This window comes from Jiangella ureilytica, from assembly GCF_004348545.1.
GTDB lineage: Bacteria > Actinomycetota > Actinomycetes > Jiangellales > Jiangellaceae > Jiangella > Jiangella ureilytica.
In genome coordinates this window covers 57,015-111,219 of the sequence record NZ_SMKL01000013.1, presented here as the reverse complement: position 1 = coordinate 111,219, position 54,205 = coordinate 57,015, and the positions used below count along the sequence as shown (strand labels likewise).

The following is a 54,205-nucleotide window of genomic DNA, read 5'->3' as shown; positions in this document are numbered from 1 at the left end:
GAGACAGGGAAGCCCTCTGCCGTCAGCCGCTCGTACGCCGTCGCCACCGTGCCGCGCGACACGCTCAGCGTGCGCGCCAGCTCGCGTGTGGGCGGCAGCCGGTCGCCGGGGCGCAGCCGGCCGTCGCGGACGCCGTCGCGTAGGGAGCGGTAGATGCGGGCGGTGAGGTCGCCGCCGCCGTCGAGGCTGACGTGCAGGTCCATGTGGCCCAATCAGTCAGGCACGGATTGGCTCTTCAACGAGGCCAATCTAGCGCCGTACGGTGACGGAATGACACGCATGGACATCGCCGCCCTCGCCCCGGCGGCGTACAAGGCACTGGTGACTCTGGACAGCCGCGCCCACCGGGGCGCGCTGCCCGCCGGACTGCTCGACCTGGTGAAGCTGCGGGTCAGCCAGGTCAACGGCTGCGCCTACTGCGTCGACTCGCACAGCCACGACGCCGTCAAGGGCGGGGAGACCCCGGCGCGCCTCTACGCCGTCGCCGCCTGGGACGAAGGCCCGTTCTTCAGCCCGGCCGAGCGGGCAGCCTTCGCGCTGGCGGAGTCGATGACGCGGCTCAGCGAGGGCGCGCCGCGAGTGCCGGACGAGGTCTGGGCCGAGGTCCGCCAGCACTTCGGCGACGAGGACCTGGCCCAGCTGGTCATGGTCGTCACGACGATCAACGCCTGGAACCGGGTCTGCGTGACCGTCCGCATGGTCCCGGAGTCGTTCGCCGGATGAGTGCCCTCGCCCCGCCACCGGTCCGGACGCGGACTCCGGCGGCATGGAGGCGGATCCGGCGACCCGGCGCCGACCATCCGTGACCAACGGGTTCCCGTGGCCGAGAGCCGTCGGGGCCGCGGCCGGGAGCCGTCGAGGGTCTCGCTGCGGCGACGTCCGGTAACCGGCCTGGTCACCAGGCGAGGTGGGGTATTGACGGTGCGTTTGGTCGTGAGTCATCCTGAGGGCTTAAGCCACAATTCGTGCGAACGGCCCCCAGTCCCGGCCCCCTTTTCCGGATGCCGGCACCGCTGGCCGGTGGGTAGCCGGCATTCATGTTCCGGCACCGCATAGACGTTCCGGTCTGGGTTCGAGATGCGTCCGGCTTCACCTCGGCGTCCCGGCGCCGAGACCACGCCGGTCGTGGACTGGAGGGGTGCCGTGACACGCGTCTTCGCCGGATTCCGTTCGCTGGCTCGGCTCCGTCGCTGGCTCCTCGGGCCTGAGCAGCCCAGCATGAGCCTGCGGCTGTCCGTGGGCCTCGTGGCGGTGCTCGCCCTGCTCGCGATGACGACCGCGCGCTAGCAGCTCGCCCCGCCCGGGAAGGCTCACGCCAGAGCTCACCGCGGCCGGCTCAGGACGAACAGCCCGCCCCGCCGGCCGACTGCGGTACGGCCGGCGACGCGGCCCGGGCGGCCGGCCGTCAAGCGGCGTGGCCGGCGTCCGCGCATGCGCCTTCTATGGCCGCGGCCAGCGGCGATACGGGGCGCGCAGGAGCCGGCGGCGGCCGGGTGGCCGGCGCCGCGACGGCTGCGCCGGCGGTGAACGTGTGGTGGTGCATGGGACACCTCGACCTCGAACGAACGTCTGCACCGGCGGGCCAGAGTGGACCCCCGGGTGCGCTCGTCCGCGGTGTCGCGCGCCACAGTTCTCGGCCCTGCTCTGCGACGACCCACACCACTGACCAGTGGACGGTACCGAGCCGGTCGCTCCCGGCACAACCGTTACGTCGCGGTAACTTGCGAAAGTCACCCGCCAACCGGTCGAAGTGGTGCGAGGGACGGCGGCCACTCGCGCGCGTGCGCGAACCACTGGTGTCGCGAACTCCGTCACTGGCGGACACCAGGGTCTTTTCGGTCGTTCCGGATCTCGAACGCCGATGGTGCGAAGTACTGTGACTCCGAGCATTTGACGACGAACGTGAAACTTTCCGTTGACGTGCACGCAAAAGCCCCTTTACTGTGCGGTCCCATGTACGGGTCGGTGTCGTTCAGCGGCCGTCGGGGGTTCGTGCTGCCCGGCGGTCTCTCACCGATCCCCGGTCTCCGGTGCAGGCGCCCCGGGACTCACGGAATGGAGACCTCATGGCTGACACCCCCGTTCGCCGCGGCTTGCTGGGCCACCTGACCCGACGGTCGGTACTGGCCGGCGCGGTCGCCGGAGCAGCGGCACTCCCCGCCGTCGCCGCCGGCTCCGGCGCGGCCGTCGCGGCACCGAGCACGGCCGCCGTTGCCGGCCTGCGCACCGCCCAGGCCACGGGCCAGACCAGGCGCGTCACGATCTACGCCGAGGCGCTCCCCGGCGGGCGGTTCGGCTACGGCCTGGCGCCCGGCGAGGCGACCATCCCCGGCCCGCTGCTCGAGATGGTCGAGGGCGACACACTGGAGATCGAGCTGGTCAACACCACCAACCAGCGGCTGTCGATCCACCCGCATGGGGTCGACTACGACGTCTTCTCCGACGGCTCCCCGTTCAACGACTCCTTCAACGAGCCCGGCGAGACCCGCACGTACGTGTGGCGCTCGCGCGAGCGCCGGTCGGGCGGCGGCCGCGGCTGGCTGCCCGGCACCGCGGGCTACTGGCACTACCACGACCACGCGCTGGGCGGCGACCACGGCACGCAGGGCCTGCAGAAGGGCCTGTACGGCGGCCTGATCGTGCGGCGCAAGGGCGACCTGCTGCCGGACAAGACGTTCGTCGTGGTCTTCAACGACATGACGATCAACAACCTGGTGGCGCCGATGACACCGATGTTCGACGCCGTCCTGGGCGAGCGGGTCGAGTGGCTGTGTATCGGCCACGGGAGCATGGAGCACACCTTCCACCTGCACGCCCACCGCTGGGCCGACAACCGGACGGGCTACCTCGACGGGCCGAACGACCTGACCCAGGCCATCGACAACAAGGACCTCAACCCCGGCAGCTCGTTCGGCTTCCAGGTCATCGCCGGCGACGGCGTCGGCCCCGGCGCATGGATGTACCACTGCCACGTGCAGTTCCACTCCGACGGCGGCATGTCCGGCGTCTTCCTGGTCCGCAACGAGGACGGCAGCATCCCCGACCACGCACAGGAGGCCATCGACCGCTACCACGGAGGACACGGAGGACACGGGGGCCACTCAGGCCACTGACGCCACGCGGGATAGGTCGCGCTACGCCCGCACACCACTGACACCCATCAGGGCCGAGAACGCACAGGCACGAGCGCACATCGATCGAAGGAGCAACGATGAGACGCAGCAGCCTCGTCCGTCCGGAGGGAGGGCCACCGGCGCGATCCGCCAGGTGGCGCCGGACGTTCGTCCTGGCGAGCACAGCGGTTCTGGCGCTGAGTGGCACCGCGCTGCCCGCCCAGGGCCAGCCCGAGCCCGAACCGTCGCCGAGCGCCTCCAGCGCTCCCGCAGCGAAGGCCACCGACGCCGCCGACGGCGCCAGCCCGGAGGCCCGGCAGGCGCTGGCCGCCGCCAAGGCAGCCACCGCCGAGGACGGCACCAAGGTGCTGGTCTTCCACGGCGCTGCAGAGGAGCAGGACGACCCCGTCGCGGCCGCAGTCGCGGCGATCCAGGAGCTCGGCGCCGAGAACGGCATCGGCGTCGACGTGTCGTCGGACCCGGCCAGCTTCTCCGCACAGACGCTGGCCGCCTACCGCGGCGTCGTCTTCCTGTCGGCGATCGGCACCGAGCTGTCGCCGTCGCAGGAGGACGCGCTCGAGGCCTTCATCGAGGACGGCGGCGGCTTCCTCGGCATCGGTGACGCGTCCCGCGCCCAGGAACGCTCGGAGTGGTTCACCGGCCTCATCGGCACCCGCCCGGTCGGCGCGCTGCCGGACTCGCTCGACGTCGCCGCCGTGAGCGCCACCGCGAACAACCCGCCCAACGAGGACGCGCCGAAGGTCGTCGACGGCAACGTCAACACCAAGTGGCTGGGCTTCGTGCGCACGGCGCAGATCACGGTCCGGCTGACCGAGCCGGCCGCGGTGAACCAGTACGCGCTGGCGTCGGCCAACGACTCCGCCGGCCGCGACCCGCAGGACTGGACGATCCAGGGCTCGAACGACGGGACCACCTGGGTCGACCTGGACCGCCGCACCAACGAGGACTTCCCCGAGCGGTTCCAGATCAAGGCCTACGAGTTCGCCAACACCACGGAGTACCTGCACTACCGCCTCGACATCACCCGCAACTCCGGCGACTCCATCACCCAGCTGGCCGAGTGGCAGCTGTTCGCCGGCGACGTCATCGAGCCGGAGCCGGTGCAGCCGCAGGAGGCCACCGTCAGCATCGTCGACCGGCAGCACCCGGCCAACGACGGCCTGCCGCTGACGCTGACCCGCACCGACCGGTGGACCAATTGGAGCCCGAACCCCGTGGGCACCGTGCACACCGTCGCGCAGGTCCAGGAGCGCACCTACGAGCCCGGCGACGGCGCCAACGGCGCGTTCCACCCGATCTCGTGGTGCCGTGACTACGACGGCGGCCGCTCGTTCTTCACCGGCATGGGCGGCACGGCCGAGAGCTGGGACGAGGCGGAGTTCCGCAGCCACGTCACCGGCGCGCTGCAGTGGACCACGGGCCTCGTCCGCGGCGACTGCCAGGCCACCATCGGCGCGAACTACGACATCGAGCGGCTCTCCGCGGTGAACCAGCCGGGCCAGCTGGACCAGAACGGCGAGCCGCACGGCCTCGACGTCGCCGCCGACGGCACCGTCTTCTACATCGGCAAGGCGGCCTGCGCCACCGGCCCCGTCGTCCCCTGGGAGAACGCGAACGTCGGCCGCGGCTGCGGCACGATCCACCAGTGGGACCCGGCGACCGGTGACGTGAAGCTGCTGACCACGCTCGACGTGTTCGGCAACCGCGGCAGCGGCGGCGAGCTGGTCAAGACCGAGGAGGGCCTGGTCGGCATCGCGCTCGACCCGGCGTTCGCCGAGAACGGCTGGATGTACGTCTACTGGATGCCGTACGAGTCGATCGACAAGGTGCGCCGCGTCGGCGACCGGACGATCTCGCGGTTCACCTACGACCACGAGACCCAGGAGATCGACCTCGACAGCCGCGAGGACCTGCTGGCCTGGGAGACGCAGATCCACAGCTGCTGCCACGCCGGCGGCGGCATGGACTTCGACTCCGACGGCAACCTGTACATCGGCGTCGGCGACAGCAACTCGTCGGGCGGCTCCAGCGGCTACTCCGGCAACAACTGGACCCAGGAGTTCGCGGGCATCTCGTTCCAGGACGCCCGCCGCACGTCGGGCAACACGAACGACCTGAACGGCAAGATCCTGCGCATCCACCCGGAGCCCGACGGCACCTACACCATCCCGGACGGGAACCTGTTCACCGGCCAGGAGGAGGGCGGCGGCAAGACCCGGCCCGAGATCTACGTCATGGGCGTGCGCAACATCTCGACCCTGTACGTCGACCCGGTGACGGACTACCTGCACGCCGCCTGGGTCGGCCCCGACGCCGGCGGCCCCAACGCGGAGCTCGGCCCGGCCAAGTACGAGACGGCGACGATCATCACGTCGGCGGGCAACCAGGGCTGGCCGTTCTGCATGGGCAACCGGCAGCCGTACCGCGACCGCAGCAACACCGACGCGGCGGTGCTGACCGGCTGGTACGACTGCAAGGGCAACCTGCTGAACACCTCGCCGCGCAACACCGGCCTGGTGGACATCCCGGACGCCCGCAACAACATGATCTGGTACTCCCCGCAGGGCGGTAACCCGGACTTCCCGGACCGCGGCGACGGCATCCCGACGTACGACAACGACGACGCCACCTACGGGTTCCCGTACATGCGCAGCGGCGGCTGCCAGGCCGTCATGACCGGCCCGACGTTCCGCGAGTCGCTGGTCGACACCGACAGCGGTGTCTCGTGGCCGTCGTACTGGGAGGGCAAGTGGATCATCGGTGACAACTGCGGCCAGAGCAGCCGGGTCGCCGTCACCGTCGACCCCGAGGGCATCGAGGAGCAGGCCCCGCCGCTGTTCGCGGAGAACCTGACCTCGATCATTCCGCACGGCGGCGCCAACGACCAGCTGCAGAGCTGGATGATGACGTCGCGGTTCGGCCCGGACGGCGCGCTGTACATGTCCGACTACAGCGGCGGCTTCTTCAGCCTCACGCCCAACCAGAAGCTGATCCGCGTCGTCTACAACGGCGGCCCGGCCACCCCGGCGGCGACCGCGACGGCGACGGCGGTCCAGAACAAGCCGCTGACCATCGCCTTCACCGGTGACCGCTCCGGCGGCGTGTCCTACGCGTGGGACTTCGGCGACGGCGCCACGTCGACCGAGGCGAACCCGCGCCACACCTACGCCGCGGTGGGCACCTACACCGCGACGCTCACCGTCACCTACGCCGACGGCGAGACGATGACCACCGAGCTCGAGGTCACCGTCGGGTGTGCGGTGCCGGACGACCGCGGCACGGTCTTCCTGCGCGACACCGACACCGGCGTGACGAACGACGTCGTCGGCAACGGCTGCACGATCAACGACCTGATCGACGACGAGAGCAGCTGGGCCGACCACGGCTCCTTCGTCCGCCACGTCACCGACACGGCGAACGCCCTGGCGGCCGACGGTGTCATCACGGCTCGCGAGAAGTCGACGCTGACGCGGCTCGCCGCGCAGGCGCCGATCGGCAAGCCCGGCGACACCGGCTGGGACGCCATCTTCGACGGCACCGCCGAGTCCCTCGAGGGCTGGGAGCAGGCGCCGGGCGGCTTCTTCGAGCTTCAGGACGACGGCACGATCATCAGCCGCGGCGGGCTGGGCATGCTCTGGTACGCCGAGCGCGAGTTCGCCAACTACTCGGTGCGGCTGCAGTTCCGTGACGTCTCGGCCGGCAACACCCGGGCCAACAGCGGCGTGTTCATCAGGTTCCCGAACCCGAACCAGCCGCTGGCGGAGCGTCCCGAGTGCGGCCGCGTCGGTTCCGCCGCGAACTCGCCGGCCTGGGTCGCGATCTACTGCGGCCAGGAGATCCAGATCTACGACGGCACCACCGGCGAGCCGCAGAAGACCGGGTCGGTCTACAACTTCGACCCGATCGCCCTGCCCGGCGCCGGCGCCACGCCCAAGGGCGAGTGGAACGACTACGAGATCCGGGTCGAGGGCCAGCACTACACGATCATCCGCAACGGCGTGGTGATCAACGAGTTCGACAACGTGCCTGGCATCCAGTCGTCGCGCGCGGGTGACCCGCCGACCGACCTGCGCCAGTTCCTCAGCGGATACATCGGGCTGCAGAACCACGGCAACAACGACCTGATCGAGTTCCGCAACATCCGAGTCCGGGAGCTGTAGGACCCCGGCGGGCCTCGGCCGCCGGGGCGCTCGCGTCTCGGATTCACGAAAGGTGCGGCACTTCATGCGTCAACCACTCCATCCCGCGGCGGGCCGGTCCGGCCGGCGGCGAGTGACGCCCCAGGGCGTCGTCGTCGCGGTCCTGACCCTGGCCCTCATGGCGGTCGGCCTGGTACCGGCGGCGGCGGCCTTCCGGGCGGCGCCGTCGTCGGCATCGTCCCCGGCTTCGGCGACGGCGGAAGCCGCGGCCGAGCAGACCCTGACCTGGACCGGCAACAACAGCGTGACGGCGTACGCTTCGGCCCCGACGACCGCGGTGGCCGGCCCGACGACGATCGTCTTCGAGAACAGCGTGGCCACCGGCAACACCAGCGGCATGCCGCACACGCTGACCTTCGAGACCAGCGACCCGCAGTACAACCAGGACGTCGACGTCAACATCACGGCGAACCCGTTCGACCCGAACGGCGGCCGCTACGAGGTCGACGTCGTCCTGACGCCCGGCGTCTACCGCTACTACTGCGCGTTCCCCGGCCACGGGTCGATGACCGGCCTGCTGGTCGTCACCGGCGGCCCCGAGGACACCACCCCGCCGGAGGTGTCCGCGCAGGTCACGGGCGATCAGAACGAGGACGGCGACTACATCGGGTCGGCCACCGTCGCGGTGAGCGCGACCGACACCGGCTCGGGCGTCGACACCATCGAGTACGAGATCGACGACCTCGGCTTCCAGCCCTACACCGCCCCGGTGGTCGTCGACGAGATCGGCGACCACTCGGTGCAGTACCGCGCCACGGACAACGCCGGCAACACCTCCGAGGTCGAGTCGGTCCAGTTCACCGTCGCCGAGCCGGAGCCCGACGACACCACCCCACCGGACATCTCGGCGGCCGTCACCGGCGAGCAGAACGACGAGGGCGACTACATCGGGTCGGCCACGGTCACGGTGACCGCGACCGACGCGGAGTCCGGGGTCGCCTCGGTCGAGTACGCGCTCGACGGCGGCGCGTTCCAGCCCTACACGGCGCCGGTCGTCGTGACCGCGCTGGGCGACCACACGGTGCAGTACCGGGCGACCGACAATGCCGGCAACGTCGCGCCGGTCGAGTCGGTGACCTTCACCGTCGTCGAACCGGAGCCCGACGACACCACCCCGCCGGACATCTCGGCCACCGTCACCGGTGACCAGAACGAGGACGGCGAGTACGTCGGCTCGGCGACGGTGACGATCACCGCGGCCGACGCGCAGTCCGGCGTCCAGTCCGTCGAGTACAGCCTGAACGGCGCCGCGTTCACCGCCTACACCGCACCCGTGGTCGTCACCGCAGCGGCCGATCACACGGTGCAGTACCGGGCGACCGACAACGCGGGGAACGTCTCCCCCGTCGAAGCCGTGCAGTTCACCGTCGTCGAACCGGAGCCCGAGGACACCACGCCGCCGGAGGTCTCGGCCGCGGTGGCCGGCGAGCAGGACGACGAGGGCAACTACGTGGCCTCGGCCACGGTGACGATCACGGCGACCGACGCCGAGTCGGGCGTCGCGTCGATCACGTACGCGCTCGACGGCGGCGCCTTCCAGGCGTACACGGCCCCGGTGGTCGTGACCGCGCTGGGCGAGCACACCGTGCAGTACCGGGCGACGGACAACGCCGGCAACCAGGCGCCCATCGAGTCCGTCTCGTTCACCGTCGTGGAGCCGGAGCCCGACGACACCACCCCGCCGGACATCTCGGCCGCCGTCACCGGTGACCAGAACGAGGACGGCGACTACGTCGGCTCGGCCACGGTGACGATCACGGCGACCGACGCCGGCTCGGGCGTGGCGTCGGTCGAGTACAACCTCGACGGCGCGGGCTTCACCGCCTACACCGCGCCGCTCGTGGTCACGTCGTTCGGCGACCACACGGTGCAGTTCCGGGCGACGGACAACGCGGGCAACGTCGCGCCGGTCGAGTCGGTGGCCTTCACCGTCGTCGAGCCGGAGCCCGACGACACCACCCCGCCGGACATCTCGGCCGCCGTCACCGGTGACCAGAACGAGGACGGCGACTACGTCGGCTCGGCCATGGTGACGATCACGGCGACCGACGCCGAGTCGGGCGTCGCGTCCGTCGCCTACGCGCTCGACGGCGGCTCGTTCCAGCCCTACACCGCGCCGGTGGTCGTGACGGCGCTGGGCGACCACACGGTCCAGTTCCGCGCGACCGACAACGCCGGGAACACCTCACCCGTCGAGTCCGTGACGTTCACCGTCGTCGAACCGGAGCCCGACGACACCACCCCGCCGGACATCTCGGCCACCGTCACCGGTGACCAGGACGAGGAGGGTGCGTACGTGGGGTCCGCCACCGTCACGGTGACGGCGACGGACGCCGGCTCGGGTGTCGCCTCGGTGGAGTACAACCTCGACGGCGCCGGCTTCGTGGCCTACACCGCACCCGTCGTGGTGTCGGCCGTGGGCGCGCACACGCTGCAGTACCGGGCGACGGACAACGCGGGCAACGTCGCGCCGGCCGAGTCGGTGGCCTTCACCGTCGTCGAGCCGGAGCCCGACGACACCACCCCGCCGGACATCTCGGCCGCCGTCACCGGTGACCAGAACGAGGACGGCGAGTTCGTCGGGTCGGCGACGGTGACCATCACGGCATCGGACGCGCAGTCCGGCGTGGCGTCGATCGCGTACGCGCTCGACGGCGGCTCGTTCCAGCCCTACACCGCGCCGGTCGTGGTGACGGCGCTGGGCGACCACACGGTCCAGTACCGGGCGACCGACAACGCCGGCAACGTCGCGCCGGTCGAGTCGGTGGCCTTCACCGTCGTGGCGCCGGAGCCGGACGACACCACGCCGCCGGATGTGTCCGCGTCGGTGTCGGGTGATCAGAATCCCGAGGGGGACTACATCGGGTCGGCCACCCTCACCGTGACCGCGTCGGACACCGGCTCGGGCGTCGCCTCGGTGGAGTACAACCTCGACGGCGCCGGCTTCGTGGCCTACACGGCACCCGTCGTCGTGACGGCACTGGGCGACCACACCGTCCAGGTCCGGGCGACTGACAACGCCGGCAACGTCGCGCCGGTCGAGTCGGTGTCGTTCACCGTCGTGGCGCCGGAGCCGGACGACACCACGCCGCCGTCGGTCTCCGGGGTGGTCTCGGGCGAGCAGAACGGCGCCGGCGACTACATCGACTCGGCGACCGTGACGGTCACGGCGACGGACGCGCAGTCCGGCGTCGCCTCCGTCGTCTACTCCCTCGACGACGGAGCGTTCGTGCCCTACACGGCGCCGGTCGTGGTGGGCGCGGTCGGTGAGCACACCGTGCGGTTCCGGGCGACGGACAACGCCGGGAACGCGTCGGACGTCGGTTCGGTGACGTTCACCGTCGTCGAGCGCGACGGCGACGCCTGCCCCGACTCCGACACCCGCCCGACGGTGGTCATCGGCGGCCTCGACTCACTCGTGGCCAACGTCGACAGCGGTGACGGCTGCACGATCAACGACCTCATCGACGACGAGGGCGACTGGGCCTCGCACGGCGCGTTCGTGCGGCATGTGACGGCGGTGGCGACCGAGCTGGTCGCCGACGGCGTCATCACCAGCCGGGAGCGGGGCATGCTCACCCGCACCGCGTCCCAGTCCGACGTCGGCCGCGGTTCGTCGGCCGCCGTGGCGTCGACGCCGAAGTCGGCTCCCGCCGAGGTCTCGATCGAGGAGGCGCTGGCACACCACGCCGACCACCACTAGTGCGACGCGCTCGACGGATGCCCGGGGACCGCGCGGTCTCCGGGCATCCGTGCGTCCGCTGCCCTGATCCACCGGCCGATCCGTCCGTCGTCCGTCGCGACCACCTGGCCGATCACCGCCGCGGCCAGAAAGCAGAACGAGACCACGTACAGCCAGGCCAGGTACGTGAACGCGACGCCGATCGAGCCGAACCGGTCGGCGCTGGTCTCGAGCGCCCGCGGCAACCAGAGCGCCGACACGGGGCGGACCAGGAGCATCACTGTCGCGAACAGCGCGGCACCCGGCACGAGCAGCCGCGGCCGCACCGCGCCGGCGAGCAGGACCCAGGGCAGGAACACGGCCACCGCGAGGTCCGCGGCGAACGCCGTCACCGACTGCCACGCCCGCGGCGGCGGCAACTCGCCGGCCACCGTCACCAGCCCGCGGACCAGGACGATCGACAGTGCCAGCACCACGACCGCCGCCAGCCACCGCCACGCCGACGCCAGCCGGTTCCTCGGCCGCGGCAGTGACCAGACCGCCGTGAACGCCCGGTTCAGCGCCCGCGACAGGCTGGTGGCCGACACGATGACGATCAGCGCCCCGATGACCCCGAACGCGGTGTCGTCCGCGCCGCGTACGGCCTCGTCCAGCAGCGACGCCGACTCGTCCGGGAGGTCGACCGCCTCGGTGGCCTCGTCCACGGCGCCCGCGCCCGCCCAGGTGGCGATGAGAATGAGAATGGGTAGGACGGAGGTGAACGTCTGTGCCGCGATGGTCATCGCCCGGTCGAAGATGTCGATGCGCAGGCAACCGGTGAGGCCGCGGGCGAGAATCCGCCCCAGCCACCGGGCGAGCACCCACCCGGCCACGCGTCGCAGCCTCGGCGGGAATCGTCGCAGGGCGGCATCGGTGCCGCGCGCGTCGTCCGGCACACGGCCCATCCCACCGCGGTGGGTGGCGCCCGCGGCCCACCCGCCCCGGGTGATGTCGGCAGCTGGGCAGGCTGGTCGCTTGATCACCGGGGGCGAGGGTCTTCGGCGATCGGGGTAAGGTTTTCGGGCGCGCAGGTCCGGTTCGCGCGCCTCCGGGGCGGTAGCTCAGCCGGTTAGAGCAGGGGACTCATAATCCCTGGGTCGTGGGTTCGAGTCCCACCCGCCCTACACAGGTTCGTCCGGCTCAGGCGTCCCTCTCCTCGCACTGCCGCGGCATGTCGCTGCGTGCTGCCTCTTGTGGTGCGAGTTGCCGTACGACGGCCCCATGAGGGCTCGTTCAGCGCCTCGCCGCTCCAAGGCAGGTCGAGGTACTGCCCTCCGGCGCCTACGGGTCAAGGTGCATGCCGGCCACGACCCGGTCTCCGAGCGCAGATTCCACCTGATCGAGACGGTGCCGCCGAAGGCCCCGGCGTCGATGACGGCCATCGCTACTCGGAACGAGCCACCGCGATGCCGCACGACACCGGGCACCTGGCCACATGAGCCCTGCGCCCGGCTACTTGGAGACTCGCCATCCGCCATCGACGTAGAGGGTGTGGCCGGTGACGAAGTCGGAGACCGGGCTCGCGAGGTAGAGCGCGGCACCGACGATGTCGTCAGGCGTGGCAAGCCGACCAAGCGGGATCTTGGAGACGGCGGTCCTCTGAAGGTTCGCGTCGGCCTCGATGGCGCGCTCGACCCGGGGCGTCGTCGTGGTGGTGGGTGCGATCGCGTTGACGCGGATCCCGAGCGGCGCCCACTCGACCGCCAGGCCCTCGGTCATGTGGCCCAGGCCGGCCTTCGCCGTCGCGTAGACGATGCGGCCCGGCAGGAAGGTCGACGCCCAGGTCGAGCTCATGTTGATGATCTTGCCGTAGCCCTCGGCAGCCATCGCTCGCCCGAAGCCCTGGCAGGTGAAGAAGGTTCCTCGCAGGTGGGTCTCCATCAGCCAGTCCCAGTCCTCGACCGTCACGTCGAAGGCGGGCTTGCGCACCAGGCCCCCGGCGCTGTTGACGAGGATGGTGGGCGCGCCGTGGTCGGCGAGGACGCGTTCGACCATGGCGTGAATGCTGTCGACGGACGAGATATCGGCCACCTGCGTGGCGACGACGTCGGTGCCCACCTCCTCGGCGGCCTTCTTGGCCTCCGCCAGCCGGCCTTCGTCGCGACCGATTATCACCAGGCGTGACCCGGCGGCGGCCAGGGCCAGGCCGATGGCCGCTCCTATGCCCTGGTTCCCGCCGACGATCACCGAGAGCGCCCCGTCGAAGTCGCCCGCTCCGTTGCCAGCCACGCTGCTCCCATCCGCGTGCCTCGCCGCACGCCGCCGACCACCAGTGTCCGTCAAGCCGCTCACCACGAGTGCGGTATATCGCATAGTATCCTAGCCTGTGCATCACAACCGGAAGCCGGACAGAAGGGGCCCGCGATGAAGCGTCGGCAACTCCCGAAAGCCCTCGAGAGCCTGAACATGCGGCTGGTCGGTCACACCGACTTCAACGGCGCCGGCGACGGCATGCACATCAACCTCAAGGACGGCTACGCGTTCTTCGGGCACATGGGCAACGGCGGCACATCGATCGTGGACGTGCGCGACCCCAGCGCTCCGCGCCCGATCCACCGGATCCCGGCACCGCCCAACACCCGGTCGCACAAGGTGCAGATCGTCGGTGACACGTTGTTGGTGAACCGGGAGCGGCTCAAGGAGAACCACGGGGGCACCCTGGATCGTCCGTGGATCGCCGGGCTCAGCGTGTACGACGTCGCCGACCCGACCCGGCCGCGCGAGATCGGCTACTGGCCGTGCGGCGGGCGCGGAGTCCACCGCATGACCTACTGGTCCGAGCCCTACGCGTTCGTGACCTCGTCGTTCAGCGAGTTCGACCGGGGCCAGGGGCACCGGCACGGCCGCGAGATCCTTGCGATCCTCGACCTGACCGATCCGGCCCGCCCGGTGGAGGTGGGCCGCTGGTGGTTTCCCGGCATGCGCTACGACGAGAAGGACCAGGAATTCTGGGCTCCCGACACGGTCGTGAAGCTGCACCACGGCGTGCCCCGGGGCAACCGGCTCTACTGCGGCTGGGAGGGACTCGGCGTCGTGATCCTCGACATCGAAGACATCAGTGCGCCGAGCCTGGTCGCCCACCTCAACGTCAACGAGGTCGACGGGCCCAGCCGGAACACGCACACCGCCTGCCCGATCCCTGGCCGCGACCTGCTCGTCGTCACGGACGAATGCGTCGAGGAAGGCAAGCCGAGCATCGACTACCTGGTGCGACTGGTCGACATCAGCGACGAGCGCAACCCGCGGGTCGTGTCACGGCTGCCCATCCCCGCCGGTGACTACGCGAATCGGGGCGGGCGGTTCGGATCGCACAACGTCCACGAGATGCGCCCGGGCTCGTTCCAGAGCTCCGACCTGGTCTTCGTCACCTACTTCAACGCCGGGGTGAGGGTCTACGACATCGCCGACGCGGCGAACCCCAGGGAAGTGGCGTACTTCGTCCCGGAGCCGCCGCCCGGCCGGGCCACGATTCAGCTCAACGACATCGTCGTGGGCCCGGACGGGCTGGTCTACGTCAGCGACCGGTTCGCGGGCGGGCTCTACATCTTCGACGTGGACGCGGCGGCCCTGAACCGCTGAGCCGTCAGGCTTCGACGAGACCGACGGCGACGAGCTCGGACCGTAGCTCCTTCTTCTGGGCCTCGGAGAGGTCGGGCAGCGGTTCGGGCACCGGGCCGCCGATCATGCCCAGCTGCTCGCACCAGAACTTCACCGTGCCGACCGGGCAGACCCGGGCGTCGCTTCGCCAGGGTCCCAGCACCCAGCGGTGGTGCAGGTCGCGCACCGGCTGGAGGTCGTCGAACATCGTCTGCGCCTTGTCGAGGTCACCCGCGAACGCCGCCTCCATGTAGGCCCGCAACGGCTGCGCTCGAGCCGAGTCGAACATCAGCTGCGTGCCGCTGAAGATCGCCTGCTGCCCGTTGCGGATGTTCTCGAGGAAGTTCTCCTCGTTCGGGTCGACGACCACGATGCTGTCGCCGACGAGCTCCCTGATTCGTCCGGTGTGCTCCAGGTCCAGGCCGTTCTTCAGCGCGCAGATGTTCGGGATCTCCGCCAGCTCGGCCATCCACTCCGGCGAGATCGAGTACCCCGCCTGCGACGTATTGAAGATCGTGATGCCCAGCTCGAGCTCGCGCGCGATCATCTGGAAGTAGCCGAACAGGATGTCCTTGTTGGCGCCGAACGGCGGCAGCACGAGCGAGATGAAGTCGACGTCCAGATCCTGGGCGTGCTGCGCCAGTTCGATCGCCTCCTTGGGACTGTGATGGGCGCACCGGTTGATCACCGGCACCGCACCAGCGATCTCGTCCATCGCCACCTCCAGCACCCGGCGGCGCTGGGCGCTGCTCAGCAGCCAGTAGTTCTGGTAGTACGAGTTGATGTACAGCGCCTCGGACCCGACCACGTCCAAACAGTGCCGGATGTTGTGTCGGTAAGCAGTCTCGTCCATCTCGCCATCGGCGTCGATGGGCAGGACCGGTCCCGGAATCAACCCGCGCAGCTTCTCTCGCGCAACCGCCTTGGCCTCGCTCTTCCCGTACTTGGCTGCCACCGGACCTCCCTGGACTCAACAATGGGCATCCGCATCATACAAACTCGCGTACCACACTGTATACTGCGCTTGTGACCTCTTACCCAGAGCTGCGCGGCAAGGCCGCTCTCGTCACCGGCGGCAATCGGGGCATCGGCCGCGCCATCGCGCTCGGCCTGGCCGGTGAGGGTGTCGACGTCGCCGTGGTGGGTCGTGGGCACGCCGAGGACGCGGCGTCGACGGCGAAGCAGATCGCCGAGCTCGGCGTCCGGGGCCACTACTCCTTGGGCGACGTGAGCTCGGCCGACGACGTCACGCGGTTCATCGGCGAGGCGGTCGACGCCATCGGCACCATCGACATCCTGGTCAACTGCGCCGGCGGCTTCCTGACTCGCCAGACGCTGCTGGAGACATCCGAGGACGACTGGGACCGGCTGCTGGCGGTCAACCTCAAGTCGGCCTACCTCTGCTGCCGCGCGGTGCTGCCGGCCATGATCGAGCGCGGCTGGGGCCGCATCGTCAACGTCTCGTCCGGGACCGGCCGCATGCCCAACCATCTGACGTCGACGGCCTACGCGGCGAGCAAGGCGGGCATGCTCGGCCTGACCCGCCAGCTGGCTTGGGAGGTGGCCAAGGACGGCGTCACCGTCAACGCGATCGCGCCGGGCACCACGCCTACCGACCGGGCCAAGGGCCTGTCCACCCCTGAACGCCGGGCGGCGGCCGCGGCGGCCACGGCAATGGGCCGCGTCGGCGCCCCGGAGGACCAGGCCGGCGCGGTGGTCTTCCTCGCGTCCGACGCCGCCTCGTACATCACCGGCGCGACGATCGACATCAACGGTGGAAAGCTCATGCTCTGAGGCGCTGCCTCCTCACGAATCGGAGTACGCGATGCAGTCCACCGATGCGGCCACCGGGTTCGACGTCGACGCGTTCGAGGCGGCGCTGCCCGCGGGCCTGGTCTACGACCGGCGCCGCGGGCTGTTCCTCGAGGCCATGGTCGCGCGCCAGATCCTGACCCACCCGGTGGCGCCGCGTCCGGGGCGCCGGCTGTCCACGTGTTCGCTCGACCGCATGAGCGGCAACTGCACGCTCGGCGCCCAGCTGACCAGCATGCATCCGCGGAGCAGCAAGTGCGCGCATCGGCATCTGGACGAGACCGTCACCTACGTAGCCTCCGGCCGCGGCTGGAGCGAGTACCGGCAGGACGACGCCAAACCCAAGACCCGCTTCGAGTGGGAGGCCGGCGACGTCTACATCATCCCGTGCAATGCCTGGCACGAGCACTTCACCCTGGACGATCCGGACACCCGCAAGGTCGGCTGGCGCAACAGCATGCTGATGGATCGGCTGCTGCTGGACGGCAAGAATCCGTACCACGACGACGACGCGCTCTACAACCAGGCGTCACGCTTCCCGGACCGCTTCGACGACCAGCCCGACTACTTCACCGTCCGCGAGCAGCTCTCGCCGCGCCGCGTCCGCACCAACCTCATCAAGAACGTCGTGGCGGAGCCGCTGCCCGAACCGAACCCCGCATACGGCACCGGCGCCTCGATCATGTTCTATGAGATGGGCGGTCACCGGACCCTCGAGGTCTCGCTCGTCGGCATCCAGCCCGGCGGCTACATCCGGCCACACCAGGCGCTGGCCGAGCAGAGCATGGTCGTGCTGGCCGGTCGGGGTCGCACGGACCTCTGGGGTGAGGACGGCCGTTTCGTCACGGTCGACTGGCAGGCCGGTGACCTCATCGCACCGCCGTTCAACCTGCGCCACCGGCACGTCAACACCGGCGACACCGAGGTTCGGCTGCTGAGGGTCCGGAACACCTTCCTGGAGCGGGCGTTGGGCCTCGAGCGCGCGGAGAACCTGGACACCCGCCTACCTGATCGTTTCCCGGCCCGGGTCGAGGTAGGACTGGAGGGCGGACGATGACCGGCGACGAGTTCGCGGGCAGGACAGCGATCGTGACGGGCGCCGCGTTCGGAATCGGCCGCGGCGTCGCCGTCGAGCTGGCTCGGCGCGGTGCCAACGTCGTCGCCGGTGACATCAAGGCCGACGAGTTGACCAACGTCGAAGGCGAGATCGCCGGCGTCGGCGGGAAGTGCCGGACCGTGGTGTTCGACGCGACCATCTCAGCGGAGAACGAGCGGCTCGTCCGGATCGCCAACGAGGAGTTCGGCATCGTCCAGCTCCTCGTCGCCTCCGTCGGCGGGTTCCCGGCGAAGACCCCGCTCGAGGACGTGACCGACGACCAGTGGGACCGGGGCATCCGCCTGAACCTCTCGTCGGCGTTCTACTCGTGCCGCGCCGTCATCCCGCAGATGAAGTCCGCCGGCTTCGGCCGCATCGTCACGGTCTCGTCCGCGGCCGGTCGCAGCCCGTCCAACCCGACCACCGCCTTCTACGCCGCAGCCAAGGCCGGTGTGATCGGCCTGACCCGCCAGCTCGCGCAGGAGGCCGGACGGCATGGCATCACGGTGAACTCGGTGGCGCCGGGCATCACGCTCACCCCGCGCATCCGGGAGCTGTACGACGACGCGGGCATGGAGCGCCTGCGCAGCGTCACCCCGCTCGGGCGGATCGCGGAGGTGGAGGACCAGGTCGCGCCGGTGCTGTTCCTCCTGTCCGACGGCGCACGTCACATCACCGGCGCGAGCCTCGACGTCAACGGCGGACGGCTGATGCTCTAGCCGACGCATCGCACGACCACACCACGTCCGCCAACTCTGAAGGAGCGGCCCAGTGAGCACGATCGACAATGTCGCCGAGGACTTCCCCGAGGAATTGGAGCACACCGCGACCGGGCTGGAGGCCCAAGGGCTGATCGCGCGGCAGGTGGCCACGCACGAGGTGGCGCCGCTCCCGGACAAGCCGCAGTACACGTGCCGTCTGGACAGGATGGGCGGCAACAGCATGCTGGCGATGCACCTGGCCGAGATCCAGCCGGGCGGGTACAAGTGCAACCACCGCCACCTCGACGAGACGCTGGCCTACGTCATCTCCGGCCGCGGCCGCACCGAGATGCGGCAGAGCGACTACACCCACGTCATCGTCACCGAGTGGGAAGCCGGCGATGTGGTCGTGATCCCCGCCAACGCCTGGCACCGACACGTGAACGCCGACTCCGACGAGCCGGCCCGGCAGCTGTCGTTCCGCAACACGCCGCTGATGAACCGCATCCTGCACGGCGGTGGCGGCACCTACACGAAGAAGGACCGCGTCTACAACGGCGCCGCCCGGCTCCCGGACCGTTTCGACGACGAGCTCGACTTCTTCACCGTGCGCGAGGACGTCTCACCGCGCACGGTGAAGACGAACTTCATCCGCCAGATCGCCGACGAGGAGCTGCCGGCGTCCGACCCGGAGCTGGGCGAGCGGGCGTCGTTGAAGTATTTCGCGATGGGCGGCCAGCTCACGCTCAACGTCGCACTGGTGGGCATCGGCGCCGGCGGCCACGTCCGCGAGCACCGACCGCTGGGCGAGGAGAGCATGCTGGTCCTGCGCGGCTCCGGCCGCACCGAGCTGCGCGGCACCGACGGCGAGGTGCGGGTCCTGACGTGGACCACCGGTGACGTCGTCTGCCCGCCGCTCGGTGCGGTCCGCAAGCACGTCGCGGACACCGACGTCCGGCTGCTCAAGGTCCGCAACGTCGCCCTCGAGCGCGCTCTCGACCTGCCGGCCGACGAGCCGACGCTCGACTCCGCCCTACCCGACCGCCTGGGCGACTTGGCCGGCGGTCGTGCCTGACGCTGGCTCTGACCCTTCGCCGGCGATGCCCCTGGCCGGCGTGCGCGTGCTGGAGTTCACCCAGGTGGCGGCCGGCCCGATGGCCGGCCTGCTGCTGGCCGAGCTCGGTGCCGAGGTCACCAAGATCGAGCCCCCCGGGGGTGAGGTGTGGCGGCGGCTGCCCCGCGCGCACAACGGCATGACGGCGCGGTTCTACAGCGTCAACCGCGGCAAGCGCTCGGTCGTCCTCGATCTGAAGCGGCGGCGCTGCGCGGAGATCGCCCGCGAGCTGGCGCTGCGCAGTGACGTCGTGATCGAGAACTGGCGACCTGGCGTGGCCGCGCGCCTCGGGCTGGACTGGGCCGAGTTGCGCGAGAAGAACCCGAGGCTGGTCACGGTGTCGATCACCGGCTACGGACCGTCCGGCCCGCGGGCGGGCGATCGGGTCTTCGATGTGGTCGTCCAGGGTCTGTCCGGGATGACGTACGGCCTGGGCCGCGGCCGGCCGGAACCGTCCGCGTCGATCCTGGTGGACAAGATCACCGGAATGGCCGCAGCGCAGGCGGTGCTGGCGGCGCTGATCGACCGCGGGCGGACCGGGACCGGCCGGCACCTCGACGTCAACATGCTCGACGTCGCCGTCGCATTCTCCTGGCCTGACCTGCTGAGCGCCTACGCGTTCGACGACGCCGAGCCGTCCCCGGTGCAGACGATGCCGCCCCGCACGGCCGCGACCGTGCGGGCCGGCGATGGACGCTACCTCACCTTCAACTCGCTCACCGACGACACCTGGCGCGGCATATGCGCCGTCGCCGGCCGGCCGGACCTGTACACGAAGTACCGCGACCTGACCGTTCGCGCCTACCACACCCCCGAGATCGTGGCCGAACTCGAGGAGAGCTTCACCGGTCGTGACCGGGACGAGATCCTCGCCGGCCTGCACGAGCGGAGCGTGCCGTCAGGGCCCGTGCATACGTTCGCCGAGGTGCTCACCGAGCCGCAGGTGAGGCACAACCGGATCATCCGCACCGAGGAGCGCGACGGGCTCGGACCGGTGCGCGAGGCCGGCCCGATGGTCCGGCTCGATGACCGCCAATGGCTTGGCCCGGCGCCGGGGCTCGGAGCGCAGACGGCCGAGGTGTTGTCCGAGCTCGGGTTGTCGCCGACCGAGATCGCCGAGTTGAGCGCGGCGACCGGGGCCGAGCAGTGAACGCCCTGAAGGTCGAGATGTTCGAGGGCCTGTGCACGACCCGGGCGATCCGCCGCTACCTGCCCGATCCGATTCCGGCCGAGCACCTGGCCAAGATCCTGTTCGCGGCCACCCGGGCGCCGTCCGGTGCGAACCGCCAGCCGGTACGGTTCGTCGTGCTCCGCGGTGGCGACGCGGGCCGTCCGGCCCGTGAGGTGCTCGGCCGCGCGTTCCGCGTCGCGTGGGCGGCGAAGAGGAACAGCGACAGCTTCTACCGATCCGACGGATCCGATCCGGACTCCCCCAGGACCCGCCAGGCCCGGACCATCCAGCACTATGTCGACCACCTGGAGGACGTCCCGGTGATCGTCCTGTTGTGCGCGCGACTGCGTGACGGCACGATGTCGTTCCTCGACGGCGCGTCGGTCTACCCGGCCGGTCAGAACCTGCTGCTCGCCGCCCGCGCGCTCGGGTACGGCGGCGTGTTCTCGGTGTGGCACCTCCTCGCCGTGGACGAGTTGAAGGCCGCCGCCGGGATTCCCGATGACGTCACAGTGGCCGGTGTCGTCACGCTCGGCAAGCCGGCTGGGCGGCACGGGCCGGTGCGACGCGTTGCGCTCGCTGATGTCGTTTACGACGAGACCTGGGAACAGCCGGCCGAGTGGGCCGCCGACCCGCCCGGTACCCGCCTCACTCGACCCGGCCCGGCCGCGCCCGTTCGTCCGCGACCCCCGTCCGGAGGTGCCGAGTGACCGATCTGATCCCCCTGCGCATGGGGTTCCCCTCCCCCGGAGGCGGCAGCCTGCCCGCGTGGGCGGCCATGCAGGACGGCGAGTTCCGTTCCCGGGGATACGAGGTCGAGCCGGTCGACTTCCCCGGCAGTTCCGCGGTCGTCAGGGCGCTGCACGCAGGCGACGTGCAGTTCGCCAACATCGCGTCGCCCGCACTGCTCGAGGCGAACCTCACCGTCCCAGGCTCCGACCTGGTCTACCTCACCGGCGCGCTGAACACGTTCAGCCACATCCTCATCACCGCCGAGCCCACCGACGGGGTCGAGGCCCTCCGCGGCCAGCGGATCGGGGCCCGCGTGACCGACGGCCAGGTGCTCGACCTCGTCCTCTGGCGGTACCTGTTGGAGCGGGTCGGACTTGACATTGACGGCGACGTCGCGGTCGTCGAGGCCGGCACCCACGGTGACCTCGTCGAGGGAGTGCTGTCCGGCGCCATGGACGCCGCGTTGATCATCCCGCCGCGCGCCTTCGACGCCGTCCGGCGCGGCGCACGGGTTCTGCTGGAGGGACCGGACCTCGATCTGCCGTACCAACTGGGCGGCCTGGTCGCCTCGCGCCGGTACGTCACGGCCGCCCCGGACACCGCCCGCGCCGCGGTCGAGGCGTACGTGGCAGGGGTGCGAGCCGTGAAGAGCCGGGCCGGTCTGGCCGAGGCGATCATCCGGGACCATGGGCGGGTCAGCGACCCGGAGACGATTCGGCTCACCGCCGACTTCTTCCGCCGGGCGATGTCCGACCCTCCGTACCCGTCGAGGGAGGGCATCGCCGTCGTCCTCGACAGCCTGGCGGGACAGCTCCCGCAGGCGCACGAATGGAGTCCGGACGATCACATCATGGACGAGCTGGTCCGCCAGGTTGCCCGCTGAGAGCGGACCCGTGACTGGACGTGAGCACCCCGGCTCGCTGCAAGTCAGCGCCGTTCTCGCAGATCGCGGCAACAGACCCCTGCCTCACCGGTGACCGTTGCCGGCCCATCCCCCGTCATATACAGTGCATTCCACCGAATACAGCGATGGCGTGGGTCGATGTGAGATGGCGATCAGTCCCGAGCCCAGCGCTCCGAACACCTCGATTCTCTTCGTCGCCTGGATGCTCTCGCCGGACGGCCAGGACACGTTCGAGGAAGTGAACCCGGCTACGGCAACCCCGTTCGACGAGGGTGGCGCGACGTGGCGGCTCAGCGAGGACGCCGGCATCGAGCAGATCGTCGTCGCCGACGTGCAGATCCTCGCCGAACCGTCCGAGAAGCTCGACAACATCGTCTCGAAGAATGGCGCGTCCCGGAACCCGTGCCGGAGGGATGACGCGAACCGAATACACCATTCGTCCCATTCCGGGTGCGACGCGATAGGAAGATCAATTGCGCGAGACACCGACTGATGAGCAGATCTGCGCCTGGTTCGATGAGCTGAGCAATTGGGGTCGCTGGGGCTCCGGCGACCTGCTGGGGACACTCAACCTGGTGACCCAGCGCAAGCGGCAGCAAGCCGCCGCCCTGGTCAGGGAAGGAACCAGCATCTCCTGCGGTCTCGACATCAGGTTCCACGAGCCCAACCTCGACGACGGGTGGCCAGAACCACGCAGGTTCGCTCGCTCACTACCGGGGCCCGAGCACTACGACCCGGAGTACGTCGGCCGAGCGGGCGCCTCGGAGGCGGTGCTGCTGAACTGTCACGGGCTGGGTGTCACCCATCTCGACGGGCCGGCGCACCATTTCTTCCGCCCGTATCCAGGTCGGCCCCTGGCGGGGTACAACGGCCTCTCGCCCACCGAGGTCTCGAGTCGTGAGGGCGTGAAGAAGGGTGCGATCACCCTGGCCGGGGACGGTATCGTCTCGCGCGCCGTACTGCTGGACATCGCTCGGCTGCGCGGAGTCGAATGGCTGGACCCCGGAACCAAGATCTTCCCGGAAGACCTCGACGAGGCCGAAGAGCGCCAAGGGATACGCGCTGAGTCGGGCGACATCCTGTGCATCCGGACCGGGCACCCAGGGCGGAAGAGGGCATTGGGCTGGAACACCGATCCGGCGACTCAGGCCGGTCCGGATGGGGCGTGCCTGCCATGGTTCCGCGAGCGCGACATCGCCATCCTGGCCTGCGATACGGCGAACGACTGGGTCCCGTCGGTGAAGGGGCGGCTGGATCGTCCCGTCCATGGCATCGGCATTCCGGCGATCGGGCTCTGGCTACTGGACGGCGCCGACTACGAAAAGGTCTCCGCCGAGTGCAGCCGCCTGAACCGATGGGAGTTCTTCCTGGCTCTGGCGCCGCTGAAGCTGGGTGCCTGCACCGCCAGCCCGGTGAATCCGATCGCCGTCCTCTGAGTGAACCGGAGACTGACAGATGACTGCCGAAACCGCAGACGGAAGCGTCCAGAACGGCGTCGCCTACCCTCGCCCCGACCTGCTGAAGACGGGCGTGCCGCAGAAGTTCGAGTACTCCCAGCCGATCATCGATGCACACACCCATTGGTACTCGGGCGAGTTCGTGGAACTGGTCGTGACCGAAGGGGGGCAGAACAACGCGAAGATCTCGGGCCCGGACGAGAGCGGTACCTACACGATGCAGGCGATCGGCCGCGGCCACGGTGCCGGGTACTACCCCTATCGGGGCTCGCGGTTCATGGAGCGGCTGATCAAGATCGAATGGCAGCTCGAGCGCATGGAGGACCGAGGCGTCGACCTGCACTCGATCGGCATGACCCATCCCAAGATCTACTGGGCGCCGCCGGAGTTCGCCCTTCGTCTTGCGCGCGCCCAGAACGACGGCCTGTCGGAGCTGCACCAGCAGTATCCGGACAGATTCATGGGTCAGATCATCCTGCCGTTGCAGGATGTGAACCTCTCGCTGCAGGAACTCGAGCGGGCCGCGGCCCTTCCCGGGCTTCGGGGGATCAACCTGGGACACCACGTCAACGGCCTCAACGCCAGCGACAAGTCGTTCTGGCCGCTGTGGGCTCGATGCGAAGAGCTGGATCAGCCGCTCATGATGCACAACATCGACCCGCTCGGTCCCGATCGCCTGTACCAAGGCGGCGTCGACCTCGTGAACTCCCTGGGCAACCCGTTCGAAGCCACGCTCGCGGCGGTGTCCATGATCGTGAGCGGGATGCTCGACGAGTTCCCCGGGCTGGACGTCTACCTGCCGCACGCTGGCGGCGCGCTGCCCTGGATCGTCGGCCGGATCGACTACCAGATCTGGCGCGGCTTCTTCTCCGGCCTGGCGCTGGAACGGGCGAGCCAGTATCTCGGCCGGTTCTACTACGACCTGATCCTGCACGATCCGATCCTCACCCGGACGATGATCGAGCTGGTCGGCGTGGACCGCATCGTCTCCGGAACCGATTGGCCGCAAGGCATGTCGGTATGGCGACCCGTGGAGTACGTCGAGACGATCCCGGACATCACCCAGGACGAGGCGGAGGCGATCCTCTGCCGGAACCCGGCGAAGCTGCTCCGGCTGACCAGCTCGACGTACTGAGAGCTCCGGTTGCCGGCCCCGGTCGATCGCCACCTGCGGCGAACGGGGCCGGCGCTCGGTCTACGTGACCTGACCGTCGGCGGCCGTCGTCTCGGTGACGCCGCCTCGACGGGCCCGCCGGGCGTTGACCACCTTCCGGACCATGGCCTCCTGCTCCTCGCCGACCAGCTCGGCCAGCCGCCCCTCACCGTCGAGCACGAGGACGAAGTCGTCGATGGCGAGGCCCGCCAGGGTCGGGCTGCCGATCACTGCGAACGACTGCACGATGACCTCGAACACCTCCGCGGCGGTAGCGCCTTGGCGCAGGGCGCCGCGCATGTGCCGTGAGGCGTTGTGGCTCTCTGCGATGGCCAGGCAGTCGCCGACCATGCACAGCAGCCGGGTCTTGCCGTCGAGGACGTCGCGGACGTACATCGCGCCGTAACTCTTGTCGACCCAGAGCTTCGCGAACCCGCGGTCGAGCGCGTCGAACGTGGACAGCACGTTGATGTGGTTGCCCGGTCGCAGCCGCAGCCCGGCGCTGGGTGCATGCCAGCCGTAGCGTTCCAGCAGCCCCGGCAGCCGCGGGTCGTCCCGGTCGTCGGGCGACCAGGTCTCGCGCTCGGCCTCCAGGTCGCGGTCGCGGGTGGCGACGTCGTGCGGCAGACCTCGCGCCTCGACCTCGGACAGACGGCCGGCCCGACTGACCACGTCGACGAAGATTTCAACCGCCTGGCCCATGGTCGAGTCGCCGGCATACAGCCAGCACTGGAAGACGACCTCCAGGGCCTCCTTCAGGTCGACGCCGGCGGCGACGACCGCCTCCATCGTGTCCCGCAGCGCCGGCCCGTCCTTGAGCATCGTGTGCTGGCCGACGAGGATCAGCAGCCGGGTACGCACGTCCAGGTGCGGCCGCTCCAGCAGCCCTCCGGTGTAGTTCAGCCAAACGCTGGCGAAATGCGGGTCCAGCCGGTTCAGCAGCTCGAACCGCGACGCGAAGGTGGCCGGGCGGAATCGTGTGCCCGCCTCGTACGCGCTCGGACTGCAGCCGGCCGGCAACTCGCGGCCCTCCATAGACACTCCTCCCTCAGTGACGTGCATGGGTTCAGGGGTCGGACTGGGACAGCTCGTCGAGTCGGCCCAGCTCATCGAGTACGTCGATCAGGGCCGGCAGCGCCGTGGAGATGATGTGCGGGTGCCCGATGACCGCACACGCCTGGAGCACGACGTCGCGCACCTCGGCGGGGGTGGCGCCGGCCAGAACCGCCCACCGCATGTGCCCCCGTCCGTTCCTGATCTCGCCGGTCGCCAGGCAGTCGGCCACCATGCAGAGGATCCGAGTCTTCTCGTCCAGCACTCCTCGGGAGTACATGCCACGATAGATCGTGTTCACCCAATGGCCGGTGAAGGCGACATCGAGCCGCTCCAGCCGTTCGAGCACGTCGAGGTGGACCCCGGGCCGCTGCTGCAACCCGAGGCTGATGCCCTCCCAGCCATGGCGCTCCAGCAGGCCGGACAGCCGAGGGTCGGCGCGATCCTCGGCCGACCAGGACTCGCGTTCGACCTCCAGCGATCGCCCGATCCGGCCGGTCTCGGGTGGCAGCCCCCGCGCCTTCAGGCCGGCCAGCTGGCCGGCGGCGTCCGCGACCTCGATGAGGACATCCACCGCCACGCTCACCGGCTGTTCGCCGGCATACACCCAGCACTGCAGGATCGCCTCCAGCACCTCCTTCAGGTCCACCCGCTGCTCGACGGCCGCGGCGAGGGTGTCAAGCAACCCGTCCTGGTCGCTGAGCATGGTGTACATGCTGGTCAGGGTCAGTAGGCGGGTTCGCATGTCGAGTGCGGGCAGAGCGAGCATCGCTCCGGTGTACTGGCACCACACCTCTGCGAAGTGCGGGTCGAGCGAACGGAACTTCTCGTATCGATCGACGAAGCTGCGCGGCTTCACCGCCTTCGCCGCCCCGTACGCCGGACTCGGTTCTGCGTTGTGCTCGTCCTTCACGGCGCTCCTCACCCTTGACCAGGTTAGTGCATGATATAGGATGTGCCGAGTGGTGTGACCAGCACCTCGTCCACGGTTTGAGTGCGGCGATGGAAGGATCCCGATGACAGCGATCAGCGCGCCGTTCGACGCGGACCTGTTCAACCAGAGCGCACCGGAAGGGCTCTTCTACGACCCGGCGCGAGGCCTGATCGCCACGGGCATGGTGGCCCGGCACGTACTCACGCATCAACTGGCGCCGAGGCCCGGCCGGACCTTCCCGACCTGCAAGCTCGACTACCTCGGCGGAAACTCGACCCTGGGCATCCACCTCTCGGAGATGCGGCCCCTGGAGTCGAAGTGCCGGCACCGCCAACTGGACGAAACGATCACGCTGATCCTGTCCGGCCGCGGGCAGAGTGAATACCGCCAGGCCGACGACGCCGAGACTCTCAAGGTCGACTGGCAGGCCGGCGACTTGTACTCGATCCCATGCAACGCGTGGCACCTGCACTCCAACGTCTCCGACAGCGAGCCGACCCGCAAGATCGCCTTCAAGACCGGCAACTTCATCGGCAAGGTGCTGTACGGCAAGAACTCGCTCTACGACCAGGACATCCGGTTCCCGGACCGGTTCGACGACGAGCCCGACTACTACACGAGGGCAGAGGAGCTCGCTCCGAACCGGCTGCGGGCCAACATCGTCCGGAGCCTGGCGGACCAGCCGGCCGGCCCGGTCGATGCGGAGTACGGCGAGGGCGTGTCCGTCCGGCACTACGACATGACCGGCCAAAGGGTGCTCGATGTGTCCGTCCTCACCATCGCTCCCGGCGGTTTCGTCTGGCCACACCGAAGCCTCGCCGAGGAGGCGTTCTTCGTCCTCAGTGGCGCAGGACGGACCGACATCTGGCGCGAGGGCGGCGTCGCGCGGTCGATCGCCTGGCGCGCCGGCGACGTCGTGGCGCCCCCGTTCGACGTCTGGCGGTCGCACTCGAACACCGGCACCGAGGATCTCCGGCTGCTCCGCGCCCGCAACGTCTTCCTCGAGCGAGCGCTCGGCGTCGAGGGTCCAGCCCGGCTCGGCACCGTCCTTCCCGACCGCTTCCCGACGCTGCTGGAACCGGGTCGGCCGGTGTGAGCGCGCCGATCCGATTCACCGCTCCCGACGACGGACGGCTGATCGGGCTCTACGTCCCGGCGTCGTTCGACGCGTTCGACAGCTACTACCCGAACGACGGGCGGCGCGCCTACCTGACCGAGTTCGACCTGCCGCTGCAGATCGTCCGCACCCAGGGATCCCCCGGCGACGCCGGCTCGAAGCACGTCCACCTGCCCCAGGAGCCGTCCCGAGGCTGGCCGACCTGCCACAAGGTGATGGTGTGCCTGTCCGGCGCGGTCCGGGTCGAGGTCAGCGACTTCGACGGCGTCGCGGCCGGCACGGCGGAGCTGCGGCCGGGCGACGCGCTGCTGTGCGTGGAAGGCCACGAGGCCGTCTACCTCGAGGACGGCAGCCGGCTGTTGGAGATCAGGCAAGGCCCGTACCCAGGCAACGTGAGCGACGATCGGATCATCCTGGCGTGACGCCGATGCAGCTCCAACGACACCAGTGAGGTCGGTGATCGATCGATGGTCCAGGCGAAGTACGGACGACACGAGGCGAAGGACGCGGCGAAGGAGCTGCTGCGCGGGGTGATCACCGCGCCGTGCCTGCCGGTCGACGCGAACGGCGAGCTCGACGAGGACGGCTGGCGGCACGACCTGCGGCACTGCCTGGACGTGATCCAGGCGTCCGGGCTGTACGTCAACGGCTACTACGGCCACTTCTGGCTGCTGACCAGCGAGCAGCGCCGGCGGGTGGTCGAGATCGCGGTCGAGGAGGCCGGCGGCCGGGTGCCGATCATCGCGCGCTGCGCCCACCCCAGTCCGGGTGAGGCCATCGCGCTGGCCAAGCACGCCCAGGGCCTGGGCGTGGACTTCATCTCGCTGGTGCTGCCGCAGTTCGGCGGTGCGCACAAGGACGCCCTGTTCGGCTACTTCGAGACCATCGCCCGCGAGATCGAACTGGGCATCACGATCTTCAACACCAGGCAGGCCGGCTACGCCATCGCGCCGGAGACCATGGCCGAGCTGGCCGAGATCCCGAACATCTGCGCGCTGAAGAACGGCCTGGACATGGCTCACACCATCCGGATCCGCGAGCTGGTCGGCGACAGCATCGTGGTGGTCGACCCGAACGAGGAGAACTTCCTCGTCAACCTGACGCAGTTCGGCCAGCAGGCGATCTACACGGGCACCAACATGATGTTCGACTCCGCGACGAGGCAGCCGATGCGCGACTACGTCCAGGCCGGGCTGGCCGGCCGCTTCGAGGAGGCGGCGCGCGGCTTCTACGAGCTGCAGCGGCTGCGCGACCTGCACAGCGCGTGGGTGCTCACGCCGTGGCGGGCGAAAGGGTTGTGCCCGATCGCGACGGTCAAGCTCTGGTCGCACCTGCAGGGAATGACCGGCGGTCCGGTGCCACCGGCGATCCCGGCGCTGTCGAAGACCGAGGAGGACCAGCTGCGAGACGAGCTGGCCGCCGCCGGTGTGGGCGCCTGAGCCGTGGCGGTCGTCGACATCCATGCGCACTTCGTCCCGCCGCGGCTGCTGACGGCGATCGACGGGTTCGAACTGCGCAAGGACAGCGTCTGGCCGGAACAGCTGTTCCACAACGGCCGGCCGCTGGGTCCGGTGATCCCGCGGCTGACCGAGCTCGACCTGGTACTCGACGACATGGACCGCACCGGCGTCGACGTCCGCGTGCTGTGCACTGCGAGCTGGCTGTTCTGCTATTGGGCGGAGCCGGATCTCGGCATGCGCTTCGCACGGACCGCCAACGACGCGCTCGCCGAGGCGGTCGCCGCGCACCCGGACCGGCTAGCCGGGCTGGCGACCGTCCCGCTACAGGACGTGCCAGCGGCCATCGACGAGCTGAGGCGCGCGGTCGGCGAGCTCGGGATGCGTGGTGTCGCGGTCGGCACGAACATCAACGGCCGCTACTTCGACGACCCTGAGCTCTTTCCGTTCCTCGCCGCCGCGCGCGAGCTGGACGTCCCGGTGTTCTTCCACCCCGACAACGTGGCCGGAGAGGACCGGCTCGGCCCTTACAAGCTGGTCCAGATGATCGGCAACCCGCACGAAGCAACGCTCTCGCTGGTGCGGTTGCTGCTCTCCGGGGTACTGGCCCGGCTGCCAGGACTGAAGGTGTCGTTCCCGCAGGCCGGCGGCAGCATCGCCTACCTGACCGGGAGGATCGACCACGCCTGGCAGGTGCGGCCGGAGGCGCACGCGCACACCGACCGGCCGCCCAGCACGTTCCTGGCCGAGTGCCACTTCGACACGATCACGCACAGCACGGTCCCGCTGGAGATCCTGCTCCGGCATGTGCCGCCCGCCCAGTTGCTGCTGGGCAGCGACTATCCCTGGGACATGGGCGAGGCCGTGCCCGGCCGGTACGTGCGCGAGCTGAACCTGGACCCGACCGACCAGGCCGCCGTACTCGGCGGCAACGCCGCGCGGCTACTGGGACTCTGACGAGGTGAACCCCGGGCTGCGGGTCGTCGTCGTCATCTGCGTGCTCGCGCTGGTCGAGGGGGTCGCCGTCTCGCTGTTGCGGCCGTTCATCGCGCCGTACGCGGTATCGCTCGGCGCCGGCGCCACGGTCGTCGGCATCGCGGTGGCGCTGTCGCAGGTCTCGGGGCTGCTCATCGCCGTACCCTTCGGTGCTGCAGCCGACTCCATCGGCAGCCGCCGCCTGGTGACCTCCGGCGCGATCACGCTCAGCGCCGGCGCCGCCCTGCTGGCGTTCACCGGCACCATCGGCGGCCTGCTGGTCAGCCAGTTCATCATCGGTCTGGGCACGCTCGCGGTGGGACTCGCGATCCAGGCGCTGGCCACCAGGCCCTTCGGAAGCGAGGACCACGATCCGCGGCGGGTCACGGGCTTCGCCACGTTCACCCTGGTGGGAAACCTCATCGGACCCGCCCTCGGCGGCATCCTCATCGACCTCGACGGCTACGCCACCGCATTCTCAGCGGTCGTGGTGATGGGACTGCTCTCGGTGCTGATCTCGCTGCTGCTGCCGTCGTCGCGGCTGCTGGCCGAGACCACGCAGTCGATCGTCGCGAAGGTGCGCGTGAGCGGGCTGACGGGGCTGCTGCTCTCGCCCTATCGCGGCGCCGGTGATCTCTTCCGCGAACCGGTCGTGCGGATCGTGGTGCTGGCGTCCGGCCTGGCCGTCGGCCTCACCCACCTACGCAACTCGTTCCTTCCGCTGTACTTCGAGAACCTCGGTTGGTCGTCGTCGCTGATCGGCGTGTTGTTGTCGGCCACGGCGGCCGCCGGGATCGTCTCCCGGGTCCTGCATCCGGTGCTGGACCGCCGGCTACCCATGTGGATCTACCTCGGAGGCTCCCTGGTGCTCGGCGCCGTGGCGATCGTCGCCACGGTACTGACCTCGTCGCTGGCGGTCGTCGTGGTCACCATGGTCGTCTCCGGCTTCATGCTCGGCGCCGGCAACCCGATCACGCTGACCCTGGTGGCGCGCCGCGTCGCCACCGATCGTCGCGGACTGGCCGTGGGGCTCCGGCTGACGGTCAACCGGCTGACCACGGCGGTCGGTCCCGTGCTCTTCGGTGCGCTCGCCACCGTCGGCGGCGTGCGCATGACCATGGGCGCGATCAGCGCGGCGGGTGCGGTGGCCGGCGCCGCGGCGACCCGCCGGTTCCGCGCTGTCTCCGACGACTGACCGGCGGCCGCGCCGCCGTCGACGACAGGAAGGGTGAGTGCATTGAGCCTCCCGCACCGCACGCTGGGCCGCACCGGTCTCCAGGTCTCGACTCTGGGCTACGGCGGCATCGATCTCCGCGGCCTGCCGGTCGGCCGGCACCTCGCGTCCGACGAGGCGGACCGGCTACTCAACACCGTCCTCGATGAGGGGATCACCCTCGTCGACACCTCGATCGACTACGGGCTGAGCGAGGAGCTGATCGGCCGGCACCTCGCGCACCGGCGCGATGAGTTCGTCTTGACCGGCAAGTGCGGCTGCGCGCCCGGCCGCGAGGTCTTCGGCCTCGCGCCGGCGCGGACGCCGCACGACTACCGTCCTCGCACCATCCGTGCAGGTGTCGAGCAGAGCCTGCGGCGATTGCGCACCGATCGGCTCGACGTGGTCCAGGTGCACCGTGCACCGGGGCGGAGCGTGCTCGAGCGCGACGACACCGTCGCGGCACTGCTGGAGCTGAAGGAAGCCGGCAAGGTCCGGTTCCTCGGCGTCTCCAGCGAGCTGCCGGAGATCGAGGAGCACCTCGCCATGGACGTGTTCGACGTCTTCCAGATTCCCTACTCGGCGCTCCAGCCGGAGTACGAGGCCGTGGTCACGCGGGCGGCACGGACGGGCGCCGGCGTCATCGTCCGCAGCGGTGCCGGTCGCGTTCTCCCTCGTCCGGCCGGACAAGCCGACGGCGGCCGTCAGTCCTACGCCGAGGCCTGGCGGCGATCGGGCTTGGACGGTCTGCGCGGCGCGATGCCGCCGATCGAGCTGCTGCTCCGGCATCTGCTGTCCCGGCCGGACGTCTCCACGGTGCTCATCGGCAGCACCGACGTCGCGCATGTGCGGGAGAACGTCGCCGCTGCTCAGCGAGGTGGATTGCCGGCCGGTCTCTATCAGGCCGTCCAGGTGGCGACCCGGGCGGCGACCTCGGCGGGAGGGTAGGTGACGACCCGGTAACAGCACTATGCCGCGCAGCATACTACACGGTATTCTTTCTAGTACTCAACTGACCCTCGACGAGGAGGTGTCTCGGTGCGTACCACGCTGCGGCGACATGGCACACAGGAGACCGCGTCCAGACGGACGCCCATCACACGAACACGACTTGCTGCGGCACTCATGGCCGTTCTGCTCGTAGCCGCCTGCTCCTCAAGCGGATCGGACGGATCCGAGACGCCGGCATCCGGTGAGGACGAAGAGCCGACCACGCTCACCATCGCGGTCGAGGGCGACATCACGACCCTCGACGCTCACGGCGGCGCCGGCATTCTCGATCGCAACATCCTCCAGAACGTGCACGAAGGCCTGATCCGCCGCGACGGCTCGACCGGCGAGGTGATCCCGCACATCGCGACCGAGTGGGAGGTCAGCGAAGACCAGCTGACCTGGACCATGAAGCTGCGCGACGACGTGTACTTCCACGACGGGCAGCAGCTGACCGCGGCCGACGTCAAGGCCAGCGCGGAACGGCTGCTCGACCCCGAGCTCGCGGCCCAGCAGTCGGGCGTCTTCTCGAACCTCGCCGAGGTGGTCGTCGTCGACGACTTCACCGCCGACTTCAAGCTGTCCGTGCCGGAACCGCTCTTCATCATCTTCTGCGAGCGGATGACCCTGGTGCCGGCCGGCTGGGCCGAGGAGGTCGGTCCGACGATCTACACGGGGGACGATCCGATCGGCCTCGGCGCCTACAAGGTCGCGGAGTGGGTGCGCGGCGAGCGGCTGGTGCTGGAGGCGAACGAGGACTACTTCCTCGGCGCGCCGGAGATCGACGAGCTGATCTTCCGTCCCATTCCCGACGAGGCGTCGCGGGTCGCCGCGCTGCGCGCCGGCGAAGTGGACATCGTCGACCCGCTCAGCTCGGCGCTGCGCGAGCAGGTCGAGGGAGACTCGACTCTGAAGATCGTCGAGTCGCTGAGCATGGGCCGTGTCCGAGTCACCATCGACCAGCGGGTGGCTCCGTTCGACGTCAAGGAGGTCCGCCAGGCCATCAACCACGCGATCGACGTCGACACGATCATCGAGGAGCTCGTGCCCGGCGCGGTGCGCACCCCGGCGGCGCTGGTGCCCGAGGAAGTCGGCTTCGACTCCACCCTGGAACCGTATGACTACGACCCGGACCGGGCCCGCGAGCTGCTGGCCGACGCCGGCTTCGCCGACGGGATCGGGCCGGTCGAGCTGTCGGTCAACCCGAGCTACCCGCAGATGGAGGAGGCGGCTCAGGCGGTTCAGTCGTACCTGTCCGAGGTCGGCATCGAGACCACCATCCGCGTCTACGATCCAGGTGACTTCACGACCCGCAAGAGGGAGAAGTTCGACAACCCGGCCGGCCTCGGCCCGCTGCACATGGACGGCCACTCCGGCGGGAACACCTTCCACGGCTACCACATCTACTCGAACGTGATCAACTGCACGGACGCGTCGCCGGTGCACTCCGGCTACGGCTGCAATGCCGACGTCGAGCGCCTGCTCGGCGAGGCGCTCGCCATGTGGACACAGGACGAGGAGGCCGCTATCGAGAAGTTCCACGAGATGGAGGCGGTCCTGCAGGAGGACGCCTGGGCCGGCTTCCTCTACCAGGTGCCGGCGCTGAACGGGGCGAAGGCCGACCTCGAGTGGGAGCCCAGCCCGGCCGAGCCGCTGCAGATGCGGTTCGCCCGCTGGTCGAGCAGCTAGGCGGCGACGGCTGACCGGTCTGAGGCGTCCGAACTGCGGCGGGCGCCTCAGACCCGCGCCGGAAGGGTGGTGACCGCGGTGGCGACGGTTCGCGTCGGACACAGCAGCAACGGGGCCGGATTCGCTGCGCTGAGCATGGCTGAGGAGGCCGGCTGCTTCGACCGGCACGGCGTCCAGATCGTCAGGACCGAGCTGCCGAGCACCGGGACGGCGATGGCACTGGCTGCGGCGGGCGAGCTCGACGTTGCCGGCGCCTCCGGAATGGCGATCGTGCGGGCCGCACTGGCCGGCGCGGAGCCGCTCATCGTCATGAGCATCGAGGCGTCCAACGTCTTCGCCGTCATGGGCGCTACTGGGATCCAGACCCCGGACGATCTGCGCGGCCGGGTGGTCGGCGCCAACGGTGAGAGCGAGCAGGATTACCTGATGCTGCGGAAGGCTCTCGTCGGCTGGGGGCTCGACCCAGAGGCCGACGTCGTCACCGAGTTCCGCGGCAGCCGCGGCCGCAACTGGGAGGCGCTGATCCGTGGCGAGATCCACGCGATGGCCGCCACCGTCCCGCTGCCGAACCTGGCACGGAAACTCGGGTTGCCGGTGTTGCGGGACTTCTCCACGGAGCACGGCCCCTATCAGCTGGGCGCGTACGTGACGACTCGCGCGTTCGCGTCCCGTGCGCCTCATACGCTTCGCGGGTTCCTCGCCGCGTTGCTGGAGGGCTACCGGCTCTTCCAGTCCAGCTTCGAGGCGGCACTGCCGCAGTTGCGGGCTCGCACCAAGCTGGACGACCTCGAGGTGCTCCGCCAGACGTGGGAGCTTTTTGCCCACGCCATGAATGCTCACGAGCCGGATCCCGCAGCGATCGCGGCGGTCTGCGCGGACGTGGAGGGCGTGATGGGCCTACCCGTCGACGTCGATCCGGCTGCCCTGGTCGACGCCACCTTCCTTCCCGGCTGAGTGTGGCCTCAGAGCACGGCGATGGGGTTCACAGGACTTGCGGTGCACCCCTCGAGCCTGAGTGGCGCAACCGTGAACTGGAACTCCCACCGCGGCTCCGCAGCGCAAGCCGCCGCGAGCTCTTCGTAATCGGCTCCGTCGAGCAACCACAGACCCATGGCGGGGATGCCGATGCAGTGGATCGGCCTTGCCATGTGGCCCTTGTCGGGCGGGAACACATCGCACGCCGTGTCGCAGGCGAGGAGGGCGACGTCTCGTTCTCGCAGCCACGGGAGGCACGCGCCGTCCGGACCGGCCTGCTGACCGGCGGTGGACTGCCAGCCTTCGGCCCGGCGACGACCGGGATGACCGGTCCTGATGCACAAAATGTCTCCGGCCTCCACCCGCACTCCTTGGGCAGCCTCCGCGGCTTCGAGATCAGCGGGGAAGACCTTCTCCGAGGGAGCGAGCCAGTCGAGCCCTCGAGCGCGCGGGATGTCGAGGAGCACACCCCTGGACACCACCCCCGACGCCGCCAGCGCGATGCTGCCCGCCCTCGCGCCCTCCCTGCCGGTCACCACAGTGGGGGCGAGCCCGTTGTAGCCGGCCATGGGGCGGCCCGGAGCCGGCCGGAAGAAGCTGTGCACCGGGCTGTCCAGGTGCGTGATCGACGAGCCATGGCAGTTGAGGAGCACCGCGTCGTTCGCCGACGACCGGCCGACGAAGTCCGGCGAGAACGCCTCGGCCTGGGGCACCTTGTTCATGAATCTCCGTGAGGCCGGCCACGGATCGTCCGAATCGGCGCTGAACGTGATCGCCTGCGCACAGGAGATCGCGACACCGCGCCGAACGAGTCCGGCCGCTTGTGTGCGTTTGTCCTCGTCGATGAGGTTGAGCGTTCCGCACTCGTCGTCGTCGCCCCAGCGGCCCCAGTTGCTGAGACTGTCGAACCATCCGCAGAGTTCGGCATCCGAGGGTGTCTCGTTCATGCGCGCGGTTGTCACTGTTGCTCACGCTCTCCCGTTCTCCTGCTGTCTGCCAGTGCCGACCAGCGGAGTCACGACACCACGCAGCGGATGACGGCGATGTCGATCGAGACGTCGTCTCCGGCCAACCGGTTCGGAATCGGGTGGCAGCTTGCATCACAGCCTGCTGCCCGAGATCCACTCCTCACCCTCAGCGACATGCCATCGCCGTATTCAGTGGAATGCATTCTATACTATCGATTACAGTGCGACAAGCGTCGAAGCGCGCTCGCGACCGGCCGCTGCGATACTGTTGCCCCGGCCGAACCGACGCGCGCGACTGCGAAAGCCAATCGATGGATGCGACGCGGTATACTGATCGTATGACCGCGCCGCGAGGCGGAACTCGTCGGCACCTGAGGGATCGAGGCCATGCTGATGAAAGTCGCCGACCGGGTATACGACGAACTCCGCCGCGCCATCGTCGAGGGGAAGTACAAGCCGCACCAGCGGCTCGTGGAGTCCGACCTCGCCGATGACCTCGCGGCCAGCCGGACACCCATCCGCCAGAGTCTGCAGCGCCTCGAGCTCGAAGGCCTCGTCTTCGCCTCGCGCAACGGCTGGGTCGTCCGCGAGCACTCGGTGCTCGACATCCAACGTGTCTACGACGTCCGCATCCCGCTCGAGGGTTATGCCGCCCGCCTGGCGGCCGAGCGCGCCACCGACCAGCAGCTACGGCACCTGGAGGAACTGCACCGGTCCGTCTCGGAGCGCATGTCGCCGGACAATCGCATCGAGTTCGTCAAGCTGCACGACGAGCTGCACGACGCCATCTTCGTCGCGGCCGGCAACGAGGTCCTGCGCGACGCCGTCCTGGGCTACCGCCAGCACCCCTACAACATGCGCGTGGCTCACCTCTACTCCGAGGGCGAGCTGACCGCCGCCGCGAAGAGTCATGAGGAGCTCGTTCAGGCGATCTGCGCCCGCGACGCCGACCTGGCCGAGGCGCTCGCCCGCGACCACCTCGCCCTCTCGAGGGAAGCGACACTCCAGCGGCTCAAGCAGTTCCTCTGACCAGGATTTGAGGCCGGTCCACAGCACCGAGGCCAGTGCTGGTTGCGTGCAGTATTCAGTGCGGTATACTACATGGTGTTACGCCAATGCCCGTCTGTGAGGTATCGACCAATCAGTTCTGCGACACGGAGGAGTCCGACATGTCGGATCGGGGCATCATGCCTGTCGACTGGGAAGACCGTCTCGACACCAACCGGATGTTGCGAGAGCGGCTCCAACGCGCGAAGGACGCACTGGCAGCCACGGATGTCGACGTCCTGTTCGTCTTCCGCCCCGAGGACGCCCGCTACCTGACCGGGTACCGCCATCACCTCGGCCCGGCCTACATCGAGGGCAACGCCGTCGTCGTCCTGCCCAAGGGCGGCGAGCCTGTGCTCTGGACCATGGACTACGAACATTGCCGCAAGCGCATGAGCTGGATGTCGAAGGACCAGATCATGCCTCGCGCGAACTTCCGCGAGAAGATCGGCATGCGGCGCTGGGTCGAGCAGGTCGAGAGCCTGGTCGGATCGTTGGCGGGAAAGACCGTGGGCGTCGACATCTGGAGTCCCCTGCTCGAGGGCGAGCTGCGCGACGCCCTCCCCCGCACGTCGTTCGTCGACGGCTACCACGGCGTCATGATGCGGGCCAAGGAGGTGAAGACGGAGGACGAGAAGGACTGCCTGCGCATCGCCAACGTCATGACCGAGGCCGCCTTCGACGCCGCTCTGCGATTCATGCGCCCGGGCGTCCGCGAGTGCGAGGTGCTCGCGGTGGCCTGGCAGACGATGACCGCCCTGGGCAGCGAGTGGACCCAGTGCCAGAACATCGTCGCGTCCGGCCCGTACACCGCGCCCTACCGCAGGTTCACGTCCGACCGGATCATCCGCAACGGCGACCTCGTCATCATCGACATCGGCGCCTGCTTCAACGGCTACTACGGCGATCTCACCCGGGTGTACGTCTGCGGCAACGTGAAGCCCACCCAGGCGCAACGTGAGGTGCACCAGAAGGTCTACACCGCGCTGTTCGACGCCGCTGACGTCACCAAACCCGGCGCGACCAACGCCGACGTGTTCGCCGCCGCCGACCCATACGTGCTGGACAACCTGGGGCACGGCGCCGGCACCAACCCGTGGGAGCCGCCGTTCTTCAGCCCGGCCTCCAAGGACGCGCCGGTGACGTTGAAGGAGGGCATGGTCTTCAACCTCGAGCCGTACCACGGCACCGAGGAGGTGGGCGGCGTCCGGCTCGAGAACGACCACATCATCACCGCTGACGGGGTCGAGATCTACACGACGTACCCGTTCGACGAGCGGCTCGTCATCGACGTCCACGATCGCGACGTCACCACCGGCCGCACCCGGGAGACCGTGCCGATCGTCGGCATGGGCTGACCGGACGCGGGTCATGACATCCACCGTCATCTGCGCGAGTCCGACCTTCGGCGCTCAGGCGGCCGATGCCGACGCGATCATCGAGGCGGCCGGAGGCACGCTGGTTCGCGTCGGGCGGCGCGAGTTCGAGCGCCTCGAGATCGGCGATCTGCTGCCCAGCACGGTCGCGGTGATCGTCGGATTGGAACGCGTCGGCGCGCGTCTCTACGACGAGGCACCGGGGCTCCGGATCATCGCCAAGCACGGCGCCGGCGTCGACAACATCGACGTCGGCGCCGCGACGGCACGCGGCGTGGTGGTCACGAACGCGCCGGGGTACAACGCCCTGGCCGTGGCCGAGCACACGTTCGCCCTGATCCTCGCCGTCGCCCGCGACGTCGCCCGGCAGGACGCCAGAGTGCGCGCAGGACGGTGGCAGGTCGCCGTCGGCCGCGAGCTCGCCGAAGGCACGCTCGGCATTGTCGGGTTCGGGGCCATCGGACGGCTGGTGGCGGCGCGGGCGCAGGCGTTCGACATGCGGGTCCTGTACGCCGACGTCGTCCCCGCCGACCCGGCCCGGCACCCGGGTCTCGAGGCGACCCATGTCGCGCTGCCCGAGCTACTGGCCGAGTCCGACGTGGTCACGCTGCACGTGCCGCTCCTGCCCGGGACACAGCACCTCGTCGGTGCGCAGGAGCTGGCGCTGATGCGGCCCGGCGCCATCATCGTCAACACGGCACGGGGCGGGTTGATCGACGAGGACGCGTTGCTGGCGGCGCTCGACGCCGGCACGATCCGCGGCGCGGGCCTGGATGTCTTCGCCGAGGAGCCACAGGTCTCCGGCCCGCTGCTCGACCACGACCGTGTGGTGCTCACACCGCACGTCGCGGGCTACACCGAGGCGGCGCTGGCGCGCACCAGCCGCGCCGTCGCCCAGGACGTTGCGGCAGTACTCGGCGGCCGCGAACCGCGACATCGGCTGAATTGACCTCGCGCTAGCGTCGGCCGCCGCGATGAGAGCGCCCTACCTGCGTCTGTTCGCCATGTTGCTGCTGGTCGCGACGGCGATCGGCATGTTGCGCCCCATGGTCTCCTACCGCGCTCTGGAGCTCGGAGCGACGCCCAGCCAGCTGGGGCTGATCACCGCGGCGCACGGGGTGTTGTCCCTGCTGGTCGCGATTCCGGCCGGACGTCTCGTCGACCGCCTGGGCGAGCCGCCGTTCGTGCTCACCGGGGCCGGTGTCATTGCCGGGGTCTCCCTCGGGTCGGTAGCGGCGAGCAACCTCTGGGCGTTGGGAATGGCGCAGGCCCTGCTCGGTGCCGGGCAGATCATCTGCCTGATCGGCGCCCAGTCACTGGTGACGCAGGGCGCATCGCAGGAGGAACGGGACAAACGTTTCGGAACGTTCGCCATCGTCGTGGCGTTCGGTCAGACGGCCGGTCCCGCTCTCGCGGGACTCCTGGCCGGGCCGGCCGAGGTATCCATCGTCGGCGTGTTCCTGGTCGCCGGCGGGATCGGTGCCGGCGCGACGCTGCTTGCGCTGCCTCTGCTGCTCCGCCCGGCGCGCATCGAGCCGGTGACCGGCGCTGCCGGGCAGGATTCATTCCTCCCGGCGCTGCGCCGGATCATGCGCACACCCGGCATCCCACCGGGCATGGTCGTCAGTCTCACGTTGTTGGCCAGCCACGACATTCTGATCGCCTACCTTCCGGCGTATGGGGAGGCCAACGACATACCGGTCGCGACGGTCACCGCGATGCTGGCCGCCAACGGCGCCGTCGCCATGGCGACCCGGGTGATGATGGTGCCGCTGATCCGCGCGCTGGGGCATCGGCTGCTGCTGATCTGCTGCCTCGGATGCGGGGCGGGAGGACTCCTCGCGGTGCCGCAGTTCGACGAGCCGGCCCCGCTGTTCGCACTGATGGCGGCGACCGGCATCGGTATCGGCCTTGGCAACCCGCTCACGCTGTCCTGGATCGCCGGGCACAGTCCGCTCGGGCTGCGGGCCACGACCCTCGGGATGCGGATGTCGGCCAACAGGCTCGGTCAGGTGGCGATTCCCGCCGCAATCGGCGTGATCGGGGGTGCCGCCGGGATCGGCGCGGTCTTCGTCGTCACCGGCCTCATGGTCGGCGCGAGCGCCACCGTCGTCGGAGGCTCCGCGTTCGGCCGGGAGGCATCGTAGCGGCCTCGGCCGGCGGCTCGGTCCAGAGTGAGAGCTGCCCGGACATCGTGTCGATCGCCCCGAACATCCGCTCGTTCGTCCGGTCCAGATCACGCAGTGCCTCGGCAGCCGGCACCCGGACGAGTGTCGGTACGCCCAGCGACTCGGCGACCTCGATGAGGTGCGCGCGTGCGGGGCCGCCGAGTGTCACCAGGCCGGCGGCGGCGAACAGCAACGGCGCGTAAGCCGGGTACGGCCGGTCGATGACGATGATGCAACCTCGCGCTCGCTCGGCCGGCAGCGTCTGATGTGGCCTCGGACGTACGATCTCACCTCGCGCGTCTCCGGGTACGGCACCGATTCCGGTGAATCTGGCGGCACCTGCCGGTGGCCAGGTGGAATCCGGCATCTCCGGCACCGGCCGAACGCCTGCGGACATCCGATGTGACTGAACGAGTCGCAGACCGACGGGGTCCGCGATCCACTCGATGGTGTCGTCGCCCAGCGCGTCGTGCACGGTGCGCATCAATCGGGCCACGGCCAGCACCAGGTCATCATCGAGACCGTCCCCGTCCACGTGCTCGATGCGGTCGCCGTGGACCCTTGCGCTGTGCCCGTCGACCCAGCCGGAGAGCAGCCCGCCCGGATGGCCGCGCACGCCGTCGACCAGCAGTGTGTGCTCCGCCCACCGGGCGGTGCCGCCGGCAACGGCCTCCAGCTGAGGTTGCAGCAGGACCGCGAGGCGCAGGGCTGACGGTCCACGACTCAGCTCCGCGAGCCGTTGGAGCGGGTCCACGGCGAATGCCGAGGACCAACAGCTTCGCACCGCGACGCCGACGTCAGCGATCTTGACGTCCCCGAGCGACGAGAAGGCGCCGGACCACGACGGGTCGGACTCCAAGGGACTCGAGGATCGGACGATCACCAGGCCGCCGAGCTCGTCGACCGCCGCCGCAAGGTCCCGTTCGAGCGCCATCGACAGGGGCACGCCCATCGCCGCCCGGCGCGCCGTGCCGCTTCCACGGCCGAGCGCGGCGCAGCCGGCGGCCAGGCTGCGCCGCGCCGCCTCGACCGGCACGACCAGTCCGGGGAGGACCGGCAGCCCGTGTGCACGGGCCGCGGCCAGCCGGGCGGCCTTGCCGCCGACGACGTCCGGGGCGCGGCACGCGGGATCGTCGAGACTCAGCAGCACCATGGGCGGCTCAGCCGACGCTGATGATCTGGTGCGAGTTGTAGGTGGAGAGCAGGTCGTAGCCGTCGTCGGTGACGAGCAGCATCTCCTCGAGCCGGACCCCGAAGTCGTGCAGCTTGCCATGCTGGGTCTCGAGCGCGAACACCATGCCGGGCTCGATCGTCTCAGGATGCTCCAGCGACCAGATGCGGGAGATCACCGGACGGTCGTACTGCGCGAGGCCCAGCCCATGACCCCACAGATTGGCGGCGGCCTGGTCCTCCTCGTTGTATCCCCAGATCTCTTGCGCCGACGGCCATTTCGAGGCGATGTCGCGGGTCGTGGCACCCGGCTTGACCGCCTCGATCGCGTCCCACAGCCACGTGTGCGCGAGGTCGTAGTACTGCTTCATCTCGTCGGTCGGCTTCCCGCCGACGCAATACGTGCGGTACACGCAGGACTTGTAGCCGTTCCATGTCAATGCGGCGAGGTCGATGATGACCAGCTCGCCGGGCCGGATGATGCGGTCGCTGAAGTTCCGCCAGTTCGGCCAGGCGTTGGGACCGGACGAGACGATGACGTCCTCGACGTCCTCGATGCCGGGGATGCTGTAGAGGTACTCGAAGCCGAAGGCCGCCACCTCGTTCTCGGTCAGGCCCGGCTTCAGGAACTGGGTGAACTCGTAGTGCAGTGAGTCGCAGATGGCACCCACCATGCGGCTGGCCTTCTGCTCCTCCGGGCTCTTGATGGCCCGCGCCTCCATCATCGGCGTCATGCCGTCGGTCCAGGTGACGCCGAGCCGGTCGAAGGCGCCGATCATGTTGATGTCGACGAAGTCGACGCCGAGCGGCAGGTCGCGGACGCCGGCGTCCTCGAGGTCGCCGACCAGCGCCTCGACGAACTTCGTCACCTGCTGTTGGGCCGCCGGTCCGGCCGCGCCCTTGATCCAGGTGTAGCTGTGCCGCACGTTCTCGTGCGGTATCCAGGGGCTGTGCTCCTTGAGGTGGAAGCCGATGTCGCCCTGCTCGTAGACGATCGGCTCCTTGCCGTCGCACAGCACGACGTAGCGCAGGCCCGGCTTCAGGCGGTTCCAGCCCGGGGTGTAGGTCGACGAGACGTAGCGCATGTTCTCGTCGTACATGAGCAGCATGGCGCCGAGGCCGTGCCGCTTCATCGCCGCTCGCGCTCGTCCCAACCGCCAATTGCGGACGGCGGGCCAGTCGATGCCCTGCTTCCAGTCCGTCGACAGACCGCCGAATGCCTCTCTCATGGTGCGGGTACCTCTCCCTCGGAGAGCGCGAAGCTCTTGTTCACCTGGTAGTCCGGCGCCTTGCCGGTCAGCACTTTCACGATCTGGCTGGTCGCCTTCTGCTGTGACTCCGCGATGGCCTGCTCGGAGTAGTACGCCATGTGCGGAGTGACCAGCAGGGTCTCCAACCCGTCCAGCAGGCCGGCCGGTGGAGGCTCGGTCTCGAGCACGTCGATGGCCGCCGCTCGGATCCGGCCGCAGCGCAACGCGTCGACGAGAGCGCCGGTGTCCACCAACGCGCCACGTGACGTGTTGACCAGCACGGCGTCGGGGCGCATGAGCTCCAGCTCGCGCCCGCCGATCAGATGTCGCGTCGCGTCGGTGGCCGGGACATGCAGAGATACGAGGTCGCTGCGTCGTAGCAGGCCGTCCAGCTCGATCGACTCGACATCGGGCCCGGCGTCGACGACGTACGGGTCGTGCACCAGGATCGTGCATCCCAGTGGCGCGAGGAACTGCGCGAGCCGGCGCGCGATGCGGCCGAACCCGACCAGTCCGACGGTCCAGTCCGATGCCCGGCGGATCGGCCGCAGACCACTCAGCCCCCAGCCGCCGGCCCGCACCAGCCGGTCGCCGTCGGTCACCCGCCGCATTGCGTCGAGGATCAGCGCGAGGGCGTGGGTCGCGACCTCGTCGACGCAGTAGTCGGGGACGTTGGTGACCACGACGCCCCGGTCAGTGGCGGCTGCCAGGTCGACGTTGTCGACGCCGATGCCGTAGCGCGCGACCACCTGCAGGCGGGGCAGCCGATCCATCAGCTCGGCTGTGACCGCGACGTAGGTGTTGAGGAGCGCGTCCGCGTCGTGCGCACGGGCCACGATGTCGTCGTAAGAACCGTCGGCGACGTCGAACGACCAGCCGAGCTCGGCGAAGGCCGCCTGCTCGACGGCGGTGTCGGGAAACACCTGATCGGTCACGACCACCTTGAATCGGGCCACCTCGGCTCCTCGCTGCATATAATGCACGATATAGATTGTCAGGTGCCGTGTCTACGGCCCGCGAGAACCACTCGTCGTGGCCGTCAGTCGATGAGACCGGCCTCGGCCATCTCGGCCCGCAGCTGCCGCTTCTCTGCCTCGGTCATCTGCGGAAGGGGCTCTGGGGCCGGGCCGCCGACCATGCCCAGCTGCTCGGTCCAGAACTTCACCCGGGCCACCGGACAGAAGCTCAACGCATCCCAGGGCTCGAGGATCCACTTGTGGTGCAGCTCGCGCAGCGGCGCCATCTCGTCGTGCAGCTTCTCGGCCTCATCGACTCGGCCGGCCAAGCCCGCGTCGACGTAGTCCTTGAAGGGAGTCGCACCTTCGCGGTCGAACATCATGTTCGTCCCGGTGAAGACGGCCCGCTGTCCGTACTTCGTCATGTTGACGAGGAAGTTCTCCTCGTTGGGATCGATGACGACGATGCTGTCGCCGACGAGCTCCCGGATGCGGATGGTCGACTCCATCGGCATGTGGTTCTTCAGTGCGCAGACGTTGGGAATCTCGCTGCCGATCCTGGCCATGAGCTCGGGGCTGATCGAGTATCCGGACTGATTGGTGTTCATGATCGTGATCCCGAGGTCGATCTCTCGGGCCACCATCGCGAAGTACCCGACCAGCATGTCCTCGCTGACGTAGCCGAACTGCGGCAACACCAGCGAGACGATGTCCGCACCGGCCGACTGCGCATGCTTGGCCAGGTCCACCGCCTCCCGCGGACTCGCGTGGGCGCAACGGTTGATCAGGAAGGCCCGATCCCCCACCTCGTCGACGGCGATCTCGAGCAGCCGCCGCCGCTCCGCACCGGTGAACACCCAGAAAGTCCCGTAGTACGAGTTGATGTACAGGCCGGGCGACTTGATCACATCGACGGCGTAGCGCAGGTTGTGACGCCAGCCGAGCTCGTCGATGCTGCCGTCGCCGTTCAGCGGAACCGTCGGCCCCGGGATGATGCCCTGGAGCATGTCGCGGGCGACGCTCTTGGCTTCCTCTTTGGAGTATGCGCGTATCGCCACTCCGCCTCCCTTTTCGCAGGTGATCGAGCCAAAGCGGCCACGTAGGCGACTGCTTGAGCAGCGCTCATACATCTTGTATGATGTGTGAAGTCAGGTCAAGAGTCGACCACACACCATCGACGACGCCCTCATGCGTGACGTCCGCACGGCCGACCGGCCATGCCATGTCACGCCTCTCGCACGCACGAAGTGCGGCAGCTTGGACGCGGGTGTCGTGCATGATCGAAGCCGGGCACGAGCAGCGGAAACAACGGCGGCGGAGTGGGGCACAAGGCTGTGCCACGATGTATGATGCCTTAGGCCAGATGCAGGAAAAGGTAGGAATATGGAAACGCGCGCAACGCGGACCAATCACCAGTTCGTCCGAGAAGCCCTCCGCCGTGGGATCCTCACGGGCCATTTCCTGCCCGGCACCCGCCTGGTTCAGGCCGATCTGGCCAAGGAGCTGGACGTGAGCACCACACCGGTGCGAGAGGCGTTGCGCGACCTCGCCGCCGACGGCCTCGTACGGATCGATGCATATCGAGGCGCGCTTGTGCAGTCCCTGAGCGAGGAAGAGATCGAAGAGATCTACCGTCTGCTCAAGGTGCTGGAACCGCTCAGCGTCGAGCGTGCGGTGCAGCTCATCAGTCCGGCAGAGCTGGACGAGGCCGAGGACATCCTCCGTCGCATGGTGGGCACCGAGCGCGGCGACAGTGCCGAGTTCGTCGCGCTCGACCGCCAGTTCCACGGCCACTTCGCCAAGGCCGCCCGCTCCCCCAGGCTGCGCTCCATTCTCGACTCACTGCGCGACAACGCCGCGGTGTACATCGCGGCATCCTTCCGGGACTCGGCAACCATGGTCGCGCACGCCAATGAGGACCACCGCGCACTGCTCGAGGCCATGCGCAACCGCGACCGCGAGGCAGCCCTCGACGTCGAGAACCGGCATCTCGAGTGGGCAAAGTCCCGCTGGGTGGAGACGGCTCGCGCTGCGGCGGCCGCCGAAGTCGAAGAGACGACCGCAGTGTCGGGCCTGCGCCGCTTCGCGACCTGAGCGGACAGTCACGACGTGCTCGTCGTCCGCCTCCTCAGGTAGAGCCACGTCACTGAGGCGGCGACCAGCGTGGCGACGCCGCCGAGCGCCAGGGCGACCCGAGCTCCCAGAGTCTCGGCGACCCACCCGATCAGCGGCCCGCCCAACGGCGTCGTCCCACCGACCGCCATCACCAGGAGCGCCATGGTCCGGCCTCGCATCTCCGGATCGGCGCGCACCTGAACCAGCGATGTGGCCACCGCGCGGAATGCGGTGCTCGATGCGCCCAGGCAGAACAGCAGCACGTAGGCGACCTCCAGGGTCGGTGCCACGGCTGTACACATCAACAGGACCGCGAAGACCACACCGGTGATCGCCAGCCCGTCCGTCGTCGGCCGCAGCAGGCCCGCGAGCGCCAGCCCGCCGACGATCGCACCCAGCCCCATCGCCGAGAACATGAGGCCGAAGACTTCGGCGTCGCCATCGAAGGTCCCGCGCGCCAGCAGTGGCAGCGTCACCATCCACTCGTAGGCGAGCAGACCGGTCGCCGTCATCAGGACCAGCGGCGCGAGCAGGTCGGGTTTGCGGCGGACGTAGGAGAACCCCGCGCGTATCTGGCCACGAGCCCTGACCGCCCGGGTCGCGGGCTGCAGCTCCCGGGTTCGCATCAACGCCAGGCCGGCGATCACGGCGAGGTAGGAGACCGCGTTGAGCAGGAAGCTGTACGCCAGCCCGATCGTCCCGATCAGCAGACCACCGATCGCCGGGCCCGCGACCTTGCCCGTGTTGATGACGATGCTGTTCAGCGTGACGGCATTGATGACCTGATCGGTACCGACCATCTCGATCACGAAGGTGTGCCGGGCCGGCTTGTCGATCGCCTCGATGACGCCGAGGAGCAACGCCAGCAGCAGCACCATCCAGACCTGGACCACGTCGGTCGCGACCAGGGCACCGAGCACGGCCGCCGGCACCGCTGCGGCCGACTGCGTCCACAGCAGGATCTTCCTCTTCGTCACGCGGTCGGCGAGCAGGCCCGCCCAGGGGCCGATCACCAGCGTCGGCAGATGCTGGAGTGCCGCGGTGACCCCGAGGATCACACCCGAACTGGTGAGCTCGAGGATCAGCCAGACCTGAGCGACCTTCTGCATCCAGGTTCCGACGACGGAGATGCTCTGACCCGCGAAAAACAGCCGGAAGTTGTAGTGGCTGAGGGATCTGAAGGTCGAGAGCATTCGCGTCACTGAGCACCCTCCCCATCGCGCCCCGCCCGCCGGCTCGAGGTCAGCGACATCGACGAACCGAGCACCTTGGCCGCGGTTCGTGCATCTTATATGATCCACGAAACACGGCTCCGGGATCCGGCGCGGCCACGTGCCGCCCTCTTCGAGAGGACCATCGTCCATGGCGCGGCGACTTCGCATTGCCCACAGCTCTCACGGTCCGGCCAACTCGCCACTCGCCATGGCGCTGGAGTTCGGCTATTTCACCGATCGCGGACTGGACGTCATCGCCGAGGAGGTCCCGAACACCGCGGTCTGCGTCGACCGACTGGCGACCGGCGACGCCGACATCGCAGGCGCACCGGGCGTACCGATTCTGCTCGCCGCGCGCGACGGCCTCGACGCCGTCGTCATCTTGAGTGCAGCGTCGGAGAACGTCTTCGGCGTCATCGGCGCCAGACACATCGCCTCGCCGCGAGATCTGGTGGGCGGCGTCGTCGGAACCACCACGGTGCACGACCAGGGCTACATCGTGCTCCACCGCGCACTTCGAGACTGGGACATCGACCCGGTTCGCGACGTCGAGACCCGCGAGCTGGGCAATCGCGGCATGGAGTGGAAGGCGATTCTGGCAGGCGACATCGACGCCTTCGCCACGACCATCCCGCAACCGATCCTCGCCCGGAAGGTCGGGCTGCCGGTGCTGCGCGACTTCATGGACGAGTCCGAGCCGTACCAGCTCGGCTGCATGGTGACCACCAGGGCCTTCGCCGACCGGCAGCCCGATGTCGTTCACGACTTCCTCGACGCCATGCTCGATGCCTACCGGGTGTTCCAGCTCGACTTCGAGACGACCCTGCCGTTCCTCAGAGCCCGCAGCAAGGTCGATGACGACGACGTGCTCGCAGAGACGCACCGAATCTTCGTGCGCGAGTTCGACCACTACGCGCCCCGGGCGGAGGCGCTCGCCAATGTGGCGCGCGATCTCGAGGCCACACTGGGCCGGCCGCTCAGCGTCGACGTGAATCGCTTGGTCGACGCTTCGTTCCTGCCCGACCGCGGGCCGGTCGATGAGGCGCACGCGTGACGACGGGGGTTCCGGTGCGACCGCTGCTCTCCGGTGTCGTCGCGAGCCCGGTGACACCGCTGACCGCCGACGGCCGGATCGACGATGCGACGTTCGCGCGACTGCTCCGGTTCCTGGTTCGCGAGGGCGCCGACCACGTCGCCGTCCCCATGCACATCGGGGAAAGCCTGAAGCTCTCCGACGCCGAGCGCCGCCGGCTCGTCGAAATCGCCGCACAGACCCTGGATCCTGCGACTCCGCTGTACGCGCACGTCAGTACGCCCGGGACCGAGCTGACCATCGCCCTGGCACGGCACGCGATCGCCGCGGGAGCCGCTGGCGTCGTCGTGACCCCGCCATACCACTGGCGTCCATCGCCGGCCGCACTCGTCGAGCACTTCACCGCTGTTGCGGCAGCGACCGCCGGCCAGGTCATCGGTTACAACTACCCGGAACGGATCGGCGTGACGGTGTCACCCGAGGTCGTCGCAGAGGTGATCGCGACGAGTCCGAACTTCGTAGGACTCAAGGACGCCAGCCTGACGATGAAGTACTTCACCGAGGTGTGCAGGGTGGGTGCGTCGCTGCGGCCCGGCTTCGCGGTGTTCTCAGGCGTGGAATACGTCCTCCCTGCCGCGGCGATCGGCGGTGCCGGCTGCTTCTCCGCCTGCGGCGGGGTGGCACCCCGGCTGGTCCGCCGCCTCGCCGACGCCGCCCTGGCCGGCGACCTGGTCGCCGCTCGGCCGTTGCAGGCGACGATCTCAGAACTGTTCAGCGCCATCGAGACCGGCTATCCCGCCACGATCAAGGCGGCCATGGCGATCATGGGCCGTCCGTGCGGCCCCAGCCGGCTCCCCGCCGAGCGGTTGAGCCTTGACGACATGAAGCGCCTGGAGTCCCGGCTGGACGATCTCGACGTGCTCGAGAGCGAGCCGCACGGATGGGAATGACCCTCGGAAACTGAAACGCCCTGGCTACAGCCTTGCCCCACAGCCTATTTAATGTATGATGTCACAACGCCGATGACCTCGGACGCTACGGGGGGAGGAAGCCATGGCACTCACAGCCATGCCGCTCGATGCCGCCGACAGGGAACTCCTCGGAATGAGTTCGCGGCCCGTGAGGGGGCGCACTCTCCCCCAGCGTGGCCGGGGCCCGTTCGTCATCGACCTCTCGAGCCGTCCGATGGCCGGCTGACCTTCCGCACGCGCTCCCCTCGGCCACGTCGAACGTGCGCCGGTACCCAGTCATTCGTCGAGAAGGACTACCTCAATGAGAGCCAAGGCCTTTCCACAGCGTCGTCGAAATGGCCGGCTAGGACCTCTAGCCACAGCGGCGCTACTCATGCTCCCGCTCGCTGCCTGCGGCGGCTCCGACAGTGGAGACGTCAGCGACGATGGCGCCTCGAGTGACATCGACCGCGAACTCGTGGTCGGGATCACCGAGGACCTCACCGGTGCCAATCCGCTCCAGCGGCCGAGCTCACTGATCTTCGGCGTGCTGAGCAACGTCTTCGACTCGCACGTCGGCCAGGATCCGGAGACGCAGGAGATGGTCCCCCAGATCTTCACCAGCTGGGAGCCGAACGCCGACGCGACGGAGTGGACCATCCAGATTCGCGACGACGTCACCTTCCACAACGGCGAGGAGCTCACCGCGGACGATGTGAAGTTCACGCTCGACTTCATTCTCAGTCCGGAGATGGGGGGCCACGAGATCAACATCTTCTGGAACACGGTCCAGGAGATCGAGGTGGTCGGCGACTACGAGCTCGTTCTGCGCACGGCCACGTCGACTCCGGGACTGATCGAGACCAGCGAGCTGGCGATCCTCCCGAAGGACTACATCGAGGAAGTCGGCTGGGACGGCTTCGACGAAGCGCCGATCGGCTCGGGTCCGTACAAGTGGGTCGAGTGGCGGGCCGGCGAGCACCTGGTGCTCGAGGCGAACGAGGACTACTGGGGCGGCGCTCCCGAGATCAAGGACCTCCGCTTCCGGGTCATCACGGACGAGGCCGCCATGGGTGCGTCGTACCAGGCCGGCGAGGTCCACGTCGCGCAGAACATCCCGCTCGAGCTGTACCGGTCGCTCGAGAACGACCCCGAACTCGGCGTCGGCACGTCCAGCTCGGCGCGCCACTACATTCTGCTCGACACGACCCGGCCACCATTCGACGACGTCCGCGTGCGGCAGGCGCTCAACCACGCCATCGACTGGGACACCATCATCGAGGAGCTGCTGGCCGGGCTGGTGGAACGCACGCCGGCGATCCTCGGCAGCGCGGAGCGAGGGTTCAACCCCGACCTGGAGCCCTACGAGTACGACCCGGAGCGGGCGCGCGAACTGCTGGGCGAGGCGGGATACCCGGACGGAGTCGACGTCGAGTACTGGGCGCGCAAGGGCGTCTTCCAGATCGAGCAGGTCGCTCCCGCCATCCTGCCGTACCTCGAAGAGGCCGGCTTCCGAGCCACCTTGTCGGTCAAGGAGCGCGGCGACGTCGAGGACCTCGCCGAGGAACGCACCCTCGCGCAGATGGTCTCGACCAACTGGGGCATCAACCAGCAGTTGATCGGCATGGAGATCTATCAGACGCGGTTCACCTGCAACGAGGAGACCATGTCCAACACGTGGGGCGGCTGGTATTGCAACCCGCGTTACGACGAACTGGCTGCGGAAGCCATCGCCCAGTGGATCGACGACCCCGAAGCCGTGGACGCCAAGACCCGGGAGATGGAGGCGATCCTGCAGGAGGACGCCGGCGTCGGATTCGCCTATATGATTCCCCGTCTGTACGGCCTGGTGAAGTCGCTCGACTGGATCCTCACGCCCACACAGAACCTGAACTTCGCCAGGGCGAGGTGGCTTTCGTAGTCGGCGGCGACAACGTGACTCAGCACGTCCGAGGTCTCACGCGGGTGGCAGCGCCTGCGACCCACCCGCGCGAGACCGCGTCGTTCAAAGGAGCGAGGTGTCACGATGGGTGAGATCCTCGGCATCGTCGGCCGGCGGGTCGTGGCCACGGTTGCCACCCTCTTCGGACTCATCATCGTGCTGTTCCACCTGCTCTTCCTGCTCGGGTCGCCGATCAACCTGATGATGGGCGAGGACGGCGGTACGCAGGAACAGGCCGACGCGATCCGGGAACGGCTCGGCCTGGACCAACCGATCTGGCAGCAGTTCCTCACGTACATGGGCAACCTGCTCACCGGAGACCTCGGCGAATCCTGGCGGTACGAACGGCCGGTGCTCGACATGATCACCGAGCGGCTGCCGGCGACGTTGACGCTCGGACTGCTCGCCCTGCTGCTCGGCGTCCTGATCGCACTGCCGCTGGGCCTGCTGGCGGCGGTCAAGCCGGGCTCCTGGCTGGACAACCTCTCCCGGGTGGGCGCGGTGACGGCGAACTCACTGCCCAACTTCTGGCTGGCGATCATGCTGATCATCGTGTTCGCCGTCCAGCTCGGCTGGGTCCCGGCCACCGGACGCGGGACCTGGCAACATCTCGTCCTGCCTGTCATCGTCCTGGCCACCGGCGTGGTGCCGATGCTGATGCGAATCACGCGAGCAGCCATGCTCGAGGTGCTGAACAAGGACTACGTCCGGACGGCACGCAGCAAGGGGCTGCCGGAACGCACCGTGCTGCGCCGGCACGCGCTGCGCAACGCCATGATCCCGGTCACGACGGTGATCGCACTGCGCGTCGGCGACCTGGTGGCCGGCACGGTCATCGTCGAGGCCGTCTTCGCCTATCCCGGCGTCGGCCGCGTCCTGGCCGAGGCCATGGCCTTCCGCGACTATCCGGTGGTGCTCGCCACCGTCACACTGACGGCGGCGTCGGTGCTGTTGGTGACGCTGATCACCGACATCATCTACACCGTCCTCGACCCGCGAGTGAGGATCAGCTGATGCGCCGGCAGGAGTCCGCCGGGGTTGCGGACCTCGAACCCGTCGTGCCGATCGGTGAGCTCGAACCGGCTACCGGCCGGCGCCGGCGCCGCAGCCTGCGCGGCCACACCACAGGCATCATCGGCACGGTGATCGTCGTGGGTATGGCGCTGGCCGCAATCGTGGGGCCGTGGCTCCTCGGCATCGATCCGAACGCCCAGGAGCTCTCGGACCGATTGCTGCCGCCGTGGTCGCAGAGCGGGGACGGTTCGACGCTGCACATCCTCGGCACCGACGACCTCGGCCGTGACGTGCTCGCCCGGGTGCTCGAAGGCGGCCGGGCGTCGCTGAGCGTCGTCGCGCTGGGTGTCGTCGTGGGCTGCAGCCTTGGGATGACCGTCGGGATCACCTCCGGATTCCGAGGCGGCCGCCTCGACATCGTGCTGATGCGAGTGGTCGACGCGCAGCTGGCGATCCCTCTGCTGATCAGCGCTCTGCTGGTCGCGACGATCCTGGGCACGGGGTTCATGAACACTGCCGTCGCGCTCGGCATTGCCAGCTGGGCCGTCTACGCCCGGCTGATCCGGGCCGAAACCTTGAAATTGCGCGGGCTGGACTTCTTCGAGGCCACTGTCGCCTTGGGCTCCAGCGACCGGCGGCTGGTCTTCCGCCATCTGATCCCCAACCTGATCAGCACCGTCTTCGTCGTCGCCAGCCTGGAGATGGGAGGGCTGGTCGTGACCGAGAGCTCGCTGAGTTACCTCGGGCTCGGCATGCAGCCGCCGGATGCCAGCTGGGGCTCGATGATCCGGTCCGCCCAGCCGCTGATCACCACCGCATGGTGGCTTGCCGCCATCCCCGGAACCGCGGTCATGCTGGTCGTCCTGGGCTTCAACCTGATGGGCGACTGGTTGCGCGACGTCCTCGACCCGCAGTCGAAGCAGAGGGTGTAGCCATGGTCGCCGAACCCGTCTCGATCACCGGCCGCGAGAAGAACCGCGGCGGTCCGGAACCCGTGCTCTCGGTGCGCGACCTCGTCACTCGGTTCGACACGCGCTACGGCCGGCTGACCGCTGTGCGCGGCGTCTCGTTCGACCTCTACCCGGGCGAGACGCTGGGAGTGGTCGGCGAGTCCGGCTCGGGCAAGAGCGTGACGATGATGTCGGTCCTCGGCCTGCTGCCCCCGAACGGACGAGTCGTCGGCGGGCAGGTCCGGCTCGGCGACCGCGACCTGCTCTCGATGCGCACGAACGCCCGGCGCAGTCTCCAGGGCAAGGAGATCGCGACGATCTTCCAGGATCCGATGTCGTCACTCAATCCGGTCCTCAGCATCGGCGCGCAGATCGTCGAGTCGCTGCGGTTCCACCAGCAGGGTCTCGGCCGCAAGGCCGCTCGCCAGCGTGCTGCCGAACTGCTGCGCATCGTCGGCGTCCCCAATCCCGAGCAGCGGCTCGACGAGTATCCGCACCAGTACTCCGGCGGCATGCGGCAACGAGCCATGATCGCCATGGCGCTCGCGAACGATCCGCGCATCCTGATCGCGGACGAGCCGACCACCGCTCTCGACGTCACGACCCAGGCCCAGATCCTGGGGCTGCTGAAGGACGCGAAGGCGCGCACCGGCGCGGCTGCGATCATCGTCACGCACGACCTGGGTGTCGTTGCCGAGACCGCGGACCGCGTCATGGTGATGTATGCCGGACGAGTGGTCGAGGTCGGCGACGTCGAGCAGGTGTTCCGCCATCCTCGGCACCCGTACACTCACGCCCTGCTCGCCAGTTCACCCCGCGTCGACGAGCGGATGGACAAGCTCGCGCAGATCCAGGGCC

General features: G+C 69.2%; 47 protein-coding genes and 1 tRNA gene (1 of these 48 running past the window's edge). 36 read left to right on the top strand and 12 right to left on the bottom strand.

Translation table 11 applies throughout. The annotated features are described in order from the left end of the window. The coding region (locus tag E1212_RS08090; protein ID WP_131981109.1) for a GntR family transcriptional regulator at window positions 1–203 on the bottom strand (203 nt) is incomplete at its 3' end. Between the two features lie 67 nt (window positions 204–270). Here E1212_RS08090 and E1212_RS08085 point away from each other — a divergent pair. From E1212_RS08085 to E1212_RS29930, 5 genes are all read left to right on the top strand, one after another. Further along, window positions 271–723, top strand: coding sequence for a carboxymuconolactone decarboxylase family protein (locus E1212_RS08085; RefSeq protein ID WP_131981107.1), 453 nt, complete (start codon window positions 271–273; stop codon window positions 721–723). A gap of 420 nt (window positions 724–1,143) precedes the next feature. Continuing rightward, on the top strand, window positions 1,144–1,287 hold the full coding sequence (locus E1212_RS29335) for a hypothetical protein (protein WP_162605388.1): 144 nt from the start codon (window positions 1,144–1,146) through the stop codon (window positions 1,285–1,287). Between the two features lie 779 nt (window positions 1,288–2,066). After that, window positions 2,067–3,113, top strand: coding sequence for a multicopper oxidase domain-containing protein (locus tag E1212_RS08080; RefSeq protein WP_131981105.1), 1,047 nt, complete (start codon window positions 2,067–2,069; stop codon window positions 3,111–3,113). Between the two features lie 98 nt (window positions 3,114–3,211). Then, window positions 3,212–7,294 (top strand): ThuA domain-containing protein, encoded by a 4,083-nt coding sequence (locus tag E1212_RS08075; RefSeq protein ID WP_131981103.1) that lies wholly within the window; start codon window positions 3,212–3,214, stop codon window positions 7,292–7,294. A gap of 157 nt (window positions 7,295–7,451) precedes the next feature. Beyond that, window positions 7,452–11,036 (top strand): OmpL47-type beta-barrel domain-containing protein, encoded by a 3,585-nt coding sequence (locus E1212_RS29930; protein ID WP_476702851.1) that lies wholly within the window; start codon window positions 7,452–7,454, stop codon window positions 11,034–11,036. Here the strand turns inward: E1212_RS29930 and E1212_RS08065 are convergent. Next, the gene (locus E1212_RS08065; RefSeq protein ID WP_203416606.1) at window positions 11,033–11,950 is read right to left on the bottom strand and encodes a YhjD/YihY/BrkB family envelope integrity protein; all 918 of its coding nucleotides are present in this window, start codon (window positions 11,948–11,950) and stop codon (window positions 11,033–11,035) included. The genes E1212_RS29930 and E1212_RS08065 overlap by 4 nt on opposite strands. 154 nt (window positions 11,951–12,104) lie before the next feature. Here E1212_RS08065 and E1212_RS08060 point away from each other — a divergent pair. Beyond that, window positions 12,105–12,178 (top strand) — tRNA-Ile (locus tag E1212_RS08060). Window positions 12,179–12,506: 328 nt separating this feature from the next. Here the strand turns inward: E1212_RS08060 and E1212_RS08055 are convergent. Then, window positions 12,507–13,346, bottom strand: a complete 840-nt coding sequence (locus E1212_RS08055) for an SDR family NAD(P)-dependent oxidoreductase (RefSeq protein WP_162605386.1) — start codon at window positions 13,344–13,346, stop codon at window positions 12,507–12,509. A gap of 72 nt (window positions 13,347–13,418) precedes the next feature. Between E1212_RS08055 and E1212_RS08050 the strand changes: the two genes are divergently transcribed. Then, window positions 13,419–14,633 (top strand): LVIVD repeat-containing protein, encoded by a 1,215-nt coding sequence (locus E1212_RS08050; RefSeq protein ID WP_131981095.1) that lies wholly within the window; start codon window positions 13,419–13,421, stop codon window positions 14,631–14,633. 4 nt (window positions 14,634–14,637) lie between these two features. Here E1212_RS08050 and E1212_RS08045 read toward each other — a convergent pair whose 3' ends face one another. Then, a complete protein-coding gene (locus E1212_RS08045) occupies window positions 14,638–15,606 on the bottom strand; it encodes a dihydrodipicolinate synthase family protein (RefSeq protein ID WP_131981093.1) in 969 nt (322 codons plus the stop codon). A gap of 71 nt (window positions 15,607–15,677) precedes the next feature. Here E1212_RS08045 and E1212_RS08040 point away from each other — a divergent pair, with 71 nt between their 5' ends. The 10 genes from E1212_RS08040 (at window position 15,678) to E1212_RS07995 (ending at window position 24,773) form a co-directional block, all read left to right on the top strand. After that, window positions 15,678–16,445, top strand: coding sequence for an SDR family NAD(P)-dependent oxidoreductase (locus tag E1212_RS08040; RefSeq protein WP_162605385.1), 768 nt, complete (start codon window positions 15,678–15,680; stop codon window positions 16,443–16,445). A gap of 31 nt (window positions 16,446–16,476) precedes the next feature. Next, window positions 16,477–17,520 carry a cupin domain-containing protein gene (locus E1212_RS08035; RefSeq protein WP_131981089.1) on the top strand — a complete coding sequence of 348 codons (1,044 nt, stop codon included), beginning with the start codon at window positions 16,477–16,479 and terminating at the stop codon, window positions 17,518–17,520. Beyond that, the gene (locus tag E1212_RS08030) at window positions 17,517–18,278 is read left to right on the top strand and encodes an SDR family NAD(P)-dependent oxidoreductase (RefSeq protein WP_131981087.1); all 762 of its coding nucleotides are present in this window, start codon (window positions 17,517–17,519) and stop codon (window positions 18,276–18,278) included. Before E1212_RS08035 ends, E1212_RS08030 begins: the two co-directional genes overlap by 4 nt. A 52-nt stretch (window positions 18,279–18,330) precedes the next feature. After that, the gene (locus E1212_RS08025) at window positions 18,331–19,335 is read left to right on the top strand and encodes a cupin domain-containing protein (RefSeq protein ID WP_131981085.1); all 1,005 of its coding nucleotides are present in this window, start codon (window positions 18,331–18,333) and stop codon (window positions 19,333–19,335) included. 25 nt (window positions 19,336–19,360) lie between these two features. Next, window positions 19,361–20,524: a CaiB/BaiF CoA transferase family protein gene (locus E1212_RS08020; RefSeq protein ID WP_131981083.1), complete on the top strand. Its 1,164-nt coding sequence runs from the start codon at window positions 19,361–19,363 to the stop codon at window positions 20,522–20,524. After that, window positions 20,521–21,255, top strand: coding sequence for a nitroreductase family protein (locus E1212_RS08015; RefSeq protein ID WP_162605384.1), 735 nt, complete (start codon window positions 20,521–20,523; stop codon window positions 21,253–21,255). Before E1212_RS08020 ends, E1212_RS08015 begins: the two co-directional genes overlap by 4 nt. Continuing rightward, a complete protein-coding gene (locus E1212_RS08010; protein ID WP_131981079.1) occupies window positions 21,252–22,160 on the top strand; it encodes an ABC transporter substrate-binding protein in 909 nt (302 codons plus the stop codon). Before E1212_RS08015 ends, E1212_RS08010 begins: the two co-directional genes overlap by 4 nt. Before the next feature lie 166 nt (window positions 22,161–22,326). After that, complete coding sequence (locus tag E1212_RS08005) at window positions 22,327–22,674, top strand: hypothetical protein (RefSeq protein WP_131981077.1); 348 nt, start codon at window positions 22,327–22,329, stop codon at window positions 22,672–22,674. Next, window positions 22,655–23,617 (top strand): cyclase family protein, encoded by a 963-nt coding sequence (locus E1212_RS08000; protein WP_131981075.1) that lies wholly within the window; start codon window positions 22,655–22,657, stop codon window positions 23,615–23,617. Before E1212_RS08005 ends, E1212_RS08000 begins: the two co-directional genes overlap by 20 nt. A 19-nt stretch (window positions 23,618–23,636) precedes the next feature. Further along, window positions 23,637–24,773 carry an amidohydrolase family protein gene (locus tag E1212_RS07995; RefSeq protein ID WP_131981073.1) on the top strand — a complete coding sequence of 379 codons (1,137 nt, stop codon included), beginning with the start codon at window positions 23,637–23,639 and terminating at the stop codon, window positions 24,771–24,773. 60 nt (window positions 24,774–24,833) lie between these two features. On the opposite strand, the gene E1212_RS07990 is transcribed toward E1212_RS07995, so the two are convergent. Both E1212_RS07990 and E1212_RS07985 read right to left on the bottom strand, forming a co-directional pair. Next, a complete protein-coding gene (locus E1212_RS07990) occupies window positions 24,834–25,826 on the bottom strand; it encodes a carboxymuconolactone decarboxylase family protein (RefSeq protein WP_162605383.1) in 993 nt (330 codons plus the stop codon). Window positions 25,827–25,857: 31 nt separating this feature from the next. Continuing rightward, window positions 25,858–26,769, bottom strand: coding sequence for a carboxymuconolactone decarboxylase family protein (locus E1212_RS07985; RefSeq protein ID WP_131981069.1), 912 nt, complete (start codon window positions 26,767–26,769; stop codon window positions 25,858–25,860). Between the two features lie 91 nt (window positions 26,770–26,860). Here E1212_RS07985 and E1212_RS07980 point away from each other — a divergent pair, with 91 nt between their 5' ends. The 8 genes from E1212_RS07980 to E1212_RS07945 all read left to right on the top strand — a co-directional run bounded on the left by E1212_RS07980 (window position 26,861) and on the right by E1212_RS07945 (window position 35,173). Beyond that, window positions 26,861–27,874, top strand: a complete 1,014-nt coding sequence (locus tag E1212_RS07980; protein ID WP_131981067.1) for a cupin domain-containing protein — start codon at window positions 26,861–26,863, stop codon at window positions 27,872–27,874. Next, entirely contained in the window at window positions 27,871–28,317 is a 447-nt protein-coding gene (locus E1212_RS07975; RefSeq protein WP_131981065.1) for a cupin domain-containing protein, read from the top strand. Before E1212_RS07980 ends, E1212_RS07975 begins: the two co-directional genes overlap by 4 nt. A 45-nt stretch (window positions 28,318–28,362) precedes the next feature. Continuing rightward, the gene (locus E1212_RS07970) at window positions 28,363–29,334 is read left to right on the top strand and encodes a dihydrodipicolinate synthase family protein (RefSeq protein WP_131981063.1); all 972 of its coding nucleotides are present in this window, start codon (window positions 28,363–28,365) and stop codon (window positions 29,332–29,334) included. A 3-nt stretch (window positions 29,335–29,337) separates the two neighbouring features. Continuing rightward, complete coding sequence (locus tag E1212_RS07965; protein ID WP_131981061.1) at window positions 29,338–30,309, top strand: amidohydrolase family protein; 972 nt, start codon at window positions 29,338–29,340, stop codon at window positions 30,307–30,309. Between the two features lie 4 nt (window positions 30,310–30,313). Next, window positions 30,314–31,522 carry an MFS transporter gene (locus tag E1212_RS07960; RefSeq protein ID WP_131981059.1) on the top strand — a complete coding sequence of 403 codons (1,209 nt, stop codon included), beginning with the start codon at window positions 30,314–30,316 and terminating at the stop codon, window positions 31,520–31,522. Between the two features lie 33 nt (window positions 31,523–31,555). Then, window positions 31,556–32,488 (top strand): aldo/keto reductase, encoded by a 933-nt coding sequence (locus E1212_RS07955; RefSeq protein ID WP_203416604.1) that lies wholly within the window; start codon window positions 31,556–31,558, stop codon window positions 32,486–32,488. Window positions 32,489–32,665: 177 nt separating this feature from the next. Beyond that, window positions 32,666–34,219: an ABC transporter substrate-binding protein gene (locus E1212_RS07950; RefSeq protein WP_131981057.1), complete on the top strand. Its 1,554-nt coding sequence runs from the start codon at window positions 32,666–32,668 to the stop codon at window positions 34,217–34,219. Between the two features lie 78 nt (window positions 34,220–34,297). Further along, complete coding sequence (locus E1212_RS07945; protein ID WP_131981056.1) at window positions 34,298–35,173, top strand: ABC transporter substrate-binding protein; 876 nt, start codon at window positions 34,298–34,300, stop codon at window positions 35,171–35,173. Between the two features lie 8 nt (window positions 35,174–35,181). Here the strand turns inward: E1212_RS07945 and E1212_RS07940 are convergent, their stop codons facing one another. Next, on the bottom strand, window positions 35,182–36,141 hold the full coding sequence (locus E1212_RS07940) for a cyclase family protein (protein WP_131981055.1): 960 nt from the start codon (window positions 36,139–36,141) through the stop codon (window positions 35,182–35,184). A 408-nt stretch (window positions 36,142–36,549) separates the two neighbouring features. Here E1212_RS07940 and E1212_RS07935 point away from each other — a divergent pair, with 408 nt between their 5' ends. The 4 genes from E1212_RS07935 to E1212_RS07920 all read left to right on the top strand — a co-directional run bounded on the left by E1212_RS07935 (window position 36,550) and on the right by E1212_RS07920 (window position 40,732). Continuing rightward, the gene (locus E1212_RS07935; protein ID WP_131981054.1) at window positions 36,550–37,191 is read left to right on the top strand and encodes a GntR family transcriptional regulator; all 642 of its coding nucleotides are present in this window, start codon (window positions 36,550–36,552) and stop codon (window positions 37,189–37,191) included. A 140-nt stretch (window positions 37,192–37,331) separates the two neighbouring features. Beyond that, window positions 37,332–38,567, top strand: a complete 1,236-nt coding sequence (locus E1212_RS07930) for a M24 family metallopeptidase (RefSeq protein WP_162605382.1) — start codon at window positions 37,332–37,334, stop codon at window positions 38,565–38,567. A gap of 13 nt (window positions 38,568–38,580) precedes the next feature. Further along, entirely contained in the window at window positions 38,581–39,534 is a 954-nt protein-coding gene (locus E1212_RS07925) for a phosphoglycerate dehydrogenase (RefSeq protein ID WP_131981052.1), read from the top strand. A 25-nt stretch (window positions 39,535–39,559) separates the two neighbouring features. Beyond that, window positions 39,560–40,732 (top strand): MFS transporter, encoded by a 1,173-nt coding sequence (locus E1212_RS07920; RefSeq protein WP_131981051.1) that lies wholly within the window; start codon window positions 39,560–39,562, stop codon window positions 40,730–40,732. Here the strand turns inward: E1212_RS07920 and E1212_RS07915 are convergent. The 4 genes from E1212_RS07915 to E1212_RS07900 all read right to left on the bottom strand — a co-directional run bounded on the left by E1212_RS07915 (window position 40,671) and on the right by E1212_RS07900 (window position 45,259). Next, window positions 40,671–41,906 (bottom strand): PEP/pyruvate-binding domain-containing protein, encoded by a 1,236-nt coding sequence (locus E1212_RS07915; protein ID WP_162605381.1) that lies wholly within the window; start codon window positions 41,904–41,906, stop codon window positions 40,671–40,673. The two genes, E1212_RS07920 and E1212_RS07915, sit on opposite strands and share 62 nt — an antisense overlap. Before the next feature lie 7 nt (window positions 41,907–41,913). Further along, entirely contained in the window at window positions 41,914–43,152 is a 1,239-nt protein-coding gene (locus tag E1212_RS07910) for a M24 family metallopeptidase (RefSeq protein WP_131981049.1), read from the bottom strand. Beyond that, window positions 43,149–44,129: a C-terminal binding protein gene (locus E1212_RS07905; RefSeq protein ID WP_162605380.1), complete on the bottom strand. Its 981-nt coding sequence runs from the start codon at window positions 44,127–44,129 to the stop codon at window positions 43,149–43,151. Before E1212_RS07905 ends, E1212_RS07910 begins: the two co-directional genes overlap by 4 nt. Before the next feature lie 83 nt (window positions 44,130–44,212). Beyond that, a complete protein-coding gene (locus E1212_RS07900) occupies window positions 44,213–45,259 on the bottom strand; it encodes a dihydrodipicolinate synthase family protein (RefSeq protein ID WP_131981047.1) in 1,047 nt (348 codons plus the stop codon). A 253-nt stretch (window positions 45,260–45,512) separates the two neighbouring features. Between E1212_RS07900 and E1212_RS07895 the strand changes: the two genes are divergently transcribed. Next, complete coding sequence (locus tag E1212_RS07895) at window positions 45,513–46,223, top strand: GntR family transcriptional regulator (RefSeq protein WP_131981045.1); 711 nt, start codon at window positions 45,513–45,515, stop codon at window positions 46,221–46,223. 8 nt (window positions 46,224–46,231) lie between these two features. Here E1212_RS07895 and E1212_RS07890 read toward each other — a convergent pair whose 3' ends face one another. Beyond that, window positions 46,232–47,437, bottom strand: coding sequence for an MFS transporter (locus tag E1212_RS07890; protein ID WP_203416602.1), 1,206 nt, complete (start codon window positions 47,435–47,437; stop codon window positions 46,232–46,234). Window positions 47,438–47,606: 169 nt separating this feature from the next. On the opposite strand from E1212_RS07890, the gene E1212_RS07885 reads away from it, so the two are divergent. The 6 genes from E1212_RS07885 to E1212_RS07860 form a co-directional block, all read left to right on the top strand. Beyond that, entirely contained in the window at window positions 47,607–48,512 is a 906-nt protein-coding gene (locus E1212_RS07885; RefSeq protein ID WP_131981042.1) for an ABC transporter substrate-binding protein, read from the top strand. Between the two features lie 14 nt (window positions 48,513–48,526). After that, on the top strand, window positions 48,527–49,441 hold the full coding sequence (locus E1212_RS07880; RefSeq protein WP_162605378.1) for a dihydrodipicolinate synthase family protein: 915 nt from the start codon (window positions 48,527–48,529) through the stop codon (window positions 49,439–49,441). Between the two features lie 394 nt (window positions 49,442–49,835). Continuing rightward, a complete protein-coding gene (locus E1212_RS07875; protein ID WP_162605377.1) occupies window positions 49,836–51,362 on the top strand; it encodes an ABC transporter substrate-binding protein in 1,527 nt (508 codons plus the stop codon). Between the two features lie 105 nt (window positions 51,363–51,467). Beyond that, complete coding sequence (locus E1212_RS07870) at window positions 51,468–52,397, top strand: ABC transporter permease (RefSeq protein WP_131981035.1); 930 nt, start codon at window positions 51,468–51,470, stop codon at window positions 52,395–52,397. After that, complete coding sequence (locus E1212_RS07865) at window positions 52,397–53,329, top strand: ABC transporter permease (protein WP_131981033.1); 933 nt, start codon at window positions 52,397–52,399, stop codon at window positions 53,327–53,329. The genes E1212_RS07870 and E1212_RS07865 overlap by 1 nt, the downstream gene beginning before the upstream one ends. A 2-nt stretch (window positions 53,330–53,331) precedes the next feature. After that, on the top strand, window positions 53,332–54,205 hold the 5' end (the start) of the coding sequence (locus E1212_RS07860; RefSeq protein ID WP_162605376.1) for an ABC transporter ATP-binding protein. The gene runs 1,205 nt beyond the window's last position; the window shows 874 of its 2,079 coding nt (coding positions 1–874); its start codon is at window positions 53,332–53,334; its stop codon lies beyond the right edge, outside the window.

Excerpts from the sequence above, each read along its gene's own strand:
- E1212_RS08085 (WP_131981107.1), top strand. The coding sequence starts at position 271 with ATGACACGCATGGACATCGCCGCCCTCGCCCCGGCGGCGTACAAGGCA.
- E1212_RS08080 (WP_131981105.1), top strand. The coding sequence starts at position 2,067 with ATGGCTGACACCCCCGTTCGCCGCGGCTTGCTGGGCCACCTGACCCGA.
- E1212_RS08075 (WP_131981103.1), top strand. The coding sequence starts at position 3,212 with ATGAGACGCAGCAGCCTCGTCCGTCCGGAGGGAGGGCCACCGGCGCGA.
- E1212_RS29930 (WP_476702851.1), top strand. The coding sequence starts at position 7,452 with ATGGCGGTCGGCCTGGTACCGGCGGCGGCGGCCTTCCGGGCGGCGCCG.
- E1212_RS08050 (WP_131981095.1), top strand. The coding sequence starts at position 13,419 with ATGAAGCGTCGGCAACTCCCGAAAGCCCTCGAGAGCCTGAACATGCGG.
- E1212_RS08035 (WP_131981089.1), top strand. The coding sequence starts at position 16,477 with ATGCAGTCCACCGATGCGGCCACCGGGTTCGACGTCGACGCGTTCGAG.
- E1212_RS08030 (WP_131981087.1), top strand. The coding sequence starts at position 17,517 with ATGACCGGCGACGAGTTCGCGGGCAGGACAGCGATCGTGACGGGCGCC.
- E1212_RS08020 (WP_131981083.1), top strand. The coding sequence starts at position 19,361 with ATGCCCCTGGCCGGCGTGCGCGTGCTGGAGTTCACCCAGGTGGCGGCC.
- E1212_RS08005 (WP_131981077.1), top strand. The coding sequence starts at position 22,327 with ATGGCGATCAGTCCCGAGCCCAGCGCTCCGAACACCTCGATTCTCTTC.
- E1212_RS07995 (WP_131981073.1), top strand. The coding sequence starts at position 23,637 with ATGACTGCCGAAACCGCAGACGGAAGCGTCCAGAACGGCGTCGCCTAC.
- E1212_RS07990 (WP_162605383.1), bottom strand. The coding sequence starts at position 25,826 with ATGGAGGGCCGCGAGTTGCCGGCCGGCTGCAGTCCGAGCGCGTACGAG.
- E1212_RS07980 (WP_131981067.1), top strand. The coding sequence starts at position 26,861 with ATGACAGCGATCAGCGCGCCGTTCGACGCGGACCTGTTCAACCAGAGC.
- E1212_RS07970 (WP_131981063.1), top strand. The coding sequence starts at position 28,363 with ATGGTCCAGGCGAAGTACGGACGACACGAGGCGAAGGACGCGGCGAAG.
- E1212_RS07950 (WP_131981057.1), top strand. The coding sequence starts at position 32,666 with ATGGCCGTTCTGCTCGTAGCCGCCTGCTCCTCAAGCGGATCGGACGGA.
- E1212_RS07940 (WP_131981055.1), bottom strand. The coding sequence starts at position 36,141 with ATGAACGAGACACCCTCGGATGCCGAACTCTGCGGATGGTTCGACAGT.
- E1212_RS07935 (WP_131981054.1), top strand. The coding sequence starts at position 36,550 with ATGCTGATGAAAGTCGCCGACCGGGTATACGACGAACTCCGCCGCGCC.
- E1212_RS07930 (WP_162605382.1), top strand. The coding sequence starts at position 37,332 with ATGTCGGATCGGGGCATCATGCCTGTCGACTGGGAAGACCGTCTCGAC.
- E1212_RS07925 (WP_131981052.1), top strand. The coding sequence starts at position 38,581 with ATGACATCCACCGTCATCTGCGCGAGTCCGACCTTCGGCGCTCAGGCG.
- E1212_RS07920 (WP_131981051.1), top strand. The coding sequence starts at position 39,560 with ATGAGAGCGCCCTACCTGCGTCTGTTCGCCATGTTGCTGCTGGTCGCG.
- E1212_RS07915 (WP_162605381.1), bottom strand. The coding sequence starts at position 41,906 with ATGGTGCTGCTGAGTCTCGACGATCCCGCGTGCCGCGCCCCGGACGTC.
- E1212_RS07910 (WP_131981049.1), bottom strand. The coding sequence starts at position 43,152 with ATGAGAGAGGCATTCGGCGGTCTGTCGACGGACTGGAAGCAGGGCATC.
- E1212_RS07900 (WP_131981047.1), bottom strand. The coding sequence starts at position 45,259 with ATGTATGAGCGCTGCTCAAGCAGTCGCCTACGTGGCCGCTTTGGCTCG.
- E1212_RS07895 (WP_131981045.1), top strand. The coding sequence starts at position 45,513 with ATGGAAACGCGCGCAACGCGGACCAATCACCAGTTCGTCCGAGAAGCC.
- E1212_RS07890 (WP_203416602.1), bottom strand. The coding sequence starts at position 47,437 with ATGCTCTCGACCTTCAGATCCCTCAGCCACTACAACTTCCGGCTGTTT.
- E1212_RS07885 (WP_131981042.1), top strand. The coding sequence starts at position 47,607 with ATGGCGCGGCGACTTCGCATTGCCCACAGCTCTCACGGTCCGGCCAAC.
- E1212_RS07875 (WP_162605377.1), top strand. The coding sequence starts at position 49,836 with ATGCTCCCGCTCGCTGCCTGCGGCGGCTCCGACAGTGGAGACGTCAGC.
- E1212_RS07870 (WP_131981035.1), top strand. The coding sequence starts at position 51,468 with ATGGGTGAGATCCTCGGCATCGTCGGCCGGCGGGTCGTGGCCACGGTT.
- E1212_RS07865 (WP_131981033.1), top strand. The coding sequence starts at position 52,397 with ATGCGCCGGCAGGAGTCCGCCGGGGTTGCGGACCTCGAACCCGTCGTG.